This is a genomic window from Enterococcus gilvus ATCC BAA-350, from assembly GCF_000407545.1.
GTDB classification, from domain to species: Bacteria; Bacillota; Bacilli; order Lactobacillales; family Enterococcaceae; genus Enterococcus_A; species Enterococcus_A gilvus.
The window spans coordinates 2,444,914-2,502,584 of sequence record NZ_ASWH01000001.1 but is presented as its reverse complement, the minus strand read 5'-3'; the positions used below and the strand labels follow the sequence as shown (position 1 = coordinate 2,502,584).

The following is a 57,671-nucleotide window of genomic DNA, read 5'->3' as shown; positions in this document are numbered from 1 at the left end:
CCGTCAGCGGAAGGGCGAGCTCTTTTTCGACAAGCGCCTTTACTAAATCAAAATCATCCGTTTTTACACCGTCTTGCAGCTTCCGCAGCTCTTTCGTGAAATCCAGCGTAAAAATATCCGTCCGAACAGACATCATTTGACCAACCTTGATAAACGTTGGCCCCAATTCCTCAAAGGCTTTACGCACCTCTTCGGGATTCTTTTGCTGGGTAATATTTTTGACCACACTATAGCGATTGATGATTTTTACGATTTGGCGCAATCGTGCAGCTCTAGATTTTTCTCTCAATGCGGGCACCCCCTCTGATCAGCAGTGTATAAATCTATTAATCCTATCTTACAAGAGATGTTTCGGATATACAAATACCCCCTGAATCTCCGAAGATAGTCAGGGGGAGGGCAGTCAATGATTTGTGACGACTTGGATCAGTTGCATGATGCAATAGGTAATACCCGCAGCGATAACAGGCCCTGCAGCGATTCCCTTTAGGAATACGACGCCCATGATCGTGCCGAAAACTAAGGCAACTGTCACTTCAGGGGACTGGTTGATCAACCCGACACCTTTTGAAGAAAGGACAGCCACCAAAACACCGCAGATCGTCGCGATCCAGCCTAAAGGGGATTTTAGGGTGTTGAGCAGATCTTTTAAAACGATATCTCCCGTCGCAATCGGCACTAAGATCGTTGCGGAAATTAATGTGACCCCCCAGTTAATTCCTTGCTTATTTAAAATGGATAAGAATTTTTCTGAGTGAGGGATTCCTTTTAAAACTAAAATCGCAAGAGTCGCAACCACTAAACTTTGATTTTTCGCAACAACTGCAATCAATAAAATGACACCTAAAAATAGCCAGCTTTCCATAGTTCCACTCCTTATCTGAGGTATTTTCTTTAGAAGTAGCCAAAGCGATTTTTACATCGTATTTACTATACAAGATAATCAATGAACTTGCGACTTTTTTCCGAAGCCACTTTAGTGTAAGCTTAATTTACGAACCGATTCGATCGTTCATAATGAAAGTACAGTTAGGAGCAGCAGATGAAAATAGGGTTACGTACCATCAAAACAGCAGTGGCGGCTCCCGTTGCGCTGTTATTAGCAACAGGAATAAATCTTGAGTCCGCGTCTTCGGCGGCGATCATAACTATCTTGACCGTTACGAATACCAAGCGATCTACCGCAAAAACCGCGTTGAATCGCTTATTTTCTTTGACGCTTGCCACAGCGATCGCTGCTGCTTGTTTTTTGATTTTAGGATTTCATCCGATTACTTTTGGCTTATATCTGTTGGTATTTATTCCGCTGTCGATCCGCTTAGGGTTGTCAGAAGGCATAGCGGTCAGCTCCGTGTTGATCACCCATTACCTTGCAGCGGGGGAAATGCCTGTCAGTCTGATCATCAATGAATACTTGCTGATGATCATCGGCGTCAGCTGCGCGCTGGCTGCAAATCTCTACATGCCCAATACAGAGAAAAAAATCCAGGAAGACCAGGTTGTGGTGGAAGTATCGCTGAAGCGGATGCTGGAGAAGATGTCCGCGTACCTCAATCAGCCAGCAAAAGAAGAACTGCTGCGGCAAGAGTGTTTGTCGCTGCGAGGGTTTGTTCGTCAGGCACAAGAGCGTGCGCAAGAATTTGAAGAAAATCACTTTTTTTCTGGAAACAGCTATTATTTTGAGTATTTTGCCATGCGGCGACTTCAATTAAAGGTTCTCTCAGATATGCTGCAAATCTTGAATCGATTGGATGCGGCAGCAGAAGACGTCCAGGAGCTGCGGGAGTTGTTCGAGTTTACTGCCCAGACGCTGGCTGAAGACAATGACGGTGCAGCGATCCTAGAAAAAATCGATGAAGCAGATCAACGTTACCAGCAAAAGAAATTACCGGAGAGCCGCCAAGCCTTTGAAGAACGGGCGATGCTTTTTCAGCTTTTTCAATTGTTCCAAGATTTCATCGAGATCAAAGCAGGGTTTTATCGAAACAAATAAAAGAAGAATCAGTCTTTTGTCCCATGTAAACGAATGGGAAATTCTTTATCATGAGGATAAGAAAGCACAAGTGAGGGGTATAAAAAATGAAAAAGATCATTATCGGGTTGATTTTGGTGGGTGCAGCTTTAGTAAGTATCAGTAGTATGTTTTATCATAATCGTATGAGTACTGAGGATTTCACGACGACGAAGACGGTCAAACAGTTGAATGTAGAGGATCGCAGTATGCCGATTACTGTTGTTGGTGTGTCTGGAAATCAAACGAAAATAAACTACACGAACAGCAGAGGGGTCAAGTACAAAATAAAAGAGAGCAATGGCGCATTGGATGTCGAACGAAGAAAAACGATCGGCATCAATTTTAGTATCTTTAACTTTGGTGAGCGCAATTCAAAGATGACTATCGAAGTTCCGAAAAATCAATTGAAAGAACTGGAGATTGAAACATCAAACGCGGGGATTTCAGCTGAAAATCTGGATCTCCACACGCTGGATATGGAAACTACTAACGGCAAGGTGTCGCTCTCTGAAATCGATGCTCGCTCTGCGGATGTTGAGACAAATAACGGAAAATTAGAACTGAAGAGAATGAATTTCAACGAAGGATCTTTTGAAACAAGCAACAGCAAAATAGTTCTTGAAGAGCTGAAGTTTGATGAAGGAGAGTTCCAAACGTCTAATGGAAAGGTCGATCTGAAGGAATTAGCCCCCGCTAAGTCACTGGATATTCAAACCAGCAACGCAAGAGTAGAAGGGACGGTAGTTGGGAAAAAAGAAGACTTTTCAATTATTTCTAAAACGAGCAATGCTTCAACTAATCTAGACAATCGAGACAGCGGATCGAAAGAACTAGAGGTCAGAACCAGTAACGGAGAGATCGAGGTTGATTTTGTCAGGTAATAGCTTTGAAAAAGTGACGTGTGTGGTTTATTAGCCCAACGGGACACGTTGCTATAACCGCTGACTAAGCAGGAAAAAAGGAGTATGACTTCGTCGTCATACTCCTTTTGGCTGTTTATTTTTTTTGCATGATGTTCGTGTCTCTTTGGAAGCGCCAAACCATGAGGGTCTCGGATATCGCTAAATATAGAAATAGTCCGGCGATGATCAAAACGGCATTTGTCCCAAAGGTGCGGTATGAAAAGACGGAAACGATCGCTCCGGTGATAAATGCTGTGACCACTAGAAGAAAATGGATGAACCGCGTCTTGGCACCTTGATCCTTCGTACTCAGATAATCATAAAGATTGGTTGCGACTCCTTTTAGATTCCCTGTAGTAAATAAATTTGTATAAGTAAGGCCATTGATTTTATCAAAAGAGATCCATTGGATTGCAGCGGTAAATGCGATCATAACAGTGATCACTGCTGGATGCGGCTGCAAGAAGGACAAGCTGATGACGAAAAATACCAGTGCTTCAAAATACAGCAAGAACAATCGCCAGAAATGAAGTTCTCTTCTTCTAAAATAATCAATCATAAATTTAGCCAAAAGGATACCAATAAAAAAGAATAGGGTGGAAAGCAGTTTTTTCCCAACCATGTTCCATTGTCGTTCATACGCCTGAATAATCGCCAAAATTAAATTCCCTGTCTGAGCAGAGGCGAACGCTTCGTATCGGATATAGGTGTAACTATCAACCATACCGCCAATAAAAGTCAGCAGCAAGCCCACAGAACGATTCTCATGAAAACTATTATTCATCTACTATTCAACTCTTTTCGCTGACTATCTTACCACATTTTTTCAGAAAATCGTTAATCATCTTTCGTCGCTGCGTTAGATAGCTGAGAAACTGCTCCGTTGAAGATTAGTGGGTCTTGTGGGAAATCTAGCGTAGTGGTAAGCGAGATTTCTCGAATAAAGGAAAAGAAAGGCCTGATACACAGAAATAGCTGAAAACCTACATGAAGTTTTCATAAGAAAATTTTAAAACTTTCCTCTTTTTATCTAGTAAAAGCAGATGATTTCATTTTTTTAAAATGAATAATTCGGTCTAAGGTTTGTTTTTCAAAAAAAGACAGTGGAATGAACTGAAGACAGCGGGTTTTTACGAATAATTGAAGGAAATAACCGATAGGAGTAAGATGGTCATGGAGTGCTATCTTTTTCGATAGAATATGTTAGAATGAAAATGCTTTTTATCTGTGAACATGAGGGGAATTGAGAACATACCATGCCTGTAAAAAAAAGGACACCATGGTTAGAGGCGTTATACGCGGCGATGCCGCTTTGTTTTAGTTACATTCCTGTTGGCTTAGCTTGCGGAATGCTTCTGCAAAAAGCGGGATTTAACATCTTTTTAACGGCCTTGCTTTCGATGCTTGTTTTTTCAGGAGGCGCACAATTTTTAGTCGTCTCTATGATCAGTGTACACGCATCATTTGTGTCCACCATCTTAATGGTTTTCTTCTTGGAACTGCGCTATGCGTTATTGGGTTCCAGTTTATCGCAATTTTTTAAAAAAGAAAAAAGATCCTTTATTGCACTGTTCTCACAGTCAATGAATGATGAAAATTATGCAGTCAACTATTTAAAATATTCGACCGATCCAGAGTGGAATCGTAAGAAAGCGTTATACGTCAATTGGTTTTCGATGGCTTCTTGGACAGCCAGTACAGTGGTGGGAACGATTTTTGGTTCCGTGATCCATGTAGATACCGAATTGGTTCATTTTGCTTTGACGGCAATGTTCATCTTTATGTTCATGATGCAGTTGAGCAATGGTCTTCTATTGGCTACCGGGTTGTTGTCCGGCGGATTAGCTGTTGTTTTCATGCTGGTATTCAAAAATACGTTTGGCCTGATCTTGGCTACGTTGTTAGCTTCCTTTACGGGTTACTTGATCGAGCGTATTCGAAAGACAGCCAACACGAACAATGACGGACCGGATCATTACGATCTGACGGGCGGGGAGGTTCATCATGAGTAATACTTCTTTATTACTATTGATCCTTTGTCTGTTTGGCGCTTCTTACCTACCCAGACTTTTTCCGATGCTGTATTTTTCGCAGCGTCAAGTTCCGCAATGGTTCAGTGATTGGATGAAATATGTACCGATCTCATTGTTTGCGGCTTTGGTATTTAAGGACGTATTTATCAGCAATAACCAGTTCGAATTGATCGGCAACGTGCGGATAATCGCGATGTTCTTGGTTGCTGGTGTCGCGTATAAGACGCGTTCAATGGCAATCTCAGTGATTACCGGATTAGCCGCGGTTTTTTTACTTTCAATGATGTAAGCAAGAGGGACATTTCCGAATGGAAATGTCCCTCTTTTTTAATTTTGATATTCGGCAATGGGCCGATACGTTAGAATCTGCATTTTACGATAAAATTCAGAGGGGAGATTTTTCCATGATTGCAATAAATTACGGAAAAAGCCGCCGTCTGCATTGATGATATACTCGTTCAATAAAAGACCAAATGATTTCTTCGGCTGTTCTTTGACTAATTTTTCATAGAACGCGGTAGCTTGTTCTTGATTATCAGCGACAAAAAGTGTGTTGACTTCTACATACGCGCCTTCGATATTCTGCGTTTCTTCAACAAAGTACACGGATTTAGTAACTTTTTGCTTCTTCATCTTGTCAGTCATCCTTTCTTTGAGCTACTCATAGCTTACAAAAGAAATATTAACTAAAGATGAATGAATCGGTTCTTTCCTTCAATTAATTATGAATTTTTTAAGTCGTTTGGCAAAAATAGTTTAAAGTTGCTGCCTTTGTTCGGGGAACTGTTGACTTTGATCGTTCCATGATGTAGTTCAATGATTTGTTTTGCAAGCGCCAGGCCGAGGCCGTTTCCCTTCGTCTTGCGGCTGGTATCGCTTTGGTAGAACTTGTCGAAGATGCGGTCCGCAACGTCTTCAGTCATGCCGATCCCTTCATCACGGATAGTGATCGTTTGACCGTCAGACTCATTTGTCAGGTGGACATGGATCTTGCTGTTTCTAGGGCTGTATTTGATGGCATTGTCCATTAGATTTAGCCAGACTTGATAAAGAAATTCTTCGTTGCCTTCATAATCCGTACGGGGAAGGTCTAAATCGAGTGTCAAATTGAGCTGCTCCCATTTTGGCTGCAAGAATAGAATCACTTCGCGGATTTGCTCATCTAGACGAAACGTTTGAAAGTCCAAGCCTAGTCCTTGATTCTCTAATTTGCTCAACTTCAAAACATTGTCAGTCAGGTGAGTCAATTGTTGCGTGCCGTCCAGCATTCGTTCTAAATAATTTTTTCGTTCTTCTATTGTTAAGGTGTTTTTTTGAAGCAACTGGACATAGCCTTTGATCGTAGCGATAGGTGTTTTAAATTCATGGGACACTGTTGAAACGAAATCATTTCTCAGCGTCTCAATACTGCTCAACTCCTTCACCATGACATTGAAATCATGATAAAGCTCCCGCACATCTTCCACATGCTGCTTTTCTTCTAACTGGACATCGAAATCGCCTTGAGAGACATTGCTCATCGCTTGGCGAAGGTCTCCGATCGGCTGAAGAATTCGTTTGCCAACAAAAAATGAGAGGGCAGCACCAATGACCAAACTTAAAAAGATGATGAAATAAAAGGAAAATAAATGCCCTTCTCGTTCAGGTGCCAATAATTGAAAGTGATTGATCATGACAAGCAGGCCGACGAAGACAGCTAACACAACGACCATCAATAAAAAAGTGATGGCAGCGAAATACATCCATAACTGGGGGAATAGTTTTTTTCTCATGAATGGATGACCACCTTATAGCCCAAGCCGCGAATGGTCTCGATCGAAAAATCAGGATTGTTTTCCAGTCGTGTTCGCAAGCGTTTGATATGGACATCGATGGTGCGCTCGTCCGTGTCGGAGTCTAGTCCCCAGATCTCATCCATCAATTGTTGGCGAGTAAAAATTTTATTTGGATAGGCCAGCAATTTATACAGCAGCAAAAATTCTTTTTGCGGCAGGGTTTCTGTTTGATGGGAAGTTTTGATTTGATAGGTTTCTTGATCCAATCGTGTATTCCCTACGATCAATTCTTTTGTGTGGACGATTTGCGCCCGGCGCAGCAGCGCGTCGACACGCAGCAGCATTTCGTTCACGTCGATGGGCTTCACCATGTAATCATCTACGCCGATCGTGAATCCACGTTTTTTATCTTCGAAAGAATCCTTGGCAGTAATAAATAAAATAGGGAGATCATAGCCTGCATCCCTCAAGCTTTCAGCCAATTCATACCCATCCATGTCAGGCATCATAATGTCGCTGATAATCAGGTCAATAAACTGTTTATCTAAAATAGCTAAAGCCTCGATGCCGTTCATCGCTCGGAAGACTTCGAAGCGTTCGTTTTTTAAAGCAGATTGATAAAGGATTGATAAGTTTTCATCATCTTCAACAATAAGTATTCGATTCATTTGCGTTGGCCTCCTTTTTGCTTAATAATAGTAGCAAATCACTGTGAACCTACTATGAATTTTTGTTCATTTTGAGTTAATAATGCCATGGTATCTTGGCAAAGTAAACTAAGAGAAAAGGGTGACACAATGTTAGAATTAAAAGATATAAAAAAATATTACCATGTGGGAGATACGACGACCAAAGCATTAGATGGTGTATCTGTCGCATTTCGTCGACAAGAATTTGTTGCTATTTTAGGTGCCAGCGGTTCTGGGAAAACAACGATGCTGAATGTGATCGGCGGATTGGACAACTATGATTCCGGGGATATGGTGATCGATGGCACATCTACGAAGACGTTTAAAGACGCCGATTGGGATGCCTATCGAAACAATTCTATCGGATTTGTTTTTCAAAGCTACAACTTGATCAGTCATTTAGGGATCATTGACAATGTCGAACTTGGGATGACCTTGAGCGGTGTATCGAAGGAAGAAAAGCAACAACGTGCTGAGGATGCACTTACGCGAGTTGGCTTAGCAGAGCATATGCATAAGAAGCCCAACCAGTTATCCGGCGGACAAATGCAGCGAGTAGCGATTGCTCGTGCCTTGGCAAATGATCCTGACATCTTACTCTGTGATGAGCCAACAGGGGCTTTGGACACAGAGACCAGTGTTCAGATCATGAATTTGATCCAAGAGCTGTCGAAGGAAAAATTAGTCATCATGGTGACTCATAACCCAGAATTAGCCACTAAGTATGCCGACCGTACGATTAAATTCTCAGACGGCCGTATCATGGATGATTCCCACCCACATATCGAAGGAAAAAAGGGCGAGGAATTTGAATTAAAACGGACAAAGATGAAATTCGTAACAGCGTTGAAACTTTCCTTTAACAACTTGAAGACTAAAAAGGGACGGACCTTCTTAACAGCCTTTGCCTCAAGTATCGGGATCATCAGTATCGGGATCGTTCTCTCCTTATCAAGCGGATTCCAAAAGCAAATCGACAGCACACAAGCAGAGACGATGGCGAAATACCCGATTACGATTTCTAAAACCACGACCGATCAAACGACCAATCGAAACCAGGCGTTAGGGTCAGACAAAGCGAGTGGTTCAAGTAAGGGAAATGAAAACAATATCGTTGCCAAAATCAGTGACGAAGATCGCGCACAGCATACAAATAACATCAATCAAGAGTACGTGGATTATATCAACAATATTGATCCCAAGTTGAGCAACAACATCGGTTTTACACGCGTAGTGGGGATGAACCTGTTGCGTGACGTGAACGGCGATGTGAAGCCGGTTAAATTATCCAATGAAGCGCCAGACAGCGGCCCTTCTATGATGAGTGCAATGTCCAGCATGACTGGGATGGGCGTCTCTTCATTCCCAACACAGTTAGACAAAAGTTCAGGGAATTTCTTAGAAGATAATTACAAATTATTATCTGGTGCATATCCAAAGGCTACGACAGACGTGGTATTGATCGTAGACGCGAACAATAGTACCAACATCAATTCCTTGAAAAATCTCGGATTCGATGTCAAAGACGGTGAAAAGATCGACTTCGACAAAATCGTCGGAACGGAATTTAAACTGATCAACAACAATGAATATTATTCGAAAGTACCTACAGGAAACTTTATTCCAAATAATGACTATCAAGCCATGTATAACAACGCAAACAACGATACTTTAAAAATCTCAGGGATTTTACGTGTAAAACAATCTTCCACGATGAATCTTTTAGCACCAGGCATCGCCTACAGCAACGAGTTGACATCAAAAATTGTAAAAGACAATGAGAACTCTGAGATTGTTCAAGCGCAAAAGGATACAAATACGAATGTGATGACCAATGAAGCCTTGGATGATACGACGAAGGAAAGCACGATCGCTTATTTAGGCGGAAATAGTATTCCAAACAGTATCATGATCTATCCGAATAATTACAAAGACAAAGAACAGATTTTAAGTTATTTAGATGATTACAACAAAGGAAAGAAAAAAGAAGACAAGATCATTTACACAGACTTAGCTGGTACGATGACTGAGTTGACTGGTGGCCTGATGGATGCGATCACCTATGTATTAGTCGCATTTGCTGGGATCTCATTAGTAACAAGTATGATCATGATCGGTATCATTACCTACACTTCTGTAATTGAACGGACAAAAGAAATTGGTGTCTTGAAAGCTTTAGGGGCTAGAAAAAGAGATATCACACGCGTATTCGATGCAGAAACATGTATCTTAGGGATCGCCTCGGGAACATTAGGTGTGCTCATTGCATACCTCGCGACCTTCCCAATCAATGCGATTTTGTACAACATGACTGAATTAAAGGATGTCGCACAATTGAATCCTGTCCATGGCGTAATTTTGATTGTTGTTTCAACTGTACTGACAATGATCGGTGGACATATTCCAGCAAGAATGGCAGCGAAAAAAGACGCTGCGATCGCTTTACGAGCAGATTAAAAAAAGAAGGAATACCCGCATGTGGGGTATTCCTTCTTTTTGCTTAAATTATAAAAAAGTAATTGAATATCGCTAAAGCGATGCAGCTTAAAGCAATGGTTCCGCAAACAATCAAATGCAGGCGTTTATTCATAACAGCGACTGCTATAAATTCTCTTAAGAAAGCATTCGGCAAATAATAGCGGGCTGTTTTTGACCCTATACCGTCAATGTTTAAACCAACGTCTTCTGCGTACATGCCTGCTCTGAAGATGTGATAGTTATTTGAAACGAAGATCGCATGGTAGCCGGAAGGTTTCTCACGATCCATGATTTCTTTACTGAACCGCATGTTTTCAAGTGTGTTCGTCGATTGTGCTTCCATGAGGATATCCTCGTCAGGAATGCCTTGTTCCAGGGCATATTCTCTCATTGCTTGCGACTCAGGAACTTTTTCATCGTGTCCTTGACCGCCAGACATCAAGAGCTGAGGCGGAGATAACGTTTCTTTGCTTTGTTCGTGATAAAACTGAATGGCGCGGTTGATTCGATTGGCTAAGAGAGGTGTTACTTTTTCTCCATTGATCAATCCAGCACCCAATACGATCAGGTAGTCTTGGTTGTATTTTGGCTGGTTAAATTGATAAAGAAGAGAGATCGACAGGAAATTCCAAAAGACAACGAAAAAATAAAAGGCGATCGTTGTTGGAATGGCTAATAAAATCACAGACCAATTCGGTAAGATTCGAGGGCCAACCGTCTGTAAAAGAATCAAAGCAATGATCGCCAAGCCTAATATCAAGGTTAACAAGTTGGGCAGCTTGCGAGATTCGTGACGCAAGACGACGAAGCTGTTGCCGATCAGGAAAATGATTGCTGCGTATAATCCAAAGGCTACGGCAAATAAAAACAATACTGCCAAAATACCCAAGATTCCAGCGCCGATCAATGAACTGGAGGTGATAGTCATAAGGGTTACATACCCCATGAAGCTGATCAATGTCAGATTCAGCAGCCAGCCATTTCGTAACCGGCTTTTTTCTTTGAAATAAAAATAGCAAAAGAATAAAAGAAAAAATAGCGGAATCAAAATAAAAAAGCTTTTATTTTGAATCTCCAATATGCAAAAATATAAGACCAGAAAAATCCCTGTCCAACGTGAAAAATAGTGGAATTTTTTCCCCTTAAAGCGAATCATCAAACCCATTAAAACGATAAAATAAATTGCCATAGCAATTAAATCTCGTTGTATATTCATCCCATCACTTCTTTCATTTTTTTCGATTAATGATTGATGCCATGACCAAGTATATCAAAGAAAAGCAAAAATGCGCAGTGAAGAACTATTAGTTGGTTTTCTTGGAGAAGATTAGTAGAATTGAGGTAAAGGAGTGCTGCAGATGGAAATTGAAGGTGTGACTCGTGTAGATTTGCCAACACTTTTTGTAGTTGGCAAGGAAGGCCGAGGATTAGCTGAGGAAGGTCCTTCGTGGGTCCCTTTATTGTGGGATCAAATGAATACCCATTTTGACGAGGTCGTTGAACTTCTGGCAGGTCAAGAAATGAAAGAACTGCAATTATGGGGGCTGATGAGCGACGGCGAGCAGTGGTTAGAACCGTGGCAAAAAGAGGGACGCTATCTGGCAGGGATCCAAGTACCTAAAGAGGCAGAAGCGCCTGAAGGATGGGTACGCTGGGAATTGCCGCCAATGAGTTACCTCACGATCAAGGCGAGTGCTGAAAAAATTGAGGACGCGACGAATTTGATGCTGGGGGAAATCTTCCCTTTAGAGAAGCTAGAACTGGCTGGCGCGATCCATGAGCACTATTTGCCGCATTTTCCAGAGGGCGAAGTAGAATTATACTTTCCCTTCAAAGTAAAATAAAAGCTTTCGACTTCGGTCGAAAGCTTTTATTTATGCAAACAGATTTGTAATTCTCTGCCAGATCAATTCAAAAGCACTTGCTTTTTCTACTGCATTTTTCGTTACGAGATCGGTGGTTGCTCCTTCAGTTTTCTGGACATAGCCTAAGTTGTCTTGCGCTAACGAGACGCTGACCGTTCCGATCTTTTCATTTTTATGAACAGGAGCGATGATCGCATTGCTATCTAGTAAAGAGTGGTCCAAGGTCGTTTTGATCGTCAATTGTTTCGGGTCCATATCACTTCTTACCCACAGATTGACAGGTTTCTCCATGGCTAATGCAACGGATTTTTCTTTACCTTCCGTAACCTTCAAAGTCTTTTGATCACTCGGTGTTTGTCCAGCGACAGTCACATCCTGTTGACTCCAATTGTTCAAACAGTAATCCATTAATTTACCAGTCTCAACAAAACGTGCATTTTCGTCATTTGGCTGATCCAAGGCATTCAGGATCACAGTAATCACACGACGACCATCTTTTTGGATCGTCCCCACAAAGCAGGCACCAGCTAAATCAGTGGTTCCGGTTTTTAAACCATCAACGCCTTCTTTGTAATTTGGTCCCTCATACAGCATCACATTCCAGTTTTTCATGTCGTCTGGTTGAGAGGTGTTTGGGGCGAAGGTCTTTTCTTTGATTTTAGAAACTTCCAATACTTCAGGGAAGTCTTTTATCAAGTGCTGTGCCACGATGGCCACATCACGAGCAGACATCAGATTTTCATCATTTTCTTGGGTTCCGGGATATTTGTGTTCGCCTAAATACACATTGCTTAAACCGGAAGCATTGATGATTGTTGCGTCTTTGATCTCCCATTTTGTCAGTTGCTCCCGCATCTGATTCACAAATGTATGTTCATTGCCCGCAACCAGTTCGGCTAAAGCAACCGCGCTTGCGTTGGCGGATTGAACGATCATCGATTCAAAAAGATCCCTGACCGTGTACTTTTGTCCTCGAACGAGAGGGACGTTGGATAAATCAGGAACAGTGCTTAATTTCTCCGCATACTCTGAGATTGGGACTTCTTGCTCCCAAGAGATTTTTTGCTGTTTGATCGCCTCTAAAACGAGGTATGCCGATATCGTCTTAGTGATCGAAGCGATGCCTTTTGGCGTATCGCCATCTTGGTTAAAAAAAACTTTTCCTGAGTCCGCATCAATAGCATATCCCGCATTTGCATTGACAGAAAAATCATCTGCTGCTAGAGCGGTGATTCCTATGAGGCTTTGGAAAAAGAGAATCAGAGTAACCAAAACAAGGGGGAATCTTTTCTTTTTATTCATTGGTGGGCTCCTTTACTTCTATTAACCCTAAAAGTTTAGCAAAATAGGAGGGTGAATTCAAGAAAATACAACAAAACACCAGAGTTTTTCATTAGTTTTGAAATCTCTGGTGTTTGATGATAACATTTTTCGTTTTAATTGCTTAAAAACTTCGACCGCCGCCGCCAAATGTCCCGCCGCCACTGGAGTGGGTACTGCTGCCGCCACCGCCCCCACCGCCATTATTGGAAGGCTTCGGAATTCGACGAGTGGTGACAAAGGAGTTTACTAATTGATCTTGCCGTTCAGTCAAATTCAATTTAGCATGCTGACGGTAGGGATAGCGATACGTTCCAGTCTTTAATTGGTAACGTAAACGAACAGAGACGAAGAACGCGATCGCCGCCACTGCGGAAACGATGAAACCAATGGCAAATTCAATCGGTGTGATCGACTTGTAGCGTGTCACCTTGCCAGTCTCTTCGTCAATTCGATAGGAGCCGCCAGGAATACCGTCATCAACGAAATTTTTTGTATGAACGAAGTAGTTGTTCGCGGCTTCATAATATTCTTGATCTCTCATGGCATCTTCTACACTGTCTAAAATGGTATTTACGCGTTTGTCATTTAAATAGTCGATCATATTGCCTGAAGTCGACAAATGAATTTTTCGTTGATTCATGTCTAATAATAGAAGCGCCCCGTTGTTGTCTTTGCCTACACGATCCATTAACTGGAGGTCAGCGAACTCCTGTGGATCTTCGGTATTGGAATTCGTAGTTAAGACAAAGACTTCCCCTTTGATTTTTTGATTGATGGCGTCCGCCTGATTTGAAAGTTCGGTTCTTTCTTCTGGTGAGAACAAGTTTGCCTGATCATCAACAGTATTTGAAGCGGCAAAAACAGTCAAAGGGGTAAACAATGCCAGAAAGCCCATGATAAAAAGGAATTTTTTCATATGAAATACCCCACGATCATCGCAATGAGCAGCACAGCGGCAAATATTCCGCCGGAGAACAGTCCAAGTCGTTTGTTGCTGATAGGCAATATACCGCTGACTTTTCCAGTTTGTCCATTCATCGCGTAATAGTATGTTTTCTTTGAGGCATCCTGATACGTGACTAACCAAACAGGCAGGAGCATATAATGATTGTCCTGTTTTTCAACATCCACGGAGTGACTGCTGGCTGTGAATGTCGTGTAGCCAGAAACGGTATCCCGCAGCAAGTCTTCGGTATACTCGCCAAGCTCATGCTCGATCTGATCGGAAATATCTTTTATTTCGATATCCCGCTTTTCAGCTTGAAAACCCGACAAGTATTCGGTGTGAAAGTCTACCGCTTGATCAATGGGGAAGGGCTGAACTCCTTCTACCATTTTTTGCTGGATATTCTTCTTCAACGCATTTTTAGTCAAATGCTGGATCTTGGCTGTTCCCTTGCGGAAAATTTGGTAAATCTTTGTTTCTGTATACTCAAGATCTCCCACGATCCAAACACGCAGCGAGGTCCCTTTACCGGTCAAATTACCCGCTGTTTCCGCATCAACGACCCAATAAGGAAAGTAGACGCCGGTCATTTTCTCGATCTGCTCCTTGTTAAAGAAATCTTTTGGAATAAATCGCTTCTTTTGTGTCCAAGCCAAAAAGTCAGTAACGGCTTTTTCGCGGTCAATGGTGAAGGGCAAGACTTTATTCGGTAAAAATTCTCCTGTCAAACGTCCCGACAACACCACGGGGTTATGACAGAAATAGCAATAAGTTGCGGCGGTAGTGTGATCAGTGACAATCTGAGCGCCACAGCTAGGGCAAAGGAAGAGGTCCATATCTCCAGTATTCGCCTCTTCAATACTAGCCGTACTTGTTTGTCCATCAATCGTTTGAACACCTTCGTTGGCTTCAAACTTCTCAATATCTTCCACGGTAAAAATGCTTAAACAATAATCACAGTGAAATTTTTGATCACTTGGATTAAACGTCAAAGGACCGCCGCAGTTGGGACAATGATGCGTGATTACATCTGCCATTTTGCAGGTCCTCCTCTCGTAGTGATAAGTTAATCTAACGGAATGGCTTTAAAGGGTTTTCCGCAATGTGGACAGAACTTCACTACTCCGTTACTTAAATCAACGACCTCGCCGCATTCGCTGCACTTCATTTCAATTTTCGCCGCTGCTGCCGGTGCAGGTTTTGGTTCACCACAGTTGCTGCAGAACTTTCCAGTATTTTCTTGGCCGCATTTCGGACATGTCCATTGCTCGCCGTCAGCCGAATGTTGTTGGGACTGCTGATTTTGTTGGATTTGCTGATTGTTGCTTTGCGATGCCTGATTTAAGAAATCACCGCCGGCATTCATGCCCATACCCATTCCGAAGAAGCCAGTGGTTGCACCCGCATCATTTTTACCCGCTGCTTCCATTCCGCGGGCAACAGAACCTTGAACATAGCCCTCACGTACGCTTGGATCGCCAAGCATCGCGCCTTCATTGCGCATATTGATTAATTTTGTTGAGTCATCTGTGTAGGAGATGCTGGCAACAGCGACAGAAACGATTTCCATCCCCCGCAGTTCGTTCCAGCTGTCATCCAACGCATCCGACAAATACTTGCTTAGCTCCAAGCTTTTTGATGGTACATAAGAAATACGCTGTCCGTCTGCAGACATTTGATTGATCGACGCTTGCAGACCAGTTAGGAATTCTTGCAAGTATTGTTCATTGATGTCGCTGATATCGACTTGATCCATATTTCTCGGAATCGCATTCGCGAAAAATAAAATCGGGTCCGTCACTTTGATCGAGTACGTTCCGTGTGCGCGTAAAAACAATTCTGCATTGTAAAAATTATCAAAATAATTCAGCGGTGTACTGGTACCGAATTTGATCCCTTTGATTTCTTGCAGGTTAATATAGAAGACTTGCTGCCTCTGAGGGGTGACACCGCCAAATTTGAATCGACTGAAGGTCTCCGCAACGGCGTCTTTTAATGACCCGTTGAACATAGAAGGTGCAGAATTGTTTTCCACTGTGTAGTAGCCTTCTTCGGCAGTGTAATCAATGATTTTTCCGCCATCGACTAAAAGCATCATCATATTCGGATACACGTGAATAACAGAACCGTCCGTAATCACGTCTTTGGTTCCTTTTTTATTGCTGCCGCGTTTGTCGTCTTTGCGCACGGCAACGCCTTTCGTCATGACAGTCGTTTGACCCATGTCGGATGGTTCGATAATCTCTAGCCATTGATCGGCAAGACCGCCGCCGATCGAGCTGGTTGCTGCTTTAAATAGTCCCATGAATATCCCTCCATAAAAACGTTTTTTCTATTATACCACAGGGGTTTTTCGAAACAGAAAAGATCCAGATGCACAAATTAAAAGACACTAAACAATTACGGGAAACAATTGGTTTCTATAGTTTTTTTACTGGAAATCACGTATAATAAAAAGCAGTGATTTTTAGAGAAAAGAGGAGAATTATGGCGTATCAAGCACTTTACCGCGTTTGGCGTTCACAACGTTTTGATGACCTAGTCGGGCAAGAAGCGATAACCAAGACGCTGAAAAATGCGATCCAACAACAGAAAACGTCTCATGCCTATTTGTTTACCGGCCCCCGCGGAACAGGGAAGACCAGTGCGGCGAAGATTTTTGCAAAAGCCATCAATTGTCCAAACAGTGTCGATGGGGAACCTTGTAACGAGTGCGAGATGTGCCGTTCGATCACTGAAGGGCGTCAAGAAGACGTCATTGAGATCGATGCTGCCAGCAACAACGGTGTAGAAGAAATTCGTTTTATTCGTGACCGGGCGAATTACGCGCCGACTACTGCAAAATACAAAGTGTATATTATTGATGAAGTCCACATGCTTTCCACAGGGGCCTTCAATGCGTTGCTAAAAACGCTGGAAGAACCAAAAGAACATGTGATCTTTGTTTTAGCAACGACGGAGCCTCATAAAATCCCTGCGACGATTATTTCTCGGACACAACGGTTCGATTTTAAACGGATTAATGTTCAAGCGATCATCGGCCGCATGGCATATATTCTTGAACAAAGCAATCAGCCTTATGAAGAGCAAGCATTGTCTGTGATCGCTCGCGCTGCTGAAGGGGGCATGCGTGACGCATTGAGTATTCTGGATCAAGCGATCTCATTCAGCAATGAGAAGATCACGTTAGAGGACGCATTGGCTGTGACGGGAAGCTTGACGACGGAGATGATGGACAGCTTCATCGGCGCTTGTTTGGAACAGAATGTCAGCGGAGCGCTTGAGGTACTGGAAAATATTTTGTCAGAAGGAAAAGAAGCACGTCGCTTAACGGAAGATTTACTATTGTATTGTCGAGACTTGCTGATTTATCAGCAAGCCCCGAAATTGATGGAAAATCGTGCGGCGTATCTGACAGACACCTTTAAGCAACTAGCCGAAGCGACCGCTTCTGAGCGGTTGTATGCAATGATCAAGATTTTAAGCGATACACAAAATGAGATCCGATTTACCAACCATGCGAATGTCTATTTGGAAGTTGCAACAGTAAAATTAGCGACACCGCAAACGAATACTGAAACTGCGGCCGCTGCTCAGTCTGTAGGCCAAGTGTCTACAGGGACGGCGCAACCTGCTGAACAAGCAGAAGTTGCCGCGTTAAAAAGTCAATTGCAAAAGCTGCAAAACGAGTTTCAGCAATTAAAAGCTCATCCAACAGTTGAAAAAGAAGAACGAAAAGCAGCGCCGAAGAAAACAGCCAGCACGTACCGCGTGCCGACGGAGCGTGTCTATCAAGTATTAAGTGAAGCAACCAAAGACCATTTGCTGAATGTGAAGAGTGTTTGGGAAGACCTTCTGATGGCTCTGCCAGTTACGCAACGGGCGATGTTAAAGGCTAGTGAGCCTATGGCGGCAGGACCTGAATTGCTGCTGGTTGCTTTTGACTACGAAATCGTTTGTCAGCGAGCGGACAGCAACGAGGAGTTACGCTTGAATATGCAGAACAGTTTAAGTATGATGATCAAAGATTATACACCTGACTTCGTATTCATTACTCGTGAAAGCTGGCCTAGATTACGGCAGGCATTTGTCAGTCAGCACAATGACCGTCCTGTGGCAGCAGAAGATCACGAGTCAGAAGACGAAATCAGTCTGATACCGGAAGAAACCAATGAAGTCGTTGAACAAGCCAAGAGTTTGTTTGGCGATTTAGTAACGATCAAAGAAGATTAGAGCTGTCAGTTTTACGCTTTGACTAATGAAATAAATTAGTTAATTGTTGCACAGCTTAGAATGAAGAAGGAGCGAATAGAGACTATGATGCGCGGAATGGGAAATATGCAAGGCATGATGAAACAAATGCAAAAGATGCAAAAAGAAATGGTGAAAGCCCAAGATGAATTGAATGCCAAAGAATTCACAGGCAGTTCAACGAATGATCTCGTGACAGTAACTTTTACCGGAGATAAAAAAATGAAAGCAATGACGATCAACCCTGAATTGATCGACCCAGAAGATCCAGATATGCTGCAAGATATGATTGTTTTAGCAGTCAACGATGCGATCGAAAAGATCACGAAAGAAACGGATCAAACAATGGGTAAATATACAAAGGGACTTCCTGGAATGTAAGCGACTTTGTTCAGAGAGGAAGAACACCATGCAATATCCAGAACCAATCGCAAAGCTGATTGAAAGTTATATGAAATTACCGGGGATCGGTCAAAAAACTGCGACCCGTTTAGCTTTTTTTACGATCGACATGAAAGATGAGTCCGTGAATGAATTTGCACGGTCATTGATCAGTGTCAAGCGTGACCTGCGTTTTTGCAGCATATGTGGTAATATCACAGAGGAAGACCCTTGTGAGATCTGTTCAGACACGACACGCGATCGCAGTACGATCTTAGTGGTCGAAGAACCAAAAGACGTGATGTCAATGGAAAAAGTCCGTGAATACCATGGGCTTTATCACGTGCTTCATGGAGTGTTGTCACCAATGGAGGGCACAGGGCCAGAAGATATCAATATTGCGCCTCTGATCAAACGATTGCATGACGATGAGATCAAAGAGGTCATCATAGCGACAAATGCCACAACAGAAGGCGAAGCAACAGCAATGTATCTGTCACGTTTGATCAAGCCAGCGGGGATCAAAGTTACACGACTAGCTCATGGCCTGTCTGTCGGCAGCGACATTGAGTATGCTGATGAGATCACGCTGTTAAAAGCAGTGGAAGGACGCCGTGAATTGTAAGAACATCACGGTGTTTTTTAAAATACGAAGATCATAATTATTTTGGGGGACAAGAACGTGAACGGATTATTTATTACGATTGAAGGGCCAGACGGTGCTGGAAAAACCAGTGTACTGAATGAACTTTATCCTAAATTACAATTAACGGCGAAACGATCCATCGTCAAAACAAGAGAACCTGGAGGCATTCCGATCGCTGAAAAGATTAGACACGTGATCCTTGACCCCATAAACGATCAAATGGATGATCGGACAGAAGCCTTGTTATATGCGGCTGCTCGTCGGCAACATTTGGTTGAGAAGATTTGGCCTGCGCTTGAGGCAAATAAAATTGTTCTATGCGACCGCTTTGTTGACAGCTCGTTAGCCTATCAAGGTGCTGGACGCGGTATTGGTATGGAAGAAGTCGCTAAGATCAATGAATTTGCGATCGAAGGCACGACACCAGATGTGACGTTATATTTAGATGTAGATTCGGATACAGGATTGCAACGAATCATTAAGAACCGAACCAATCAAATTGACCGTTTGGACTCAGAAGGGTTACAATTTCATCAGAAGGTTCGACACGCCTATTTAAAATTGGCAGATGCAAATCCGGATCGGATCATAAAAATCGATGCTCGGAAACGTTTAGACGAAGTAGTGAAAGATTGCTTTTACGAGTTGTTGACACGTTACCCAGACTATTTTCAATCATGAGAGGTGTAAAACTATGAAACTAATTTTAGCGATCGTCCAAGACAAAGATTCCAACCGTTTAGCCAATGAGTTTATTGACTCGAACATTCGAGCAACCAAGCTTTCATCTACAGGCGGCTTTTTGAAAGCTGGGAACAGTACTTTTATCATTGGTATTGAAGATGACCGTGTGGAGGATACTTTAGCGCTGATCAAAGAAACGTGCCAAGCTCGGACACAATACGTCACGACACCAGTGACCCTAGACATCTCGTTAGATGGGCAAGTGCCTTACCCTGTTGAAGTTGAAGTCGGCGGTGCAACAGTCTTTGTTTTACCAGTCGAAGGCTTCCACCAGTATTAAGATATGGAAGAAGCGAAAAGACTCCAGACAATTCAACCCATCGTTTTTCGCCAATTACAGAACAGCTTTGAGCATGGGCGTTTGGCCCATGCTTATCTTTTTGAAGGCGATCAAGGAACAGGGAAAGCAGAACTGGCTTTATGGTTCGTCAAGCATCTGTTTTGTTTAAATTTACAAGAGAATATGCCCTGCGAAAAATGCAATAATTGTCTGCGAATAACCAGTAAAGATCACCCCGATGTTGTCGAGATCGAGCCAGATGGCCAGTCCATCAAAGTCGATCAAATTCGTGCGTTGCAGAGTGAATTAACAAAAAGCGGCTTTGAATCTGCGAAGAAAGTCGTACTTATTCACCAAGCGGAAAAGATGAATGTCAACTCGGCAAACAGTCTATTAAAGTTTTTGGAAGAACCGCCAGCAAACTTCATGATTATTTTAGAGACACAATCGTTAGGAAAGATATTGCCGACGATTCGATCTCGTTGTCAGATCATCCACTTTCAAGCGTTGTCTACTGCGCGCTTGCAATCCCGTTTAGAAGCGGAACAAATCTCTGCGAAAACAGCAAAACTCTTAGCAAATTTAACAAATAGTTATGGAAAAGCTGTTGAAATCTCAAAAGATGAATGGTTTAATGAAGCTAGAGAGGTTGTTATTCAATGGTTTAATTATCTTGATAAAAATGATCCGCAAGCGTTTATCTACGTTCAGAAAAAGCTGACAAAGACGTTTAAGGATAAAGCGCAGCAGCAATTTGCCTTTGAAATGTTGGCTTATTTTGTGAAAGAAAAGCGTGATCAAGTAATGAAAGAAAATCAAACCAACCTAGAGAATTACAACCATCTATTAGAAGAAGTTTTGCTAGCTAGTCAAAAGCTAGAGGCAAACGTGTCATTTCAAAATATCGCAGAACAAGTAACGTTACGTATTGTTTTTGCTTAACGTTATTTAAGAGAGTAGGGAGAACCATGGTTGAAGTTGTGGGTGTTCGTTTTCGTGATGCTGGTCATATCTATTATTATGCACCGGGGAAAAACGAATATTTTTATAATGATAAAGTCTTGGTCGAGTCGCAACAGGCGCACCAGATTGCGACAGTGGCAATTCCAAAAATAGAAATAGCAAAAAAAGATTTGTCCGATGATTTAAAAACGATATTACATAAAGCATCAGATAAAGAACTAAAAAAAGTAGCGCAAAATGAAGCCGATGCGGATGCCGCGTTCAAAACAGCAAAAGAGAAGATTCGGGCCCATGAGTTAGAAATGAAATTGATCCGAGTGGAATACACGTATGACCGCAGCAAAATGATTTTCTATTTTACCGCGGATGGACGGATCGATTTTCGGGAGCTGGTCAAAGACTTAGCGGGTGTTTTCCGTACGCGAATTGAGCTGCGTCAGATCGGGGTTCGGGATGAAGCCAAGATTCTTGGCGGAATCGGGCCGTGTGGGCGACCATTATGCTGTTCGACCTTCTTAGGAGATTTTATTCCTGTTTCTATTAAAATGGCGAAAGATCAAGGTCTTTCATTGAATCCAACAAAAATATCAGGCCTTTGCGGCCGTTTGATGTGTTGCCTGAAGTATGAAAATGGCGAGTATGAAGCAGCCAAAAAAGAAATGCCGGATTATGGTAATGAAATCAACACACCAGAAGGGCGTGGAAAAGTAATCGGGTTGAATCTGCTTAGCAAGGTAGTGAAGGTGCGTTTGTTTGGCCGTGATATGACTGTCGATTTCGATTATCAAGAACTAGTTGAAGCAGGTGATGTGTCATGATGGACCGACGTTCGTTGTATGATGGCCTGAATCAGTTAGAAGTGGACATGCAAAAAAACCTTGAGGATCTAGTGTCAATGAAAGAAACGCTGCTGGAACTCGTTGAAAAAAATGCCACATTGGAAATGGAAAATGAACGCTTGCGTGAACGGATTCGCGAGATTGATGCCAAAAAATCTCCAGTCTTAGATGAACGGCAGGAATTGTCGGAGTCTCGTTTAAACCTTGAAAAGATATATGAAGACGGGTTTCACGTGTGCAATTTACTTTACGGTTCAAGGCGTGAACAGGATGAGCCATGTGCTTTTTGTTTAGACGTCATCTATCGCGAAAGTAAGCAAAAATAAATCAATTTCAACTAGTGGGTATGACGCTGCTTGTCACACCCGCTTTTTTGCGAGTATCGATGGGTAGTAAATACATAGAAGGAAGTTAGGAGTATGTCTGTGAGAATTCAAAAAAGTTTTGCACAAGAAGTTGGAACGCTGTATTTGGTTCCTACGCCGATCGGGAACCTGGAGGATATGACCTTTCGTGCAGTTAAGACATTGCAAACGGTCGATTTGATCGCCAGTGAGGATACTCGAAATACGCAAAAATTGCTGAATCATTTTGAGGTAAAGGTTGGGCAAAAAAGCTTGCATGAGCATAATTACAACGAACGGATTCCTGAACTGCTGGCATTTCTTAAAAGTGGGCGATCAATCGCGCAAGTCAGCGATGCAGGCATGCCTTCTATTAGTGATCCGGGGCATGAATTAGTCGTTGCTTGTATTGAGGAAGACATTCCTGTAGTGGCGCTGCCTGGAGCAACTGCGGGTATGACGGCGCTGATTGCTTCTGGTCTGATGCCGCAACCTTTCTATTTCTATGGATTCCTGCAACGAAAGAAAAGTACCCAGAAAAAGGAATTAGCAGAGCTGAAAAATCAAACGGCGACAATGATCTTTTATGAGTCTCCCCATCGTATAAAAGAGACCGTGAAAAATATGCTGGAAGTTTTTGGCAATCGCGAAGTGGTCATTTGCCGAGAGCTGACCAAGCTCTATGAGGAGTATCTGCGAGGCACAGCAGAGGAAGTGATCGACTACCTGTCGGAGCATTCGTTAAAGGGAGAGTGCTGCTTGCTGGTTTCCGGTACGACAGAGAAGGTAGAAGAAGAAATTTTTGAAGGCTCACTCAAAGAGCAAGTGGACGTATTGGTTTCAGACGGCGAAAGCTCGAAGGAGGCTATCAAAACTGTCGCGAAACGACATGGACTGAAAAAACAAGAGGTCTATAAAGAATATCACGGATTGTAAGAGCAGGAAATTCTTCCTGCTCTTTTTATGTTAGTTTTTCTCACACACAAAGTTATTAAATTAGAATTAAATGAAAAAAATGAGGGAAAACTCTTTTTTTATTTAAAAACGATGTTAGAATACTTAACATAAAGAGAAATGGAGTGATTTGATGGCAGCGAATATTGCATTTATTTTGATTTGTTCAGGGTTAGTTTTTCTTATGACGCCCGCATTGGCATTTTTCTATGGCGGGTTGGAGCGGAGAAAAAATATTTTGAACACCATGATGATGGTCATTTGTACGATGGGATTAGCCTCTTTGATTTGGGTAGTCGTTGGCTACTCGCTATCATTTAGCGGCGGCGGAGAATTTATTGGAAATTTGGACAAGCTATTTTTTAATGGCGTCTCTATGACGAAAGGAGATAGTATCCCAGAAGGCTTATTCGCGTTCTTTCAAATGATGTTTGCCTTGATCACGACAGCGATTTTAACAGGATCAGTCGCCGGTCGCATGCGCTTTTCAGCGATTTTCCTATTCATAGCCATTTGGTTAATCGTTGTCTACTTCCCCATGGCGCATATGGTTTGGGGCGGCGGTTTTCTAGACAAGATCGGCTCGATCGATTTTGCCGGCGGGAATGTGGTGCATATTAGTTCAGGGATTTCTGGGCTGGTCTTGGCGATTGTCTTAGGCCGTCGTCGAGAATACCATCTCGGCGATTATCGTCCTCACAATGTTCCTTTTGTTGTCTTAGGGACAGGGCTTTTGTGGTTTGGCTGGTTTGGCTTCAACGGCGGCTCGGCCTTAGCGGCGGACGGACTTGCGATCCATGCGATGATCACGACCAACACAGCGGCTGCTTGCGCGATGTTGTCATGGATGCTGATTGAGAAAGTCCTAAATGGCAAGCCAACGGTCGTCGGTGCTTGTACCGGTGCAGTTGTCGGATTGGTGGCAATTACTCCTGGGGCGGGATTTGTCTCGATTTGGTCAAGCCTCCTCATTGGCGCATTGGTTAGTCCGTTCTGTTATTTCTTCATTTCAGTAATTAAGCAGAAGCTTGGTTTTGACGATGCACTGGATGCTTTTGGTTGTCATGGTGTCGGCGGCATCTTCGGCGGCATCGTAACAGGGATTTTTGCTGATCCTTCGGTTGGTGGACGAACAGGTTTGATTTACGGCGAGACCCATTTGTTTATCGCACAAATCGAGAGCGTCATTTTTACATTGATTTTTGCTGGAGTCGCAAGCTATTTGATCATCTCTTTGATCCGGGTCTTCATGCCGATTCGTGTTTCTCAACAGGAAGAAGCGTTAGGGCTAGACCAAATCGAGCATGATGAAAATGCTTATCCGACATTTATGGGAATGGATTCTTAGGAGACTATAGGAGGACGCGATGAAAAAAGTTGAAGCGATCATCAGACAAGAAAAGTTAGAAGCGATCAAAGCAGCGATCGATCAGGAAATTGAAGTAAACGGGATGACTGTCAGCCAAGTATTAGGCTGCGGCTTGCAAAAAGGACAAAAGACGCACGTTCGAGGACAAGAGGTCATCACGACATTATTACCTAAAATAGCAGTAAGCTTTATTTTAGCAGATGAAAATGTAGAGAGAGTGATTGATTTGATTTTAGAGACCTGCCAATCAGAAGAATGCGGAACAGGAAAAATCTTTGTATATCCCATTGAAGAAGCGATTCGGATACGCACGCGGGAGTCTGGAAAAGCAGCGATCCAATAGAAAAAAACTGTCTGAGAAAATTTTTCTCAGACAGTTTTTTATTGAAAGATTTCTTCTTTTATTTTTTCGAATTCCTTTGCTGTCAGGATTCCTTGATCCATCAGCTCTTTCATTTTCAAGAGCTGTTCTGCTTTGCTTAAGTGGGTCTCGGGTTCTTTTTTTGTGGTGATCTCTTGGACTGTTTGCTTTAAAGTCGCTAAGACATAGGGTGCTTCGTCTTCCGTCAAGACTATTTTTGTTACGCCTTCTAAAGAGGAAATCTCTAATATATCCAAGCTGGTTTCTTTTGTTAAACGAAGTTCCTGAAGATTTGCCAAAGGAATCACTTTAAACTCATCGCCAATCAATTTCTTTTGCCCCATGATAAATCGTTGATTGGTTAAAGCATAGGCGTAAAAGCCGTCATTTTTGGTTGCAGATGTTCGATTGTGCAGCCCAATAAAGCAAACAAGAACCTCTTCATGAGGCCCTAAATGTTTCTCCAGCACTGAAAAAAGTTTTTCGCTCCATTGTTGATCGGACCCTGAAAAGAATTTCGCATGTTGACAAAATTGGTACATTTCCTCCGCAGTTTTCATAACACACCTCGCTGATTTAGTAGCTCCAGTTTAGCAAATAATGGAAACGCAAACAAATCAATCGTAAAAATTCAAAGGGATTTCGTATCCGAATGATTGTGGGAACGCGCGAAAGCCGCAAAAAACCACCATAGCCGTCACTATGGTGGAAATGAAGGTTGTTATTTACTCTTGGTAGGAGTAAGTATGAAAAACCAATTCGGGATAATTGGTATAAATTAATGATAATGCATACAATCAATGAATTCATGAATAGCAGTTTGTTAATCGATAAGAAATGAATTAGAAAAAACTTATGCAAATTTCTGTGAAATTTTTTAGTTATTTACATAATGTAAGGGTTGCATTTCGTTTCATGGAATTTAACAGCTATGGTACACTTGATTTGGAAGACTTAAATAGGAGGGTACATTTATGGCAAATATCAGTAAAAAGTTACTATCTGAACTGACTTCAGAAGAAGCCACCGGTCCGTTTATCACATTCATGTTGAATACACACCATGCGCATCAAGAAGTTGAAAAAGATCAAATCACGTTTAAAAACTTCGCTAAAGAAGCGAAACGTCGTTTTGAAAAAAAATACACTGATCACAGCTTTGAACCATTCCAAGAAAAGATCAATCAACTACTCGCAGATGGTGATTTTTGGCGAAACGGAACAGAAAGTATTGCGGTGATCCTTACGGCAGAAGAAAGTTATATCCATCGCTTAAGTATCGCTGTGGACGATCAATATTATGTCAGCGACTTGCCGTATCTGTTGGCGATCATCAAGAATGCACAATTTAATTATTCTTACTATTTAATGGCTTTGAATAGAGATTCTATGAAACTCTATTTTATCCGTAACAAAAAAGTGAAAGAAGTCGATCTGCCAGAGGATGCTCCGAAAGATATTGTCACGGCTCTTGGAGATGAATTAACGGGAGGAAACTTAAACGTATCTGCTCGCGGCGGAGAGGTCGGCAGCTATCATGGCATCAATACGAAGGATGAAGAAGTCGAAATTGACTGGGTGAACTATTACCAAGCAGTGGACAACTATTTAAAAGAGTTTGAAAACCCAGATCAACTTCCAGTATATCTTTTTGCCTTGCCAGAGAATCAAACACAATTTAAAAAAGTTGCGAAAAATCCTTATTATTCAGATAAGGCGGCAATCAATGGTTCGCCAGCACAAGCAACGATCAACGAAATCAAAAAAGAGTCACAGAAATTGACGGATCAATTGGCATCTGTTGAGACACAAACGTACCAAAAATTAATGGATAGAAAATTTATTGACCAATTAGTAGACATTGTACCGGCCGCGAAGGAAGGGAAGATTTCTCATCTCTTTATCGCAACATCCAACCTAGTCGATGGGTTCGGAGAAGATCCAGATGTCGAATATGATCGTCGCCAAGTCTTGAACGAGATTGCGGACAATGTTATCAAAAATGGCGGACAGGTCTTTGTTCTAGACCAAAAAGACGCTCCAGATGAGAAAAGTCTATTAGCGATACTACGGTATTAATGTTCGAATAGTTCAAATATATTAAGAATAAAAATTTTAAGCGATAACCTAGTGTTATCGCTTTATCTGTGTTATACTTCTAAGTGTAGTTTTTGTACGGTAATATTGGCAAGTTTGTTTCAGACAACATCTTTCCTATTTCACCATTCAAGTAATTACAAACTAATTTTTATCCTAGGAGGATGTTTAACATGGAACAAGGTACAGTAAAATGGTTCAACTCAGAAAAAGGCTACGGATTTATCACTGCTGAAAACGGAAATGACGTATTTGTACATTTCTCAGCTATCCAAGGCGACGGCTTCAAAACTTTAGAAGAAGGTCAAGCAGTGACTTTCGACGTAGAAGAAGGCCAACGTGGACCTCAAGCTACAAACGTTAACAAAGCTTAATTAAGTAGACTTTTAAACCAGATGCTCACGCATCTGGTTTTTTTTGTTTTTATAAATTGAAATCGCTTCGAATGAAGAACTTCCTTGTAGAAAGTGGTACTATTCAGATATAATGCGTGAGGTAGATGATCCCATGCTGCTTCTAAAACTGACAGAAGCAAAGTATGTGGGCTAGTGAGATACGTGGTTTTATAAGGAAATCACTTCTTGTGTTTGAGGAAGGAGGAGAAGTGTGAAAAAGAATTATGCTGTGGTTGATATTGAAACGACTGGAACCGATCCAAAAACCGATCGTATCATTCAGTTCGGCTGTGTATTGATCGAGAACGGCAAGATCGTAACGCATTTCTCGACGGATATTAATCCAGATCAGAATATTCCAGCGCAGATCCAAACGCTGACAGGAATTACGAACCAACGAACGCGAAAAGCCCCATATTTTGAAGATGTGGCTCAAACGATCACTAATTTATTGGAAGATACAATCTTTGTTGCCCATAACATTCATTTTGATTATCCGTTTTTAAGTAATGAGCTAGAGCGTTGCGGTATGCCGCCATTGACGATCCCCGGTATTGATACCGTTGAGTTGGCGCAAGTGTTTATGCCGACGTCTTTGAGCTTTCGCTTAAAAGATTTGGCAGAGGAGCTGCACTTAGTCCATGAAAATCCCCATCAAGCGGATAGCGACGCGGATGTAACTGCGCAATTATTATTATATCTAGACTCGAAAATAAAAGAACTGCCAATCATTACAGTGGAAAAAATCGTGGAAACGGCTGATCAAATGGCGTTTCAAACCAAAAATTATTTAGAAGAATGTCTGAAAGAGATGCAAGAAGACCCTCGTCCTTTGTCGGATGAGTTGGTGATCATTCGTGGATTAGCGCTGCGCAAGAAGCGTGTGCCGCTTTTTTCTGAGAGCTATTTTGGGGTGAAGGCCTATCCTCGCTCACGGAAAGCCAAGGAGAAAATCTATCACAGTGAATTGGATTTTCGAAAAGAACAAGCGCGTTTGATGAATCTTGTGTATGATTTTTTTAATAAGAAAGATGACAAGAATATTTTAGTAGAGGCCGCAACAGGAATCGGCAAAACGTTGGGCTATTTATTACCCATGAGTTTTTTGGCAACTCCGGAAAAACCGCTGGTGATCAGTACGGTCTCTTTGCTGCTGCAAGAGCAGATTTTGAGCCACGACTTGCCGTTGATCAATCGTCTGTTGGATCAGCCGTTGCAGGCAGTAGTGATGAAAAGCAGTCGTCATTACTTGGATCTTGAGCGCTTTTATCAGAGCTTTGAGAAAGAAACGGCGCAAAAACAATACACATTTTATCAAATGTCGGTGCTTGTCTGGTTAACTCAAACCGAAACAGGGGATTTTGATGAGCTGAATATGACTAGCTTGAAACACCCTTTCTGGCAAGAGGTCTCTCATTTAGGCGTGCATACATTGAATCCCAGCAGCCCATTTTATCAAGCAGATTTTATTCATCATCGTCAAAAAAAATTGGCTCAAAGTAATTTGGTGATCACCAATCATGCCTATTTAGCGCAAGAGGATCAACGGAAAATTCCTCAACTGCCGAACAGTTCGTATCTGATTATTGATGAAGCCCATCATTTAAATCGAGTCTTGGAAAAAGTCAGCACTCAGAACTTTAATGTATTGGCGATCCAGCGTTCGTTTGCCCATCTTTTTGACCAGCAAACCTTTGCTGTTTGGAAAAAATTGATCCACAAAGACAAGCAAAGCCAGCATACGCTTGAAATTCTTCAAGATGTTCTTCAGGAATTAAATGAGGACCTGACGGATTTTTATCGTATTTTCAAGGAAGAGTTTCCTGCGGAAGAGGAACGCTTGCTGACGAAAGAGATGATCGACCAATTGTCCTTGGCTGGGGAGCATGTTTTGCAGCGGATCAAGCGTCTTTACCAAGATGCGTTGGATTTGGGGGATCAATTGTCGGGGTATTTTGTCAGGTACAAAGAGACGTTCAGTATCAAAGAACAGGCGGAATGGGGCGACCTGCAAGCATTACTGAACAATTTGACAGAGCAGCAGACAGCATTTGAAACATTTAGTGAAAAATGGGATGCCCGCTATGTTCATTGGTTCAATGCCAAACGAAAAACGTTCCAAGTCCAGGATTTGGAAGCGGCATTGATCAGTCAAACGAAGTGGTATGAGCGGTACAAGCAGATTCTCTATTTGGGCGGTACGTTGAAAATCGGCAGCGATCGGCATTATTTCGCGAAGCGTTGGGGGATAGCGGAGACACCTTTAAAGATAATCAGCAGTCCCTATGATTATGCCAACCAAGCGCGCCTGTACCTTCCGACGGATACGATCAGCATCCAGTCGACCTCACCGGATCAGTATGCGCAATACATCGCCGACGTGGTTCGAAAAATGGCAGACAATCAGAAACGTCCGATCTTAATTCTTTTTACTTCTCACGATATTTTGAATCGTGTCTATCAACGCGTGCGTGTGCCTTTATTAAATGAAGGCAGAGAGGTTTTGGCTCAAGGTGTTGGCGGCAGCCGCGAAAAATTGTTGAAGCGTTTCTTGTTATCAAATGACGCGCTGCTGTTCGGAGCCGACAGTTTTTGGGAAGGGGTCGATCTGCCAGGAGAGATTCTGCAGCTTTTGATCGTTACTCGTTTGCCGTTTGAAAATCCTAAACGGCTACAGGTCAAAGCACGGAATGAGTATTTAGCCTCTGAAGGAATCAATCCGTTTTACCAAGAGGCAGTCCCCCATGCAGCATTGCGGCTGCGCCAAGCATTGGGAAGGTTGATTCGTTCAGACAAGGACAAGGGAGTAATGCTCTTGTTGGATCAGCGCTTTATCACTGCGAAGTACGGCGAAAAATTACGAAAAGCATTGCCAAAGGACCTTCCAATCAAACAATTGCCGTTAGAAGAGATTCTGCTTGAAGCGGATCAATTTTTAAATTCTGACAAAAGTGATGAGAATTAATGAGGCAAAGCCCTTCTTTTGGTATAATGTAGCTTGTCTGAGAGGAGTATGATTTTGGATACGAATAGTACAAGGCAGCAAAAGCTCAACCGTTGGCTTTTAGGGATCGTGGCATTTTTACTAATTATTATCGTGGCGGCGACCATGATTTTTATCCGTTCAAATCGTCCGATGCAGCAAGCTAAAAGAGAAGCGGTTCAAATGGCAGAAAAATATGCCGATTTAAAAACGGTCGATCATTTTTATTGGTTCAATCGTGAAAAAACCTATTTCACCGTTACGGGTGAAAATAATACTGGCGAATCGATCATCGTGATCGTTCCGAAATCAGGAGAGAAAGTCCGCGTTCTCAATCAAAAGGATGGTCTGACCGAAGAACAAGCAGAGAAACGCTTTAATGAGGAGAATCCAGATCTGATTTTTGAGAAAGCCAACTTAGGGATCTATCAAGATAAAACCGCTTGGGAGATCACCGCGAAGGATGAGAAGGGCGCGATTTTTTATTACTTGCTGTCATTTAATGATGGCAAACAAATCAAAGTCATCAAAGAAATCTAAAAAAACTTGGTAAGGGAGTTATTGGTTATGAAATTATCACAGCGTGTAACAAACTTAGAACCGTCCGTCACTTTAGCAGCTACCGCCAAAGCCAAAGAGTTGAAAGCCCAAGGATTAGATGTCATCAGCTTGACTGTAGGGGAGCCTGATTTCACAACGCCGGAAAACATCGAGCAGGCAGCGATCAAGGGAATCGAAGGTGGCAAAGTCAGCTTCTATACTGCCTCTGGCGGCACCCCTGAATTGAAATCTGCGATCGTGGACTTCACTAAGAAAAATTATGACCTTTCCATCGCACCGAAGAATGTCATTGTCACAAGCGGGGCAAAATTTGCCTTGTATACCTTGTTCCAAGCAGTTCTGGACGCAGGAGATGAAGTCATCATCCCAGTTCCTTATTGGGTGAGTTATGGTGAACAAGTCAAGCTGGCTCAAGGAAATCCTGTGTTTGTTGCAGGTGCGCAAAACAATGACTACAAGATCACGATCGATCAACTAGAAGAGGTTCGTACGGAAAAGACAAAAGCACTGATCATCAATTCCCCGTCGAATCCGACAGGGATGATCTACACGGAAGACGAGCTGCGAGAAATCGGGGAATGGGCCGTCCGTCACGACCTGTTGATTGTCTCAGATGATATTTATGATCATCTTGTTTATAATGGAAACAAAGCAGCCCATCTTGCTTCATTGTCAGAAGATATTTTTCATCATACCGTGATCATCAATGGCGTTTCGAAAACCTACTCTATGACGGGTTGGCGAATTGGCTATGCGATCGGGAACGAAGAGATCATCGGTGCCATGACGTCGATTGCTTCTCAAGCAACGAGCAATCCGACGGCGGTCAGCCAAGTAGCTGCTGCTGAGGCTTTATCGGGAGAGCAGGAAACAGCAGAAAAGATGCGTCAAGCGTTTGAAGAGCGGTTGAATACCATCTATCCAAAAGTAGCGGACCTGCCAGGTTTTGAGCTTAAAAAACCGCAAGGAGCGTTCTACCTGTTTCCGAACATCAAAGGTGCGATGGAGATAGGCGGCTACGACAATGTGACGACTTGGGTCAACGATTTGTTGGAACAAGAGCGTGTGGCGCTGGTAACAGGCGAAGGGTTCGGTTCTTCTGACAGCGTGCGAATGAGTTATTCATCCAGTATGGAAAACCTAGAAGAAGCAGTCGTGCGGATTCGTCGTTTCATAGAAAATAGTAAAAAGTAAAACCTTATTTCGGGATAAATAAGTGAGGAGAGACATTTGTGGAACAAATTCAAATCATCGATGCCAAGAACCATGTTGGCGAAACAGTAAAAATCGGGGCTTGGGTCGCGAATAAACGATCAAGCGGAAAGATTTCTTTCTTACAATTACGTGATGGGACAGCTTACTTTCAAGCGGTCGTTGTCAAAAGTGATGTATCAGAAGAAGTTTTTCATTTAGCGAAAGAATTGACGCAAGAAACATCAATCATTGTTACAGGAGAAATTCGGGAGGACACACGCTCTAAATTCGGTTATGAATTAGGTGTAGCGTCGATCGAAGTCATTGGTGAAAGCCATGATTACCCGATCACACCGAAGGAGCATGGCGTAGATTTCTTGATGGATCATCGTCATTTATGGTTGCGTTCGTCACAACAACATGCGATCATGCTGATTCGTAACGAGATCATTCGTGCGACCTATGAATTCTTCAATAACAATGGTTTTGTAAAAGTAGATCCGCCGATTTTGACAGGTTCAGCTCCTGAAGGAACCAGCGATTTATTTGAAACAAATTATTTCGACCATAAGGCCTATTTATCTCAAAGTGGACAATTATACATGGAAGCAGCAGCGATGGCATTAGGAAAAGTCTTCTCATTTGGACCGACTTTCCGTGCTGAAAAATCAAAAACACGCCGTCACTTGATTGAATTCTGGATGATCGAACCAGAAATGGCCTTCATGCATCAAGAAGACAGTCTAGAAGTGCAAGAACAATACGTGGCTTACTTAGTACAAAGTGTTCTAGATAACTGTGACTACGCATTAGACGTCTTGGGACGTGATAAAGAAATTTTGAAAAACTATACAAAGCTTCCTTATCCGCGGATTTCTTATGACGAAGCGATTGAATTATTGAAGAAAAATGGCTTTGACGATATTGAGTGGGGCGAAGATTTTGGATCGCCGCACGAAACGTTTATCGCGAATTCCTTCGACCGTCCAGTCTTCATCTTAAATTATCCAAAGGCTATCAAGCCTTTCTATATGAAGCCACACCCAACACGTGAAGATGTCGTGATCTGTGCCGACTTGATCGCGCCAGAAGGATATGGAGAAATCATCGGCGGTTCTGAACGTGCGACCGACTATGATTACTTGTTGGAACAAATCCGTGAAGCAGGCTTGAACGAAGAAGAATATTCATGGTATTTGGATCTGCGTAAATATGGGACTGTGCCCCATTCAGGTTTTGGTTTAGGACTTGAACGGACGATCACATTTATTTCAGGGATCGACCATGTTCGTGAAGCCATTCCATTCCCACGTTTGTTGAACCGTATTTATCCATAAGTTACGATCGTTGAAACGCCGAGGACATTCTCGGCGTTTTTTTTTGTGTTTGTAGGGCTCTTTCAAGTCTCTTTTTTAGAAATAGAGTTAGAGGAAAATGAGCGGGAAATATTTTTGAAAAAGCTTTCTTTTTATGCTTGACATATGAATGAGCTCTCATATATAATATACATGAAGGATCATTCATATGTAAAAGAGAGAAGGGAATCTCATGGAAAAAGTATATCGGTTAGATGGGTTGGATTGCGCGAACTGCGCAGCGAAGATCGAGCGCTCTGTACAGCAAATCAAAGGTGTGGAGCAGGCTCAAGTGGATTTTATGAGCACGAAACTGACGATCGTTGCACCGGAAAAAGATATTGAACGTGTCAGCGAGGAAGCGAAGGAGATCGTGAATAAGTTGGAGCCGGATGTTGAAGTCAACAGCGTGCAAACGCAACGAGAAGAGGAAAGCTCTAAAGGAAAAATCATTCAAATCGTTGTGGCGATCATTGCTTTAGGAGGTTTGGCTATCTTTACTCCGGCAATGCCGTTGAAGCTGATTGCTTATTTGATCTTATACCTGTGGATCGGCTATGACGTCCTCAAAACCGCCATCTCAAACATTTTCCATGGAGAGATCTTCGATGAAAACTTTCTCATGGCGATCGCAACCGTTGGCGCCATCGCGATCGGAGAATATCCAGAAGCAGTGGCCGTTATGCTGTTTTACCAAGTAGGAGAATTCTTCCAAGATTACGCCGTTGCAAAATCAAGAAAATCAATCAGCTCACTGTTAGCGATTCGTCCAGATTCGGCGAACTTGATCCAGAACGGTGAAGTGAAAAAGGTCGCGCCTGAAGCGATCAAGGTGGGCGATCGTATCTTGATCAAGCCGGGGGAAAAGGTACCGTTGGATGGGATCGTCAAAGAAGGCAATTCGATGCTGGATACCTCTGCGTTAACAGGAGAATCTGTTCCCCGCAGTATCCATCCGGAGGAACAGATCCTCAGCGGGTTTATTAATCAGAGCGGACAATTGACTGTAGAAGTGACAACGACATTTGGTGAGTCGACGGTCAGCAAAATCTTAGATTTGGTGGAAAATGCCAGCAGTAAAAAGGCACCGGCAGAAAACTTTATTACCAGCTTTGCTCGCTACTACACACCGATCGTTGTCGGCTTGGCTGTCTTGTTGGCAGTCGTGCCGCCGCTGGTGACCGGAGAGCCCTTTTATGATTGGGTCTATCGTGCGTTGACCTTTCTAGTGATCTCTTGTCCGTGTGCGCTGGTTATTTCTGTACCGTTGAGTTTCTTTGGCGGGATCGGCGGTGCTAGCAAAGCCGGTGTCCTGATCAAAGGCAGCAACTATATTGAAACGTTAGCAAACGTGGAAACCTTGGTCTTCGATAAAACAGGAACGCTGACGAAGGGTGTCTTTGAAGTTCAAACTGTTGAAACGACCATGAACAAAAAGGAATTCTTACAGTATGTGTCTAGTGCGGAACAAAGCTCCACTCACCCGATTGCCCAATCAATCGTAAATTACGTCGATCAACCATTGCTCGCTGTCAGTCAATTAGAAGAAATCGCAGGTTTTGGGCTCTCAGTTGAGATCGATGGGCATCATTTCTTAGTCGGCAACGAAAAGCTGATGGCAAACAAGAACATTCCATTCCAAGCCGTACAGGAAATCGGCACGATCGTCTATGTTGCGATGGATGGAAGATTTGTCGGACATTTAGTGATTGCTGACGAGATCAAGGACAATGTCTCTGAAGCATTGGCTGAAGCGAAGAGCCTCGGTGTGAAGCGTACCGTCATGCTGACTGGAGACAATCGCGGAATCGCGGATGCGATCGGTAAGAAGATCGGGATCGATCAAGTCTATAGTGAACTGCTGCCAGAGGATAAGGTCACGCATTTAGAAGAGGAATTGCAGCGGGAAACCAAAACGGCTTTTGTCGGTGATGGGATGAACGATGCTCCCGTGCTTGCCCGCGCTGATATCGGTATCGCTATGGGCGGCCTAGGGTCGGATGCCGCGATCGAGGCAGCGGATGTCGTGATCATGGATGACCAGCCTGAAAAAATCCCGACAGCGATTGGAATCGCACGTAAAACGATGGGGATCGTCAAACAAAACATCGTGTTTGCGATCGGTGTCAAGGTGGTCGTGTTGGTCTTAGGAGCATTAGGCTTCGCAACGATGTATGCCGCCGTTTTCGCAGACGTAGGTGTCACTGTGATCGCTGTGTTGAATGCGATGCGTTGTTTAAGAATAAAATAGTAGGTGAACAGGCTTTGTGGCTCTAGTGGTCACAAAGCTTTTTTTGCGGGGAAAAGAGGTATTCAAAGTGGTCCACGCTTCATTGCAGAAGGGGGCATTAATGGGCACTCATTTCTCGCCGTACAAAAAAATTATCGTATCAGTTGACGAATGACGATTACAAATGTAAACTAAAAGATGTAGATTACAATTGTAAACGAAAGAGGTGAGTGTATGGCTATGACAATCACACCAGTAAAGATCAGTGATTCCGAGTGGGAGATCATGCGAGTGATTTGGACACAGGAATCCACGACCGCACAAGAAATCATCGACATCCTTGGTCAGACGATGGCGTGGAAGCCCGCCACGATCAAGACGTTATTAGGGCGCTTAGTAAAAAAAGAAGCGGTACGGACCGAGCAGTCAGGGAAAAAGTATATTTATTATCCGGCAATCAGTGAAGGCGAGACGGTAAAAAGTGCGACAGAGAATCTCTTTTCTCATATTTGTGCCAAACGAATCGGCGAAACCATTGCTGAATTAGTTGCAGAAGCGGAACTGACGGAGGCAGATGTGGAAAAGATCAAGGAACAATTAGTAAAGAAGAAGACCGTCGATACAATCGCGTGCAACTGTATCCCCGGACAGTGTGAATGCAATCATCATAAGGACTAACTGGCAACAGCCATAAAAAATAATTCAATTAGAATGGGAGACGATCAACATGAAAAAACAATTTGAAATCAACGGAATGAGCTGCAATCACTGTGTAGCAAATGTAGAAAAGGCAATCAACCAATTGGAAGGGATCGATAAAGTAAAGATCCACTTGAAAAAGAACCAAGGTGTGGTGAAATTTGACGAAGCAAAGGTTTCAGCAGAACAAATCGCTGCCGCAGTGACCGAAGCAGGGTATGAAACTGAGGTGATTTAATTGGCAGACGCAACAGTAGAAACATTCGCGATCACTGGCATGACCTGTGCCAACTGTTCTGCCCGCGTGGAGAAAGAATTAAAGGCCACTGAGGGTGTGCTGGAAGCGAATGTGAATTTGGCGACTGAAAAGGCCACGGTCCAATTTGCCGATAATCTAACAGCGGAACAGTTGATCCAACGAGTAGAAGCCATCGGGTACGGTGCGATACTCTTTGATGACGCCCATAAACAAAAAATCGAACAGGAAAAAGCTGCGTATCTGAAGAAGATGAAACGTGATTTGCTCGTGAGTGCTCTTTTGACAGCGCCATTGATGATCGCAATGATCGCGATGCTTCTGGGCAGTCACGGGAACTGGGTACATTTTCTGCATCTGCCGCTGGTTCAATTGATCTTAGTGACACCGGTGCAGTTTGGTGTTGGGCAGCGTTTTTATCGCGGTGCCTATCATGCGTTAAAGACAAAAGCGCCGAATATGGACGTGCTGGTAGCAATGGGCACGACCGCGGCCTTTGCCTTGAGTGTCTATAACGGCTTCTTCAATCCTTATAATTCCGATCTGTATTTTGAAAGCAGCGGCATGATCATCACCTTGATCTTGCTGGGGAAATATTTGGAGCAAAAAGCGAAGACAAAAACCAGTGATGCGATCAAACAATTAATGAGCTTGCAGGCGAAGACAGCCACAGTGATCGTCAACGGTGAAGAGAAAGAAGTACCGATCGAAGAGGTGCAAACAGACGACGTTGTGCGTGTTCGTCCCGGAGAACAGATTCCCGTAGATGGAAAAATTCTCAGCGGCCAAACCACTATCGATGAAAGCATGCTGACTGGCGAAAGTTTGCCGGTCGATAAGCAAGCAGAAGATCAAGTGTTTGGCGGCACCGTTAATACGACAGGCAGTATCCAATTTGCCGCAACGCAAGTCGGCAGTATGACCGTTCTTTCTCGTATCATTCGTATGGTGGAAGATGCGCAAGGAGAAAAAGCACCGATTCAGCAAATCGCGGATAAAATTTCCAAAGTTTTTGTCCCAACGGTTCTAGGAATCGCCTTGATCACCTTGCTAGCCACAGGCTTCGTCACACAAGATTGGCAACAGGCGATCGTTCATAGTGTTTCTGTTTTGGTGATCGCGTGTCCATGTGCCTTAGGTTTGGCGACACCAACAGCGATCATGGTAGGAACGGGTCTGGGGGCGAAGTCTGGAATCTTGATCAAAGGCGGCGGCGCGCTGGAGAAGATCGCGCATTTGACAACGATCGTTTTAGATAAGACTGGGACGATCACTGAAGGAAAACCAGTAGTTGCTGATTTTGATGCCTTCGATCCAGAAGCACTCTCTTATTTAACAAGCTTGGAGCAGTATTCTGAGCACCCCTTGGCGAAAGCCATCTATCATTATGGAAAAGATCAGGCGGCGATTCTGCCAGTAGATTCTTTTGAAAGCTTGACTGGTCAAGGTGTCACAGGTGTGATCAACGGGAAGGCTTATTTTGTCGGGTCTACGCGGGGTGTCCGTGAGCGAAATATTTTATTTGATGAAGAACGTGTGCTAGCGTTGGAAGCAGAAGGAAAGACAGTGATGTTCTTGACGGATCACGCGAAGGTCCTTGCCATGATCTCAGTGACAGATCAGATAAAATCCTCCTCAAAAGCAGCCATTGCGGCAATGCAGGAATCAGGGATCACCGTGAAAATGCTGACAGGCGACAACCCGCAGACCGCACGCTACATTGGTGAACAGGTGGGGTTAGCTGCATCAGATATCGTGGCAGAAGTCTTGCCGGAGGATAAAGCGCAAGTTGTCAAAGAATTACAGACAAAAGGCGAATCTGTAGGGATGGTTGGCGATGGGATCAACGATGCACCAGCTTTAGCCTTGGCGGATATCGGCATCGCGATGGGCAGCGGAACAGATATTGCGATGGAGACAGCGGACATAACCTTGATGAACAGTGATCTTTTATCCGTTGAGAAAAGTATTCGTCTATCCAAAATAACACTAAGAAAGATCAAACAAAATTTATTCTGGGCGTTTCTATACAACGTGATCGGGATTCCCTTTGCCGCAGTGGGCTTTTTGAATCCTATCATTGCCGGCGGTGCGATGGCCTTTAGTTCGGTCAGTGTATTGCTGAACTCGCTCAGCTTGAATCAGAAAAAAATATAAGTCGTCTTTTTGGTTAGAAATAACTAAAAGGACGCATCAGATGAAATGATGTAGGAGGTCGTTGAGATGAAGCAAGGAGAAAAAATGGATGAATCGATGAAAAAGGACCCGTCGATGTATGATCACCAACATATGGATCATGCAATGGAGGGGCACGATCATCACGAGATGAATCATGGAATGGATGGTCATGAGCACCATGATATGGGCGGCGGTATGGACCATTCGATGCATATGGGGAATTTCAAACAAAAGTTTTGGCTCTCGCTTGTTTTGTCGATCCCTATCATCGTTCTTTCCCCAATGATGGGGATACAATTGCCGTTTCAATTCACTTTTCCAGGATCGGAGTGGGTCGTATTGATTTTGGCGACGGTTCTCTTTATTTATGGCGGTCAGCCTTTCCTCAGCGGCGCTAAAATGGAGCTGAAAATGAAGAGCCCCGCCATGATGACCTTGATCGCAATGGGGATCTCCGTTGCGTATATCTACAGTTTGTACTCCTTTGTCGTGAACAAACTCAATCCCCACGAACACGTGATGGACTTTTTCTGGGAATTAGCGACCTTGATCGTGATCATGCTGTTAGGGCATTGGGTAGAAATGAGCGCTGTTTCGAATGCAAGTAACGCCTTAAAAAAGCTGGCTGAATTACTGCCGGATGAAGTGACGAAGATCGAGGCAGATGGTACTGCGAAAAAAGTGAAACTGCAGGATATTCACGCAGGCGATCACTTGCTCGTTCGTGCGGGTGATAAGATGCCGACGGACGGCGAGGTCATCGAGGGTGCTACGATCGTTGATGAGTCCGCCGTGACGGGGGAATCAAAAGGCGTTCAGAAGCAAGTCGGTGATACTGTCATTGGCGGGTCCGTCAATGGCGACGGCACCATTCAACTGAAGGTTACAGGGACAGGAGAAGATGGGTACTTAGCCAAAGTCATGACGATGGTGAAGGAAGCCCAGCAGGAGAAATCAAAATTAGAATCGATCTCTGATAAGGTCGCCAAATGGTTGTTCTACATTGCGTTGGCCGCTGGTATTTTAACCTTCATCGCTTGGCTCTTCGTGGCAGACTTGCCGCAGGCGCTGGATCGTATGGTGACAGTCTTTGTCATTGCCTGTCCCCATGCCTTAGGATTGGCGATTCCTTTAGTGATCGCGCGTTCTACGTCATTGGCAGCTAAAAATGGCTTGCTGTTGAAAAGTCGTCAAGCGCTGGAGCAGGGAAACAAATTGGACTACGTCTTTCTTGATAAGACTGGTACATTGACTGAAGGAAAGTTCACGGTGACAGGTGTCGAAGTGTTGACCGACCAGAGCAAAGAAGAGGCGTTGAAATATATCGGCGCGTTGGAAAGTCAAACGAACCATCCCCTTGCTGTCGGCGTTATGAATTATTTGAAATCAGAAACGATCACCCCTTACAAAGCAGAAGATGTTTCCACGTTAAAGGGTGTCGGCGTAAGCGGCACAGTAGAAGGACATCAAGTTATTTTGGCAAATCAGAAAGAAATCGAAAACCGTCACTTGCAGGTTGATCCTGAAAAACTGAAGGATTATCAAGCACAGGGCAACACGATTTCGTTCTTATTGATCGATGACCAATTGGTCGCCTTCTTTGCAATGGGGGACACGCTAAAAGACCAAGCGCAGGACTTTATCACGAAGCTGCGGGAGAGCGGCATCGAACCGGTCATGCTGACTGGCGACAATCAGGCAGCGGCAAAGGCTGTAGCTGATTATTTAGGAATCCATGAATTTTATAGTGAATTGCTGCCAGATGATAAAGAGAAAATCATCAAACAGTACACGGATAAAGGGAAAAAAGTCATGATGGTCGGCGACGGGATAAATGATGCCCCGGCTCTTGCCAGAGCCACGATCGGAATGGCGATCGGCGCAGGAACCGATATCGCCATTGATTCGGCAGATGTCGTGCTGACCAACAGTAATTTACAGGATATTTTGAAATTTGTCCGTTTAGCTAAAAAGACCCACAGTAAAATGATCCAAAATCTTTGGTGGGGCGCAGGCTACAATATTCTCGCGATCCCATTGGCTGCGGGTGTTCTAGCCCCTATCGGAATCCTTTTGAGTCCAGCAGTGGGTGCCATTTTAATGTCACTAAGTACGATCATCGTCGCGATCAATGCGATGACTTTAAACGTCTGAGTATTCAGGCGTTTTTATTTTTTGAAAAAAGTTGAGAAACTTCTGCGGCTTAGATTGTGCTATGTTTAAAGAAAGGAGTTTATTTGACGGGGAAAGAGTGTGGCGCATGATCTGGGAATTTATCACGAGAAAAAAATGTCAACGGCAATTGCAATTGTTAGAATGGATTCAATACAGTCGCTATTCAGTCACAGAGCTGGCTGAGAAAATGACCGTGAGCAGAAAAACGATCTCACGGGACATAGAGGAGCTGCGACAGAAAAATTTCTTAATAAAAGAGAAGATTTGGCAAATCAACTGGCAGTCCGAGCCGAATTATTTAGGACTCTGCCGTAAATTGATCCGCGCAGATCCGCGATTTCAACTATTTCGAGGCTATCTTTGGAATGACGGGGATACCAAAAGCAGCTATTCCAAGCTAAGACGCTTGAACAAGCAGATCCTTCATTTGAATATTTCTGTGAATCACCGATCGGGAGAGGTAGCGGGCGAGCCTGCACTGATCGTGCTGCTGCAGTTACGCTATTTACGAGATTTCTACTCTTTTGAGGAACAGGAAATGTATGATCAACTGGCGCACTATTATTTAAATCGGTCCCTCCCCTCCATTGAGAAAGCGGCGTTTTTTGCGGGGGAACAGTTAGAAGACTTCCGCAGTCAGTTCGGAGTGGAGTCGCCATTGGCGGAATATTTCTATTTTGATTATCTTAGGCATCATTTCGACAACTATCTTGATCTTTACAGGTCCCATCAGCAGCAGCGGAGCAGCTTGTATCAGGAGGTGCAGGAGGCATGTGCCATTATTGAAGAAGTATTTATAGAAGAATCCGGCACTACGGAGGAGCTGCTGGCTGCTAAATTGTTTGATTTATTTTTAGGGGTTTATCAAGGGCTGCCGCTGACGCTCTTCAATTTGAAATGGCGCGGGGATACGGTGAGCGATCATTTCTTTATCATAGCCAAAGAATTTAAACGACGATTGCCGTTTTTGACTAATTGCCAGCTGGATGAATTGGCTTTTGCGTTAAAGGAAATCTTCTCTTCGGTCCATTCAGCCTCCTTAACGCTGACCCCCAATTTAAAATCTTCCTTGTTGATCCAAGAAAGGTATCAGGCCTACAACACTTCTCCAAGAGGAAACTGAGGTGAAGATTTTTCTTCAAGATAGGTTATGCTATAATGATGAAGACTACGTTGAGGATGCCGTTCTATTTTGCATCTTTTTGTACATTCGTGGGTGAATAGAATGTAAAACAACTAAAAATAGAAGTTCGTTCTTTCAATCGATGGACTATTAAATAGGAGGAGAGCTGAATGGGGTTAAGAAAATTAGATGTTCCGACATCTTCCATTACAGAAGTAAAAAAATCGCCAATGGATGTTTTTGCTCAAGCTCGAAAAGCAGAGACAGGGGTTTATATTTTCAACCGTGAAAAAATTGCTGGCGTCATGCTGACAAAGGAACAATATGAAGCGTTGGTAGAGGAGCTGAACACCTTACGGGATACCTTGTACCAACCAGTAGAACGTGAATTGCCCGTTCCTGAAGAACTAGAAGAATTGGCGACCGCCTTGAGAACTACTTTGGCGAAGGGCTCTGTCATTTCTGCCCGTTACCTGGATGAGCGAATGGTAGCGACAGGATTTATCACCAAGAAGACCGGCTTTGGCGGTGTGACTGAAATGATGAAAGAGCTGGAAGATACAGGGAAAATCATTTACCAGCTTCGCCGTCGCGAACACAACAAAGTTATTTATGCCGAAATCTTCGGAGAACCTCAAGAGTTCCAACGAGGCTCTGCCGACAAACTAATGATCCGCAAAGTAAATCTAATCGAACGTTAAACACTCATAGGAAGACAACAGTCCTTTTTCCGTACTTTGGAAGAAGGACTTTTTTTGAGAAAAGAATCCGACAATCAACGAGCCTTCTTAACGTCTTTTAACTTTCAGCAGGATTGATTGTCTCTGAACAAACGTTCGGTTATAATGAGGGGGAAGATTTTTACGACTAAAGGGGGTGTGTACGATGGCAGAATTGGTTTTTCCATTGAAAAATGATACATCGAGAAAAATCATTCACATGGATATGGATGCTTTTTTTGCCTCGGTAGAAGAGCGGGATGATCCTGAGCTGGCGAAGCATCCGCTGGTGATTGCTCGCCACCCTTCGGACACAGGCGGCAAAGGGGTCGTGACGACGGCGAACTACAAAGCGCGAATCTACGGTATCCACTCAGCCATGAGTGCGCAGAAGGCCTTCGAATTATGCCCACAGGCTATTTTTAAGCCAGGCGATCATGAAAAGTATCGGGCTGTCTCGCATCAGGTACGGGAAATTTTCCACCGTTACACGGATATTATTGAGCCTGTCTCGATCGATGAGGCATATCTGGATGTCACAGAAAATAAAATGGACATCCGCTCGGCCATCAAAATCGCGCGTTTGCTCCAGCAGGATATCTTGCAGGAGCTGCAACTGACTTGTTCGGCAGGAGTCAGCTACAATAAATTTTTAGCGAAGCTGGCTTCTGATTATCAGAAACCAAAGGGCATGACCGTTATTTCACCTGAAGAGTCTGTGGTTTTTCTGAAGCGATTGCCGATCGAAAAATTTCACGGGGTCGGGAAAAAGACTGTTCCTAAAATGAATGAGTTGGGAATCTTTACAGGTGGAGACCTCTACGAAAAGAGTGAGATGTTTCTGATCCAAGAATTTGGGAAGATGGGCTATTCCTTGTATCGGAAGGTGCGTGGAATCCATGATTCGCCAGTTCACATTACCCGTGAGCGAAAATCCGTGGGAAAAGAGCATACCTATGGTCGTCCGCTATCCACGGAGGATGAAGTCTTAAGTCAACTGCGTCAGTTGGCGGAGAAGGTGGAAGAATCCCTGCGGCGCGTACAGCGCCACGGAAAAACAGTGGTACTGAAGATTCGCTATACAGATTATACGACCGTGACACGGCGCGTGACGCTGCCTTATTACATAGATAAAAAAGAAGAATTGTTTTCTCAAGCGAGTTTGATTTGGGAGGAGATCGGCGGAATAGAAAAAGGAATCCGATTAGTCGGTATTACCTTGACCAATCTAGATCCCATTGCTTTTGAAAATATTGTTTTGCCATTGTGGGAAGAGCGATCAGATTAGTTCGCTCTTTTTAATTTGTTCAAATGCTTTTTCTGAATCATGAAGCTTTTCCCAGATCACGACGCGGCCTTGAGCCAATGATTTTTTCACGTCAATGATCCGCTGGTTAGAGCTGCCGCGAAATTGCAGCATCAAATTTTTCTTTGAAAGATCGAAACGGCCATCGACCAAAATATCGATCTTGCTCAGCATCTCTAATTTGTCTTCACTGTCCAGCAGCAATTCTTCAAACGTATACCCGCTCCAAGACCAGATATCTTTGGTGTCGCCAAATTCAGCGTGCATCCGATCGATCACTTTTAGGCAGACTTGCGTGTTTAGGAAGGGCTCGCCGCCTAGCAGGGTGATGCCTTGGACATAATCGTGGGCGGTGTCGGCGATCAATTGGTCTTCGATTTCTTGAGTAAAGGGTTTGCCATAATGAAAGTTTTGCGCCGCCGCATTGAAGCAGCCTTCACAGGCGAAGGGACAGCCGCTGACGTATAAACTATTTCGAACGCCTTCACCATCGACGAAGTTGTAGGCCTTGTAGTCAGCAATATACAGTTGGCTCAACTCACTTGCGAGCCATTCTTTTGGTTTGGGATTACGCATGTTTTTTCCCCTTTCAACTAAAACAGGGAGCGGCAAAGAGCGCCGTCCCTGTCAACAGTTATTCCTTTTAGACGGTGCAAACGAGGGTTTGCGCGTCTTTTTTATTTCATATGTTTCACGCGAGAAGCGATCTCTTCGTGACGGCCATGAACCATTGGACGTGCTTGAGGATTCCCCAGGTAACCGCAGGTCCGTTTTACCACATCACAGGATTTTGGATCGTGATTGCCGCATTGCGGACATTCAAAACCACGTTTGGTTGGTTTGAAGTCGCCTTCGAAGCCGCATTCGTAGCAGTGATCGATCGGTGTGTTCGTTCCTAAGTAGGCGATGCGGTCGTACCCATAATCCCAAACAGCTTCCAGTGATTTAGGATTTTGCTGGAGAACCGGGTATTCACAGTAATGGATGAAACCACCAGAACAGTATTTAGGATACTCTTTTTCAAAGTCCAGCTTCTCGAAGGGTGTCGGATTTTTCCGAACATCGTAATGGAAACTGTTTGTGTAGTAGTCTTTGTCCGTGATATTTTCAACAATTCCGAAGCGTTCGGTATCTAAACGGCAGAAGCGGTCAGTCAAGCTTTCACTTGGCGTTGAGTACACGCTGAAGTGGTAGCCGTATTCGTTGCCCCAAGCATCTGCGTGTTCCTTCAAATCTTTCATGATATTCAAAGTGAAGGCTTTTGCTTCTGGGTCGCCTTCCCATTCGCCGCCGTAAAAGACGCTGGCTACTTCGTAAAGACCGATATAGCCTAGCGAAATGGTTGCGCGTTTATTTTTGAACAATTCATTTACAGCATCGGTACGTTTCAAGCGTTTACCGAAAGCGCCGTATTGATAAAGGATCGGTGCGTTTGCCGGCGTTGCTTCTTTACAACGATCAATTCGGAAGACTAACGCGTCTTTCGCGATTTGCAGGCGTTCTTCTAGTAATGACCAGAATTTTTCTTTGCTGCCGCCAGATTCTAGCGCGATTCGCGGCAAGTTCAATGTCACAACGCCAAGATTCATCCGTCCCGCATTGATTTCTTCCCCTTGGTCATTTTTCCAGCCTTGTAGGAAGGAACGGCAGCCCATTGGTACTTTGAAGCTGCCAGTCAATTCGATCAGCTTGTCGTAGTTCAAGATATCTGGATACATACGTTTCGTAGCACATTCCAATGCCAATTCTTTGATGTCGTAGTTTGGATCTGTTGGTTCAAGATTTGTCCCGCGGCGCAGAGTAAAGATCAATTTAGGGAAGATCGCTGTCCGTTTTTCACTGCCTAGACCTTCGATCCGGATTTGCAAGATCGCTTTTTGGATCTCACGTTCAAACCAATCCGTTCCAAGACCGAAGCCTAAAGAAGTGAAGGGGGTTTGTCCGTTTGATGTAAACAACGTATTGATTTCATATTCCAAACTTTGCATCGCATCGTAAATGTCTTTTTGCGTTTTTTGTTTCGCAAAGGCTTTTTGTTTTTCAGGATCATCGATCCATTCTTCCGCGTCTTTCAAGTGTTTTGCGTAATTTAGGCGCGCAAAAGGAGCTAACAGCTCGTCTGTACGGTCTGCGGAGCAGCCGCCGTATTGGCTCGATGCCACATTGGCGATGATCTGCGAGATTTGGGCAGTCGCTGTTTGGATCGATTTTGGACTTTCAACTTCCGCATTCCCGATCTTGAAGCCGTTGTTCAACATGCCTTTGAAGTCGATCAAACAGCAGTTGGTCATCGGTGTATAAGGATGGTAGTCCAAGTCATGGTAATGAATGTCACCCTTTTGATGGGCATTGGCTACGTGAGGCGGCAGCATCTTCAAACCGATGGATTTGCCGACGATCCCAGCAGTCAAATCACGTTGTGTGTTAAAGACATCACTATCCTTATTCGCATTTTCATTCACGACGGTTTGATCCTTGTTGATCAATTTTCCGATCGTAAAGTTGATGTCCGTCGCTTTGCTGCGCTGGAAGTCGCGGCGTGTCCGGTAATTGATATATTCTTCTGCTAATGCATATTCGTTGTGCTCTAATAATGTATGCTCCACGATATTTTGGATCTCATAGATTTTAATGTCGCTGTTAAACCGTTCTGAAATTTCTGCATCTACCCGTTCAACGATTGACTGAATACGTTCGTGTGCTAAGGGGTCGACGGATCCTTTGATTTTCGTTTCCGCTTTGATCAAGGCATCGTAAATTTTTTGGTCATCAAAAGACGTGTGACGACCATCACGTTTTACGACCTTAATATTTTTCAGCGATGGTTGATATTCGTTGAGCAATGAATCTTTTGAGTGGATTTCCATCATTATAAACAACTCCGTTTCCTTTAAACTTCATTATCAATCATATAGTATTTTTAATGACGATGCAACGATATATAGGGGTAAATTTTGTAAAAAAAAGAGCGGCACACTATATATAGTGTGTCACTTTACTGAAAGATAAATGAAAGCTGATAAGGTCAAGCTTCTGATTACTATAAAATAACTGGAAAATATTTTTCCATAAACATGTAAAAATTGTAAGATTATTGAAGGTCGTTTCACATAAGAAACTGACCTAAATATGATACCATAAAGAAAAAAATTTAGATATTAAAAATAGAAGAATCACCAAAGGATTTGCGAGCGGCTGTCGAGGGACTTTTTTCACCGGCAGCACCAGAGCAGGCGGTGAAAAAAGTCCGCCTATTCTTAAAGGACGAGAGAATCCTAGTTAGGAGAAAGCAAATGGGTAAAATGATCGATGTGCAGCATTTAAGCAAAAGCTTTGGCACACGCAGCAATAAAGTAACGGTGTTGAATGATTTGAATTTTTCTGTTGGAAAAGGTGAATTTGTAGGGATCATGGGGCCCAGCGGCGCAGGCAAGACGACGCTGATGAACATTCTTTCCACGATCTCTTTGCCGACGATGGGTTCTGTCAGAATCGCTGGCGCAGATATCACGCAGATGCGGGAAAGCCGATTAACGGACTTTCGTCGAGAGAATTTGGGGTTTATTTTCCAGGATTTTAATTTGATCGATAGTCTGACCGTGAAGGACAATATTATTTTGCCGTTGACGGTCAGTAAGCTTTCTTATGAAGAAATCGAGGAACGGGTGATACGGCTGACGAGAATCCTGAAGATCTCAGACATTCTGACACGGTACCCGGAAGAAATCTCGATTGGTCAACAGCAGCGGACGGCGGCAGCTCGGGCGTTGATCAGCCGGCCGTTGGTCTTGTTTGCGGATGAGCCGACGGGATCGCTGGACTCAAAGTCTGCTACAGAATTTTTGAATTATTTGGACGAGGTCAATATCCATGAAGATACGACGATCTTGATGGTGACACATGATCCCTACACAGCCAGCTATTGCAACCGCGTCTTGTTTATCAAAGATGGCCGTTTCTTTTCGGAGATCGTTCGCCGGTCTTCCCGTAAAGACTTTTTTGAGAAAGTGATCGATATGCAGGCTACGATCGGCGGAGGTGGGAAGGCCAATGCTGATTAGTCTCATTTGGCGCGGGTTTAAAAAACAACTGGGGAATTATTTGATTTTTTTCTTTAGTCTGATTTTCGCGGTAATGGTCTATTATTCTTTTACTGCCATGACGTATGAACAGCCGCTGATTCGCAGCGCTGGAAAGAATACGCAGCTAGTAGCGATGCTGGGCTTCGGCAGCTTTGCTGTAGTCGTCATCTTATTGTTCTTTATGGCGAATACCAACCGCTTTTTTATTGAAAATCGTCGAAAGGACATTAGTATCTTTCATTTATATGGTCTCAATTATTATCAAATTTGTCTTTGGTTCATCTTAGAGATTTTCTTTATCGGGATCTTTTCTTTCGTTATCGGGATCGGGTTAGGGGTGCTGCTGTCTAAGCTCTTTAGTATGATTTTAGTCAAGGCGATGGATTTGCCCTTGCAGGTCCATTTCTTCTTTTCATCAGATGCGATCCTCACCACAGGGCTCGTCGTCTTGTTCATCTTAGGGGCGGTCTCGTTTCAGATATTGTGGCTTGTTTCAGGCTACAAATTTTCCCATTTGATGAAGATTCGCTTGCGGAAAATCCAAGCCATGAAGTTGAGGATAGGACAGAAAATTCTTGGTGCGATCGGGATTCTGTTTTTACTAAGTGGTTGGGGAATGGCTGTGATGTATATCCGTTTTGCTCGCAGAATGAGCGGTCGTTTTGGCTTGATCGAAGGCAATTTATTGCTGATGGGGCTGATTTTTGTCCTGTGCGTGGTAGGCAGCTATTTGTTTTTTGCGTATTCGCTGCGTTGGTACAATTCCTATCGGCCGAAGCGATTGAACAAAAACTTGGGGATGCTGTCGAGAAGTGAATGGCAATTGCGCTTATTCAGCGAGTGGCGTTTCTTCGGCTCGATCACGGTGGCTCTTGGGATGGCCCTGCTGATTCTAGGCGGGATGGCGGCGATGGTCTCGATACAGATGCGCTTGGTGAATGAGATCGCTCCGGCCTCGTTGACCGTCACCCAGGAAAGCTATGCCTCCTTCGCGCCAGAGCTGCAAAAGGTGGCTCCTTATGAACACCAGACATTGAATTTTAAAGCTGTTCCGGCAAAGCAAAGTGTGGAGATCTCTGGTGAAGGCGTCAATTCGCAGCCGGAGGTTATGGACATGGTGTCTATTTCGGATTACCGTGCCTTCCAACGGACCAACCCGACGCTGAAGGATATCCAGTTGAAGACACCGAAGTCTACGGTCGTTTTGAGCTCGTATCAGCGCTATTTGAATGACTACACAAATTACAGCAAAATCATTTATTTGAAGGACAAAGAGCTGACGGTCCAGGGGACGTACCCCAACTTTTTCGGGGACACGAATTTGCGTTATGGGACCAGTTTAATTGTCGTTTCCGATAAAATATTTAATGCTACAGCGGGTCATGGCTATTCTCTTGAGGTCATTGATGTCAGGAATGCAAAGGAAAATGAACTAAATCAATTGGTCCGAAAAAAATTGAAGGGTGATTGGGATTTTCCGATACATTATGACTTGAAATGGGAGAACAAGCAGATCGTGGGGGACATTTCTGCAGGCGAAGGTGGCAGAAAAGAGGACACAACGATTTACCGTTCCGAGTACACCTCGTATCAAGAAATTTACCGATCGACGCGCAGCAGTATGGGGTTGGTGCTGTTTGTAGTGACCTTTGTGACGGCGACCTTTATTATCACGACCGCCAGCATGGTGAGTCTGCGGCAGTTGTCGGAGTTTAAGCAAAAACGGAAAAAATACGGATTGCTGCGTCAAATGGGCATACCGATGGAGACTATCTATCAAGAGATGAAGCGGGAAAATCGGGTCGTCTTTTTCATACCGGCTATTTTGGCATTGATCCATAGCATACTTGCCATCACTGTCCTTTCTCACATTGCACAGAATGCCGACTATTGGTTCGTGTATCTTTTTTGCGGATTGATGTTGATCGTGTATGCCTTGTTTTATTGGACCACCTGCGTTTACCAGAAAAAATTGCTCTAAGAATAGAAAGAAAGAGATCAAAGGGAATCTTTTGGTCTCTTTTTTTGTCCGCTTTTTCTCCGATTAATGGTTCAAAAGGCGCGGTTTGATCCGAAATGGCAGGCCATCGGTCAAAAAAAACTGGAAAGAAAAAAAGTTGATGGAGCGTCAAATAAGGAAGCTGTCAAGCATGTGACAAAACTGTTCGTTTGAAAGCGGTATATGTAAGCATAATCGGTGGCGGTTTTTTTAATCAGAACTATAATACTAATCAATGAAAGAAATTAAGAGAGGGCGATTGGATGAAGGAGTTTTTTAAGCGACCCGCCACTCGTTACTGGTTAAGTTTTATTGGAAAGACGATTTTCTATTTTGCCGTCCTTTTGATATTGATCTACTTATACCATTATAAGAGCATCCAAGGCGGTAATTTTATCTACAACGAATTTTAATCAAAGTTCGTGCTTGAACCGAACGGGGGGATAATCATGGGAAACATCATTACAGCAATCGATCGCTGGGCAAATGAAACACCAGAGGCGATCGCTTATCAATCTGAAACAGAACAATTCAGTTACCGTACCTTAAAACAATGGTCGGATAACTTAGCACATTATTTAGCAAAGCAAACCGCAGCGAAAACACCCATCGTCGTATTCGGCGAATTGGAAGTGGAAATGATCGCCAGCTTCTTAGGGGCTGCCAAAAGCGGACACGCCTATATTCCGATCGAATCCAACACACCATTGGATCGGATTCAATTGATTTTAGAAGTGGCACAGCCAACGATGATCCTAAGTGTCTTGCCTTGGCCAGAAGAAGTCGCTACAGCTGTTCCAGTCGTATCGCCAGCAGCGCTTGCTGAGATTTTTAAGACAGCACAAGAACCGCAGGCTTTGGAGCCAGTCACTGACGACGAAACATTTTACATCATCTTTACCTCGGGAACGACAGGCGTACCAAAAGGTGTACAAATCAGCCACACGAATTTACTGAGCTTTGTTAACTGGGATCTGAAGGATTTTGGGATCGAAGCCGGCATGCGCTTCTTGTCGCAGGCACCGTATTCCTTTGATCTATCTGTGATGAGCGTCTATCCATCACTTTGCAGCGGCGGTACGCTGATCCCGATGGAAAAAGCAGTAATCAACGACTTTAAAAAATTATTCAGCTTCTTGCCAAAGCTGGACCTGGAAGTTTGGGTATCGACCCCTTCATTCATGGATATTTGTTTAATGGAAAAAACCTTCGACGGCGAGCATGTGCCTTCCTTGAAGATCTTCCAATTCTGCGGAGAAGAGCTGCCTCGTAAGACCGCGGAAGAACTGCTGCGGCGTTTTCCAAAGGCGAAAGTCTTTAACACTTACGGACCAACAGAAGCCACAGTGGCTATGACGCAAATCGAAGTGACCCCAGAGGTCTTGGCGGAATATGACCGTGTACCGATCGGTTATATCAAAGAAGACACCGATGTGCTGATCTATGATGACGATCGCGAGGCCGCTCCAGGAGAAGCTGGTGAGATCATCATCAAAGGGCCAAGCGTTTCCAAAGGGTACATGAACAACCCGGAAAAAACGGCGGCTGCTTTCTTCGAGATCGACGGTGTGCCAGCGTACCACACTGGCGATGCAGGCCGATTGCAAGAAGATGGACTATTGCTTTATGAAGGACGAATCGATTTTCAAGTGAAGCTTCATGGCTTCCGAATCGAATTGGAAGACATTGATCATCATTTAGAAAAAGTTTCCTATGTGAAACAAGCAACGGTGGTTCCGAAATACCAGGATCATAAGGTTCAACAATTGGTCGCATACGTTGTCGCCAATGACAATGATTTTGAAAAAGCGTATCAATTAACGAAAGCAGTCAAAGAAGAATTGGCTGAAGGCGTCATGGAATACATGATTCCGCAAAAATTCGTCTACGTGGAGCAATTGCCGCTGACAGCCAACGGCAAAATCGACCGCAAGAGACTGATCAATGAGGTGAATCGTTAATGTTCGTTCCTCACATGGTGCCATATGCGTCACCCATCTACTTTATCATTTTAATTGTCACACTTTTGCCGTTGATTTTAAGTTTGCTGTTTCGAGGCAAACGAATCAACTGGTATCAATCACTGATCACTTTGTTCTTCCTATACATCTCCTTTGGCGGAAAGGATTACCGTCAAGGGCTGGCGCTGATCGGCTACGTGATCTTTCAAAGTCTCTTGGTTTGGAGCTATCACAAGTATCGGCAAAACAAAAACCAGTCAGGTGTCTTTTATTTCTCAGTATTTTTAAGCATCCTGCCACTGATTCTTGTGAAGGTCACGCCTTTTATGGATGGACAAAATTCCATCGTTGGTTTCCTCGGTATTTCTTATCTGACGTTTAAATCGGTTCAGATGATCATGGAAATGCGGGATGGAATGATCAAGGAATACAGCCCGTTGAACTACATCAAGTTCTTGCTGTTCTTCCCAACGATCTCCTCTGGTCCCATCGACCGGTATCGCCGGTTTGAAAAGGATTTGAACGATCCGCCTACACCAGAAAAATATGTCGATCTGTTAGGTGCAGGTGTTCATGATATTTTTGTCGGGTTTTTGTACAAATTCGTGATCGGGTATTATTTCGGTCAAGTTCTACTGCCTATCGTTGATCGAATCGCGATGCACCACGGCGGGATCTCATGGGGCTTGGTCGGTTACATGTATGTTTACAGTATGTATTTGTTCTTTGACTTTGCCGGTTATAGTTTGTTTGCGGTCGGTACCAGCAAGCTGATGGGGTACGAAACACCGCCGAACTTTAACAAGCCGTTTCTTTCATGGAACATCAAAGAATTCTGGAATCGTTGGCATATGACGCTTTCCTTCTGGTTCCGTGATTACATTTATATGCGCTTGATGTTTACATTGATCAAAAAGAAAACCTTCAAGAGTCGGATCGTGGCATCAAATGTCGGCTACTTCGCATTATTCTTGATCATGGGCGTCTGGCATGGGCTGACGTGGTATTACATCTTATACGGGTTCTACCATGCCGCACTGATTTGCTTGACCGATGCGTGGCTGCGATTCAAGAAAAAACACAAAAAGCAGATACCATCGAACAAATTTACCCATGCGTTGGCCGTCTTCTTGACCTTCAACGCCGTCTGCCTAAGCTTTTTGATCTTCTCAGGCTTTTTGGATAAATTATGGTTCCATAACATATTTGCCAGTCCAGCTTTTAGCAGTTTCCTAAAATTCAAGCTGATGTAAAGATATAAAAAATATACAGAGCGTGAAGCGTTTAGCTGGATGGTAGGCGTACGAAAATAAAAACATTTTTCGCACTTGAAAAATGATTTCATAGAGATGAGCTAGCTGCCAGTCCAGCTTTTAGCAGTTTGTTAAAATTCAAGCTGATGTAAAGATATAAAAACCATACACAGCGTGAAGCGTTTAGCTGGATGGTAGGCGCAGAGAAATTTTTGTGTAGCAATGATAATTAAAAAACCAAGTACTAATTAAAAAACGAAATGGAGCGATTGACATGGAAGACACATTATTTAGCATTTTAGAAGATATTACAGGGACAGAAGAAGTAAGAGACAATCCAGATGTAGATTTATTTGAAGAAGGATTGATGGATTCTTTAGCGACAGTCCAACTATTGGTTGAGATCGAAGGACAATTAGGTGTTCAAGTTCCTGTATCAGAGTTTGACCGCGCTCAATGGAACACACCGAACAAAATCATTGAACAAGTGAAAGCTTTGCAAGCTTAATGAAAAAGAAACTCTTCGGTATCTTTGGGCCGGTCCTTTTAGCGGCAGTCTTATTGGTTCTTCTGTTTTTTTCACCATTTAAAATTAACAGCAACGATCCGAAGTTGATCAAAGCTGCATCAAGTTCAATGGCTGGAAATGTTTTACGAGGAAACAGTATTACAAAGGAAGCTCTAAGTACGGATAACTATGTACCCTTTTTCGGCTCCTCTGAGTTGAGTCGGATCAGTCCGTTTCATCCCTCTGTTTTAGCGGAGAAATATGATCGCGGGTATACACCCTTCTTGATGGGGGCGCCAGGAACGCAGTCATTGACGCAATTCATGATGATGCAATCGCTGGGAAATGAATTGAAGGATCGCAAAGTCGTCTTCATTATTTCTCCTCAATGGTTTGTTAAAAACGGGATCAAGCGGGATTACTTTGATGCCTATTATTCTCCAGAACAAACGTTGAATTGGTTGTTGAATTTGAAAAAAGTCGACGAAAGTGACAAATACTTGGCACAACGTTTGACCCACTACGGAGTGGTAAGAAAAGACGAACGTTTAGATCGAATGCTTGATGCGGTGATGAAGGGCAAGCTGCCGAATAAAACGGATATTGCATTCAGCAAATTGAAATACAATATGCTAGAGCGGGAAGATCAATTGTTCAGTACGATCGGAATGATCAGCAAACAAGATCAAATCGATAAAAACACGAAACGTTTGCCTGATGAATACGACGCTCATGAACTGAATACATTGGCGAACCAGCTAGGTAAGCAAGCAACACAAGGCAATGAATTTGGGATTCAACAACGGTTTTATGATCAACGGATCAAACCGCATCAAAACCGTTTAGCCAATTCACAAAAAAATTGGGATTACCGCTACTCTCCAGAGTTCTCTGATTTCCAATTAGCGTTGGATCAGCTTGCGAAGAAACATGCGGATGCGCTCTTTATCATTCCGCCAGTCAATGGTCGTTGGGCGCGATACACGGGGCTTTCAGATCAGATGCTGCAAGAATTCTCTGCGAAGATCAAGTACCAATTGACCTCTCAAGGATTCACGAATATTGCGGATTATACGAACGATCAAAACACGCCTTACTTTATGCAAGACACGATCCATTTGGGTTGGAAGGGCTGGTTAGCGGCGGATAAAAAAATCAAACCATTTTTGAAAAACAATCAATCGCAGGCCAAAAACTACACTATCAATAACCCGTATTTCTTAAGCAACGAATGGCAAGAAATGAACCCGGGCGAAATTAAATAAAAGGAAGCAAGCCATAAACAATAAATGTTGTTTATGGCTTTTTTTCAAATATTAAAAAAGAGGCGTGTTTTTTTATAGAGCATTTTAGAGAGAAAAGGCAATTATAAGAGGATTTTTACGGCTTTTTTTAAAAAGGAAAATATGTTTTTTAATAAAATTCAAAAAATGCAATCATCAGATTTAACGAGGTTTTGATAGGGTTTGATTCTAAATATACAGTTATTTATAACCTGAAAATTAACATTTTACCGATGAAAGTGGTACGATTATTTTATTTTTTGAATAATTTTGGGTTAGTAATTTTACGCAACAAGGGGTATGATTTTCTTAACTAGAAAGCGTTCACAACGAAGGAGAGAATGAAGATGCCCGTTAAAAAACCTGAAACACCCTTATTGCCTCGACAAATTTTTGGGATAAAGCGCCAATCATTAGAGAAAAAAATGACCGCGTTTTTTGCCGCTACAAAAGATACGTCTTCGGTCGTGGAGTATGCCGTTGCGATCATGGTCAGAAATGCCCTTTGTAATGGGGATTTTTCGTTCTTCTTAAGGGAACTTCTTTGTGAAATATTCCTTACTGCCGAACCGAGTGATGTGCTGCGCCATTTTTGTGTGTATTTTAAATCGTATTTTTCAGGTGGCGACTGGGGGCAGGTCATTGATCGCCTGTTCAAGAATAAAAAAGAGTACCATCGGATGACGCAGCAGGCGCAAGTATACAATCAACGACTGAAGACACCTGGAACGGGGGAGTGTAAAAATCCCGATCTACACCTCCGGCTCCTCACAGTCTTCGAGGATGCCAACGGGAAACGGCATTCTCTCACGATCAGGGACAGCGATGAAAGCCGCACTAAAACAGAGACAGACGGGCTATTGGAGATACTGACGACCTTGACGGTGTTTGAAAACGAGGGCGTCCGCCGCTTTACCAAATTGTTAAAATCCAATCGTCCTGGAGCTAAAGAAACCTTTGGAGAGGAAGAGGAGTCGGCGGCAGTGTCAAAAGGGGACGAAGTGTCAGCGTCCGTGCCTATTGCAAATGAAGCCCCTACACAAGAAATCGTTACAGCAGAAGCTGCGGAAGAAGCAGAGAAGGAGACGCTTAAAATCATGGTGCCCCACGGGTTTGATCCAAGATCCTTGAGCGATGAGGAAGCGGTACTGTTAGTCAAAGCACATTTGCCAGAAAACAAAACGCTGGCAGATATCCAAGTACTGTTCGTAGAGCGGCCGGCAGAAGCAGCCAATGAGGCATCTGTCAAAGAAACGCCGGTTATGGTTTCTGAGGGATCGGCGCCTGCGACGAACGAAGACGTTTCTCCCGCTGTCACAGTCGCTGATCCGCCACCGAAAAAGAAACGAAACAGACCGCTCTCAGCAAAAGAAGCCTATATCCAAGGACTGATCAATGATAGGAAAGCAAAAAAAGCGATGGCAAAGAAACAGTAAAAAACCTGAGAAAAAACATTTCCCAGGTCGCGCTGCTCATTGGTATTTTTGATAATAAAAGATCGCTAACTGCGTGCGGTCCCGCACATCAAGTTTTTCCAGCAGTTGGCTGATATTGTTGCGGACAGTCCCTTCGCTTAAAAATAATTCTTTCGCGATCTCTTTGTTGTTTTTTCCATTTGCGACAGCGATCAGGATGCTTTTCTCTCGTTCAGACAGCTCTACGCTCGGATGTTTGCGGGGCAATTGATCAGTCAGGATCGACGCCAGCTTTCCTGCGATCTCTGTGCCAAAAACGGATTGGCCGTTAGTGACTGCCTTGATCGCCGGGACGATGCTGGCCAAGTCTTGTTTGATGAGGTAGCCCTTTACGCCGATCTGCAATGCTTCGCGGATGTATTCGTCATCGGAAAAAGTCGTTAGCAACAAAATAGCAGCGTCTGGAACGTGCTTGAATATTTCCTTTGCGGCTTCGATCCCGGTACTTTCTCCCATGCGAATATCTGTTAACAAAACATCGGGGCGTTCTTGCAAGTAGAGGGTGACTGCTTCTGAGGCGGCATTTCCTGTACCGACGACTTGGATCTCATCGGAAATTTCTAAAATAGTTTTCAATGATTCCGTTACTAACGGGTCATCATCGACTACGACGACACGAATCATACATTTCCTCCTATTCATGGATCAAGACCAGTCTCCCCATCAGCGGGGATGGCGGATCG

The 57,671-nt window shown here is 43.4% G+C and carries 56 protein-coding genes (2 of these 56 only partly in view); 40 read left to right on the top strand and 16 right to left on the bottom strand.

Annotated features, from left to right (window positions below; genetic code table 11):
* Positions 1–289, bottom strand: the 5' portion of a protein-coding gene (locus I592_RS12475) for an ABC1 kinase family protein (protein WP_010779843.1). Its footprint begins 1,454 nt before the window's first position; 289 of the gene's 1,743 nt are visible here — the first part of the coding sequence; its start codon is at positions 287–289; its stop codon lies beyond the left edge, outside the window.
* Between the two features lie 114 nt (positions 290–403).
* Positions 404–865, bottom strand: a complete 462-nt coding sequence (locus I592_RS12470) for a DUF441 domain-containing protein (RefSeq protein ID WP_010779844.1) — start codon at positions 863–865, stop codon at positions 404–406.
* Between the two features lie 177 nt (positions 866–1,042).
* On the opposite strand from I592_RS12470, the gene I592_RS12465 reads away from it, so the two are divergent.
* Both I592_RS12465 and I592_RS12460 read left to right on the top strand, forming a co-directional pair.
* Entirely contained in the window at positions 1,043–1,993 is a 951-nt protein-coding gene (locus I592_RS12465; RefSeq protein ID WP_010779845.1) for an aromatic acid exporter family protein, read from the top strand.
* Positions 1,994–2,079: 86 nt separating this feature from the next.
* On the top strand, positions 2,080–2,895 hold the full coding sequence (locus I592_RS12460) for a DUF4097 family beta strand repeat-containing protein (RefSeq protein ID WP_010779846.1): 816 nt from the start codon (positions 2,080–2,082) through the stop codon (positions 2,893–2,895).
* A 115-nt stretch (positions 2,896–3,010) separates the two neighbouring features.
* Here the strand turns inward: I592_RS12460 and I592_RS12455 are convergent, their stop codons facing one another.
* On the bottom strand, positions 3,011–3,700 hold the full coding sequence (locus tag I592_RS12455) for a YoaK family protein (RefSeq protein ID WP_010779847.1): 690 nt from the start codon (positions 3,698–3,700) through the stop codon (positions 3,011–3,013).
* A 472-nt stretch (positions 3,701–4,172) separates the two neighbouring features.
* Between I592_RS12455 and I592_RS12450 the strand changes: the two genes are divergently transcribed.
* Together I592_RS12450 and I592_RS12445 are read left to right on the top strand one after the other, a co-directional pair.
* Entirely contained in the window at positions 4,173–4,928 is a 756-nt protein-coding gene (locus tag I592_RS12450; protein ID WP_010779848.1) for an AzlC family ABC transporter permease, read from the top strand.
* Positions 4,921–5,238 (top strand): AzlD domain-containing protein, encoded by a 318-nt coding sequence (locus tag I592_RS12445; RefSeq protein WP_010779849.1) that lies wholly within the window; start codon positions 4,921–4,923, stop codon positions 5,236–5,238. Before I592_RS12450 ends, I592_RS12445 begins: the two co-directional genes overlap by 8 nt.
* A gap of 38 nt (positions 5,239–5,276) precedes the next feature.
* On the opposite strand, the gene I592_RS12440 is transcribed toward I592_RS12445, so the two are convergent.
* The 3 genes from I592_RS12440 to I592_RS12430 all read right to left on the bottom strand — a co-directional run bounded on the left by I592_RS12440 (position 5,277) and on the right by I592_RS12430 (position 7,392).
* Positions 5,277–5,582, bottom strand: a complete 306-nt coding sequence (locus tag I592_RS12440; protein ID WP_010779850.1) for a hypothetical protein — start codon at positions 5,580–5,582, stop codon at positions 5,277–5,279.
* Positions 5,583–5,671: 89 nt separating this feature from the next.
* Positions 5,672–6,721, bottom strand: a complete 1,050-nt coding sequence (locus I592_RS12435) for a sensor histidine kinase (protein ID WP_010779851.1) — start codon at positions 6,719–6,721, stop codon at positions 5,672–5,674.
* Entirely contained in the window at positions 6,718–7,392 is a 675-nt protein-coding gene (locus I592_RS12430) for a response regulator transcription factor (protein ID WP_010779852.1), read from the bottom strand. Before I592_RS12430 ends, I592_RS12435 begins: the two co-directional genes overlap by 4 nt.
* A 129-nt stretch (positions 7,393–7,521) precedes the next feature.
* Between I592_RS12430 and I592_RS12425 the strand changes: the two genes are divergently transcribed.
* Positions 7,522–9,870: an ABC transporter ATP-binding protein/permease gene (locus I592_RS12425; protein WP_010779853.1), complete on the top strand. Its 2,349-nt coding sequence runs from the start codon at positions 7,522–7,524 to the stop codon at positions 9,868–9,870.
* Between the two features lie 43 nt (positions 9,871–9,913).
* Here the strand turns inward: I592_RS12425 and I592_RS12420 are convergent, their stop codons facing one another.
* Entirely contained in the window at positions 9,914–11,107 is a 1,194-nt protein-coding gene (locus I592_RS12420; protein WP_010779854.1) for a YdcF family protein, read from the bottom strand.
* Between the two features lie 142 nt (positions 11,108–11,249).
* Between I592_RS12420 and I592_RS12415 the strand changes: the two genes are divergently transcribed.
* Positions 11,250–11,735 (top strand): GyrI-like domain-containing protein, encoded by a 486-nt coding sequence (locus tag I592_RS12415; RefSeq protein ID WP_010779855.1) that lies wholly within the window; start codon positions 11,250–11,252, stop codon positions 11,733–11,735.
* Positions 11,736–11,765: 30 nt separating this feature from the next.
* Here I592_RS12415 and I592_RS12410 read toward each other — a convergent pair whose 3' ends face one another.
* From I592_RS12410 to I592_RS12395, 4 genes are all read right to left on the bottom strand, one after another.
* Entirely contained in the window at positions 11,766–13,058 is a 1,293-nt protein-coding gene (locus I592_RS12410; RefSeq protein ID WP_010779856.1) for a serine hydrolase, read from the bottom strand.
* Between the two features lie 142 nt (positions 13,059–13,200).
* On the bottom strand, positions 13,201–13,995 hold the full coding sequence (locus I592_RS12405; protein WP_010779857.1) for a TPM domain-containing protein: 795 nt from the start codon (positions 13,993–13,995) through the stop codon (positions 13,201–13,203).
* Complete coding sequence (locus I592_RS12400) at positions 13,992–15,062, bottom strand: TFIIB-type zinc ribbon-containing protein (protein ID WP_010779858.1); 1,071 nt, start codon at positions 15,060–15,062, stop codon at positions 13,992–13,994. The genes I592_RS12405 and I592_RS12400 overlap by 4 nt, the downstream gene beginning before the upstream one ends.
* A gap of 29 nt (positions 15,063–15,091) precedes the next feature.
* On the bottom strand, positions 15,092–16,330 hold the full coding sequence (locus I592_RS12395; RefSeq protein WP_010779859.1) for an SPFH domain-containing protein: 1,239 nt from the start codon (positions 16,328–16,330) through the stop codon (positions 15,092–15,094).
* Between the two features lie 182 nt (positions 16,331–16,512).
* Here I592_RS12395 and dnaX point away from each other — a divergent pair, with 182 nt between their 5' ends.
* From dnaX to I592_RS12340, 11 genes are all read left to right on the top strand, one after another.
* Complete coding sequence (gene dnaX / locus I592_RS12390; protein ID WP_010779860.1) at positions 16,513–18,258, top strand: DNA polymerase III subunit gamma/tau; 1,746 nt, start codon at positions 16,513–16,515, stop codon at positions 18,256–18,258.
* 84 nt (positions 18,259–18,342) lie between these two features.
* A complete protein-coding gene (locus tag I592_RS12385; protein WP_010779861.1) occupies positions 18,343–18,657 on the top strand; it encodes a YbaB/EbfC family nucleoid-associated protein in 315 nt (104 codons plus the stop codon).
* Positions 18,658–18,685: 28 nt separating this feature from the next.
* Positions 18,686–19,282: a recombination mediator RecR gene (gene recR / locus I592_RS12380; protein WP_010779862.1), complete on the top strand. Its 597-nt coding sequence runs from the start codon at positions 18,686–18,688 to the stop codon at positions 19,280–19,282.
* A 57-nt stretch (positions 19,283–19,339) separates the two neighbouring features.
* Complete coding sequence (gene tmk, locus I592_RS12375) at positions 19,340–19,984, top strand: dTMP kinase (RefSeq protein WP_010779863.1); 645 nt, start codon at positions 19,340–19,342, stop codon at positions 19,982–19,984.
* A gap of 13 nt (positions 19,985–19,997) precedes the next feature.
* Positions 19,998–20,327, top strand: coding sequence for a cyclic-di-AMP receptor (locus tag I592_RS12370; RefSeq protein WP_010779864.1), 330 nt, complete (start codon positions 19,998–20,000; stop codon positions 20,325–20,327).
* Between the two features lie 3 nt (positions 20,328–20,330).
* Positions 20,331–21,269: a DNA polymerase III subunit delta' gene (gene holB, locus I592_RS12365; protein ID WP_010779865.1), complete on the top strand. Its 939-nt coding sequence runs from the start codon at positions 20,331–20,333 to the stop codon at positions 21,267–21,269.
* 26 nt (positions 21,270–21,295) lie between these two features.
* Positions 21,296–22,108 (top strand): PSP1 domain-containing protein, encoded by an 813-nt coding sequence (locus I592_RS12360; protein ID WP_010779866.1) that lies wholly within the window; start codon positions 21,296–21,298, stop codon positions 22,106–22,108.
* Positions 22,108–22,455, top strand: a complete 348-nt coding sequence (locus I592_RS12355; RefSeq protein WP_044926567.1) for a DNA replication initiation control protein YabA — start codon at positions 22,108–22,110, stop codon at positions 22,453–22,455. The genes I592_RS12360 and I592_RS12355 overlap by 1 nt, the downstream gene beginning before the upstream one ends.
* A 93-nt stretch (positions 22,456–22,548) precedes the next feature.
* Complete coding sequence (gene rsmI, locus I592_RS12350; protein WP_010779868.1) at positions 22,549–23,409, top strand: 16S rRNA (cytidine(1402)-2'-O)-methyltransferase; 861 nt, start codon at positions 22,549–22,551, stop codon at positions 23,407–23,409.
* 151 nt (positions 23,410–23,560) lie between these two features.
* Entirely contained in the window at positions 23,561–24,775 is a 1,215-nt protein-coding gene (locus tag I592_RS12345; protein WP_010779869.1) for an ammonium transporter, read from the top strand.
* 19 nt (positions 24,776–24,794) lie between these two features.
* Positions 24,795–25,139 carry a P-II family nitrogen regulator gene (locus I592_RS12340; RefSeq protein ID WP_010779870.1) on the top strand — a complete coding sequence of 115 codons (345 nt, stop codon included), beginning with the start codon at positions 24,795–24,797 and terminating at the stop codon, positions 25,137–25,139.
* A 38-nt stretch (positions 25,140–25,177) separates the two neighbouring features.
* Here the strand turns inward: I592_RS12340 and I592_RS12335 are convergent, their stop codons facing one another.
* Positions 25,178–25,717, bottom strand: a complete 540-nt coding sequence (locus tag I592_RS12335; protein ID WP_010779871.1) for a PH domain-containing protein — start codon at positions 25,715–25,717, stop codon at positions 25,178–25,180.
* Between the two features lie 414 nt (positions 25,718–26,131).
* On the opposite strand from I592_RS12335, the gene I592_RS12330 reads away from it, so the two are divergent.
* The 14 genes from I592_RS12330 to dinB all read left to right on the top strand — a co-directional run bounded on the left by I592_RS12330 (position 26,132) and on the right by dinB (position 44,409).
* Positions 26,132–27,235: a baeRF6 domain-containing protein gene (locus I592_RS12330; protein ID WP_010779872.1), complete on the top strand. Its 1,104-nt coding sequence runs from the start codon at positions 26,132–26,134 to the stop codon at positions 27,233–27,235.
* Positions 27,236–27,426: 191 nt separating this feature from the next.
* Positions 27,427–27,627 (top strand): cold-shock protein, encoded by a 201-nt coding sequence (locus I592_RS12325; protein WP_010745638.1) that lies wholly within the window; start codon positions 27,427–27,429, stop codon positions 27,625–27,627.
* Positions 27,628–27,859: 232 nt separating this feature from the next.
* Entirely contained in the window at positions 27,860–30,613 is a 2,754-nt protein-coding gene (locus I592_RS12320; RefSeq protein ID WP_010779873.1) for a helicase C-terminal domain-containing protein, read from the top strand.
* A 54-nt stretch (positions 30,614–30,667) separates the two neighbouring features.
* Positions 30,668–31,171: a cell wall elongation regulator TseB-like domain-containing protein gene (locus I592_RS12315; protein ID WP_010779874.1), complete on the top strand. Its 504-nt coding sequence runs from the start codon at positions 30,668–30,670 to the stop codon at positions 31,169–31,171.
* 27 nt (positions 31,172–31,198) lie between these two features.
* A complete protein-coding gene (locus tag I592_RS12310) occupies positions 31,199–32,386 on the top strand; it encodes a pyridoxal phosphate-dependent aminotransferase (protein WP_010779875.1) in 1,188 nt (395 codons plus the stop codon).
* A 38-nt stretch (positions 32,387–32,424) separates the two neighbouring features.
* On the top strand, positions 32,425–33,723 hold the full coding sequence (gene asnS / locus I592_RS12305) for an asparagine--tRNA ligase (protein WP_010779876.1): 1,299 nt from the start codon (positions 32,425–32,427) through the stop codon (positions 33,721–33,723).
* Between the two features lie 211 nt (positions 33,724–33,934).
* Positions 33,935–35,992 (top strand): heavy metal translocating P-type ATPase, encoded by a 2,058-nt coding sequence (locus I592_RS12300; RefSeq protein ID WP_010779877.1) that lies wholly within the window; start codon positions 33,935–33,937, stop codon positions 35,990–35,992.
* Positions 35,993–36,205: 213 nt separating this feature from the next.
* Positions 36,206–36,649: a CopY/TcrY family copper transport repressor gene (locus I592_RS12295; RefSeq protein ID WP_010779878.1), complete on the top strand. Its 444-nt coding sequence runs from the start codon at positions 36,206–36,208 to the stop codon at positions 36,647–36,649.
* Between the two features lie 49 nt (positions 36,650–36,698).
* Positions 36,699–36,908, top strand: coding sequence for a copper chaperone CopZ (gene copZ, locus I592_RS12290; RefSeq protein ID WP_010779879.1), 210 nt, complete (start codon positions 36,699–36,701; stop codon positions 36,906–36,908).
* Positions 36,909–39,083 carry a heavy metal translocating P-type ATPase gene (locus I592_RS12285; RefSeq protein ID WP_010779880.1) on the top strand — a complete coding sequence of 725 codons (2,175 nt, stop codon included), beginning with the start codon at positions 36,909–36,911 and terminating at the stop codon, positions 39,081–39,083. It begins immediately after the preceding gene.
* Between the two features lie 66 nt (positions 39,084–39,149).
* Positions 39,150–41,258, top strand: a complete 2,109-nt coding sequence (locus tag I592_RS12280; protein WP_010779881.1) for a heavy metal translocating P-type ATPase — start codon at positions 39,150–39,152, stop codon at positions 41,256–41,258.
* Between the two features lie 106 nt (positions 41,259–41,364).
* Positions 41,365–42,402 carry an HTH domain-containing protein gene (locus I592_RS12275; RefSeq protein WP_010779882.1) on the top strand — a complete coding sequence of 346 codons (1,038 nt, stop codon included), beginning with the start codon at positions 41,365–41,367 and terminating at the stop codon, positions 42,400–42,402.
* A gap of 170 nt (positions 42,403–42,572) precedes the next feature.
* Positions 42,573–43,103 carry a hypothetical protein gene (locus I592_RS12270; RefSeq protein ID WP_010745652.1) on the top strand — a complete coding sequence of 177 codons (531 nt, stop codon included), beginning with the start codon at positions 42,573–42,575 and terminating at the stop codon, positions 43,101–43,103.
* Positions 43,104–43,287: 184 nt separating this feature from the next.
* Positions 43,288–44,409 (top strand): DNA polymerase IV, encoded by a 1,122-nt coding sequence (gene dinB, locus I592_RS12265; RefSeq protein WP_010779883.1) that lies wholly within the window; start codon positions 43,288–43,290, stop codon positions 44,407–44,409.
* Here dinB and nrdG read toward each other — a convergent pair.
* Entirely contained in the window at positions 44,401–45,003 is a 603-nt protein-coding gene (gene nrdG / locus I592_RS12260) for an anaerobic ribonucleoside-triphosphate reductase activating protein (protein ID WP_010779884.1), read from the bottom strand. The genes dinB and nrdG overlap by 9 nt on opposite strands.
* 101 nt (positions 45,004–45,104) lie before the next feature.
* The gene (gene nrdD, locus I592_RS12255; protein ID WP_010779885.1) at positions 45,105–47,297 is read right to left on the bottom strand and encodes an anaerobic ribonucleoside-triphosphate reductase; all 2,193 of its coding nucleotides are present in this window, start codon (positions 47,295–47,297) and stop codon (positions 45,105–45,107) included.
* 423 nt (positions 47,298–47,720) lie between these two features.
* Between nrdD and I592_RS12250 the strand changes: the two genes are divergently transcribed.
* The 9 genes from I592_RS12250 to I592_RS12215 all read left to right on the top strand — a co-directional run bounded on the left by I592_RS12250 (position 47,721) and on the right by I592_RS12215 (position 56,949).
* On the top strand, positions 47,721–48,488 hold the full coding sequence (locus I592_RS12250) for an ABC transporter ATP-binding protein (RefSeq protein ID WP_010779886.1): 768 nt from the start codon (positions 47,721–47,723) through the stop codon (positions 48,486–48,488).
* Entirely contained in the window at positions 48,478–50,490 is a 2,013-nt protein-coding gene (locus I592_RS12245; protein ID WP_010779887.1) for an FtsX-like permease family protein, read from the top strand. The genes I592_RS12250 and I592_RS12245 overlap by 11 nt, the downstream gene beginning before the upstream one ends.
* Positions 50,491–50,556: 66 nt before the next feature.
* A complete protein-coding gene (locus I592_RS22170) occupies positions 50,557–50,682 on the top strand; it encodes a hypothetical protein (RefSeq protein WP_279625397.1) in 126 nt (41 codons plus the stop codon).
* A gap of 89 nt (positions 50,683–50,771) precedes the next feature.
* Positions 50,772–50,921 carry a teichoic acid D-Ala incorporation-associated protein DltX gene (locus tag I592_RS12240; RefSeq protein WP_010779888.1) on the top strand — a complete coding sequence of 50 codons (150 nt, stop codon included), beginning with the start codon at positions 50,772–50,774 and terminating at the stop codon, positions 50,919–50,921.
* 36 nt (positions 50,922–50,957) lie between these two features.
* Complete coding sequence (gene dltA / locus I592_RS12235) at positions 50,958–52,469, top strand: D-alanine--poly(phosphoribitol) ligase subunit DltA (RefSeq protein WP_010779889.1); 1,512 nt, start codon at positions 50,958–50,960, stop codon at positions 52,467–52,469.
* Positions 52,469–53,722 (top strand): D-alanyl-lipoteichoic acid biosynthesis protein DltB, encoded by a 1,254-nt coding sequence (gene dltB, locus I592_RS12230; protein WP_010779890.1) that lies wholly within the window; start codon positions 52,469–52,471, stop codon positions 53,720–53,722. The genes dltA and dltB overlap by 1 nt, the downstream gene beginning before the upstream one ends.
* A gap of 274 nt (positions 53,723–53,996) precedes the next feature.
* Positions 53,997–54,230, top strand: coding sequence for a D-alanine--poly(phosphoribitol) ligase subunit DltC (dltC, locus tag I592_RS12225; protein ID WP_010779891.1), 234 nt, complete (start codon positions 53,997–53,999; stop codon positions 54,228–54,230).
* The gene (gene dltD / locus I592_RS12220; RefSeq protein ID WP_010779892.1) at positions 54,230–55,495 is read left to right on the top strand and encodes a D-alanyl-lipoteichoic acid biosynthesis protein DltD; all 1,266 of its coding nucleotides are present in this window, start codon (positions 54,230–54,232) and stop codon (positions 55,493–55,495) included. Before dltC ends, dltD begins: the two co-directional genes overlap by 1 nt.
* Before the next feature lie 365 nt (positions 55,496–55,860).
* Entirely contained in the window at positions 55,861–56,949 is a 1,089-nt protein-coding gene (locus I592_RS12215; RefSeq protein ID WP_010779893.1) for a hypothetical protein, read from the top strand.
* Between the two features lie 36 nt (positions 56,950–56,985).
* Here the strand turns inward: I592_RS12215 and I592_RS12210 are convergent, their stop codons facing one another.
* Positions 56,986–57,612: a response regulator transcription factor gene (locus tag I592_RS12210; protein WP_010779894.1), complete on the bottom strand. Its 627-nt coding sequence runs from the start codon at positions 57,610–57,612 to the stop codon at positions 56,986–56,988.
* 39 nt (positions 57,613–57,651) lie between these two features.
* Positions 57,652–57,671 carry the final stretch of a sensor histidine kinase gene (locus tag I592_RS12205; protein WP_010779895.1) on the bottom strand. Its footprint extends 1,081 nt past the window's final position, so 20 of the gene's 1,101 nt are visible here — the last part of the coding sequence; its start codon lies off the right edge, out of view; its stop codon occupies positions 57,652–57,654.

Coding starts and splice junctions, on each gene's coding strand:
- I592_RS12470 (WP_010779844.1), bottom strand. CDS start 865: ATGGAAAGCTGGCTATTTTTAGGTGTCATTTTATTGATTGCAGTTGTT.
- I592_RS12465 (WP_010779845.1), top strand. CDS start 1,043: ATGAAAATAGGGTTACGTACCATCAAAACAGCAGTGGCGGCTCCCGTT.
- I592_RS12460 (WP_010779846.1), top strand. CDS start 2,080: ATGAAAAAGATCATTATCGGGTTGATTTTGGTGGGTGCAGCTTTAGTA.
- I592_RS12455 (WP_010779847.1), bottom strand. CDS start 3,700: ATGAATAATAGTTTTCATGAGAATCGTTCTGTGGGCTTGCTGCTGACT.
- I592_RS12450 (WP_010779848.1), top strand. CDS start 4,173: ATGCCTGTAAAAAAAAGGACACCATGGTTAGAGGCGTTATACGCGGCG.
- I592_RS12445 (WP_010779849.1), top strand. CDS start 4,921: ATGAGTAATACTTCTTTATTACTATTGATCCTTTGTCTGTTTGGCGCT.
- I592_RS12440 (WP_010779850.1), bottom strand. CDS start 5,582: ATGAAGAAGCAAAAAGTTACTAAATCCGTGTACTTTGTTGAAGAAACG.
- I592_RS12435 (WP_010779851.1), bottom strand. CDS start 6,721: ATGAGAAAAAAACTATTCCCCCAGTTATGGATGTATTTCGCTGCCATC.
- I592_RS12430 (WP_010779852.1), bottom strand. CDS start 7,392: ATGAATCGAATACTTATTGTTGAAGATGATGAAAACTTATCAATCCTT.
- I592_RS12425 (WP_010779853.1), top strand. CDS start 7,522: ATGTTAGAATTAAAAGATATAAAAAAATATTACCATGTGGGAGATACG.
- I592_RS12420 (WP_010779854.1), bottom strand. CDS start 11,107: ATGAATATACAACGAGATTTAATTGCTATGGCAATTTATTTTATCGTT.
- I592_RS12415 (WP_010779855.1), top strand. CDS start 11,250: ATGGAAATTGAAGGTGTGACTCGTGTAGATTTGCCAACACTTTTTGTA.
- I592_RS12410 (WP_010779856.1), bottom strand. CDS start 13,058: ATGAATAAAAAGAAAAGATTCCCCCTTGTTTTGGTTACTCTGATTCTC.
- I592_RS12405 (WP_010779857.1), bottom strand. CDS start 13,995: ATGAAAAAATTCCTTTTTATCATGGGCTTTCTGGCATTGTTTACCCCT.
- I592_RS12400 (WP_010779858.1), bottom strand. CDS start 15,062: ATGGCAGATGTAATCACGCATCATTGTCCCAACTGCGGCGGTCCTTTG.
- I592_RS12395 (WP_010779859.1), bottom strand. CDS start 16,330: ATGGGACTATTTAAAGCAGCAACCAGCTCGATCGGCGGCGGTCTTGCC.
- dnaX (WP_010779860.1), top strand. CDS start 16,513: ATGGCGTATCAAGCACTTTACCGCGTTTGGCGTTCACAACGTTTTGAT.
- I592_RS12385 (WP_010779861.1), top strand. CDS start 18,343: ATGATGCGCGGAATGGGAAATATGCAAGGCATGATGAAACAAATGCAA.
- recR (WP_010779862.1), top strand. CDS start 18,686: ATGCAATATCCAGAACCAATCGCAAAGCTGATTGAAAGTTATATGAAA.
- I592_RS12370 (WP_010779864.1), top strand. CDS start 19,998: ATGAAACTAATTTTAGCGATCGTCCAAGACAAAGATTCCAACCGTTTA.
- holB (WP_010779865.1), top strand. CDS start 20,331: ATGGAAGAAGCGAAAAGACTCCAGACAATTCAACCCATCGTTTTTCGC.
- I592_RS12360 (WP_010779866.1), top strand. CDS start 21,296: ATGGTTGAAGTTGTGGGTGTTCGTTTTCGTGATGCTGGTCATATCTAT.
- I592_RS12355 (WP_044926567.1), top strand. CDS start 22,108: ATGGACCGACGTTCGTTGTATGATGGCCTGAATCAGTTAGAAGTGGAC.
- rsmI (WP_010779868.1), top strand. CDS start 22,549: ATGTCTGTGAGAATTCAAAAAAGTTTTGCACAAGAAGTTGGAACGCTG.
- I592_RS12345 (WP_010779869.1), top strand. CDS start 23,561: ATGGCAGCGAATATTGCATTTATTTTGATTTGTTCAGGGTTAGTTTTT.
- I592_RS12340 (WP_010779870.1), top strand. CDS start 24,795: ATGAAAAAAGTTGAAGCGATCATCAGACAAGAAAAGTTAGAAGCGATC.
- I592_RS12335 (WP_010779871.1), bottom strand. CDS start 25,717: ATGAAAACTGCGGAGGAAATGTACCAATTTTGTCAACATGCGAAATTC.
- I592_RS12330 (WP_010779872.1), top strand. CDS start 26,132: ATGGCAAATATCAGTAAAAAGTTACTATCTGAACTGACTTCAGAAGAA.
- I592_RS12325 (WP_010745638.1), top strand. CDS start 27,427: ATGGAACAAGGTACAGTAAAATGGTTCAACTCAGAAAAAGGCTACGGA.
- I592_RS12310 (WP_010779875.1), top strand. CDS start 31,199: ATGAAATTATCACAGCGTGTAACAAACTTAGAACCGTCCGTCACTTTA.
- I592_RS12300 (WP_010779877.1), top strand. CDS start 33,935: ATGGAAAAAGTATATCGGTTAGATGGGTTGGATTGCGCGAACTGCGCA.
- I592_RS12295 (WP_010779878.1), top strand. CDS start 36,206: ATGGCTATGACAATCACACCAGTAAAGATCAGTGATTCCGAGTGGGAG.
- copZ (WP_010779879.1), top strand. CDS start 36,699: ATGAAAAAACAATTTGAAATCAACGGAATGAGCTGCAATCACTGTGTA.
- I592_RS12280 (WP_010779881.1), top strand. CDS start 39,150: ATGAAGCAAGGAGAAAAAATGGATGAATCGATGAAAAAGGACCCGTCG.
- I592_RS12275 (WP_010779882.1), top strand. CDS start 41,365: ATGATCTGGGAATTTATCACGAGAAAAAAATGTCAACGGCAATTGCAA.
- I592_RS12270 (WP_010745652.1), top strand. CDS start 42,573: ATGGGGTTAAGAAAATTAGATGTTCCGACATCTTCCATTACAGAAGTA.
- dinB (WP_010779883.1), top strand. CDS start 43,288: ATGGCAGAATTGGTTTTTCCATTGAAAAATGATACATCGAGAAAAATC.
- nrdG (WP_010779884.1), bottom strand. CDS start 45,003: ATGCGTAATCCCAAACCAAAAGAATGGCTCGCAAGTGAGTTGAGCCAA.
- nrdD (WP_010779885.1), bottom strand. CDS start 47,297: ATGATGGAAATCCACTCAAAAGATTCATTGCTCAACGAATATCAACCA.
- I592_RS12250 (WP_010779886.1), top strand. CDS start 47,721: ATGGGTAAAATGATCGATGTGCAGCATTTAAGCAAAAGCTTTGGCACA.
- I592_RS12245 (WP_010779887.1), top strand. CDS start 48,478: ATGCTGATTAGTCTCATTTGGCGCGGGTTTAAAAAACAACTGGGGAAT.
- I592_RS22170 (WP_279625397.1), top strand. CDS start 50,557: ATGGTTCAAAAGGCGCGGTTTGATCCGAAATGGCAGGCCATCGGTCAA.
- I592_RS12240 (WP_010779888.1), top strand. CDS start 50,772: ATGAAGGAGTTTTTTAAGCGACCCGCCACTCGTTACTGGTTAAGTTTT.
- dltA (WP_010779889.1), top strand. CDS start 50,958: ATGGGAAACATCATTACAGCAATCGATCGCTGGGCAAATGAAACACCA.
- dltB (WP_010779890.1), top strand. CDS start 52,469: ATGTTCGTTCCTCACATGGTGCCATATGCGTCACCCATCTACTTTATC.
- dltC (WP_010779891.1), top strand. CDS start 53,997: ATGGAAGACACATTATTTAGCATTTTAGAAGATATTACAGGGACAGAA.
- dltD (WP_010779892.1), top strand. CDS start 54,230: ATGAAAAAGAAACTCTTCGGTATCTTTGGGCCGGTCCTTTTAGCGGCA.
- I592_RS12215 (WP_010779893.1), top strand. CDS start 55,861: ATGCCCGTTAAAAAACCTGAAACACCCTTATTGCCTCGACAAATTTTT.
- I592_RS12210 (WP_010779894.1), bottom strand. CDS start 57,612: ATGATTCGTGTCGTCGTAGTCGATGATGACCCGTTAGTAACGGAATCA.